Below are 55,555 nucleotides of genomic sequence, written 5' to 3' on the forward strand. Positions count from 1 at the left end.
CTTGATCACCACGCCGTCGATCCCGACGGGCAGCTCCGCACGCATGGCGGCGATCGCATCCACTTGCCCCTGTGCAGCGACGAGATCCGCGACGACATGGAGCCCTGCCGCGGAGTCCGCGGTGGTCTGGATGCCGACGGCGGCCACGGCCGCGAGGGTTTCCGCATGGGTGGCCCCGGCGGGCAGGTACGCGACCGCGTCCAGCTCGACCGCGCCGTAGGCCCAGAACGTCATCCGGAGACGGTACGGCCGGTCCTTCGCCCTGAGCGTGCCGGCTGTGCCGTTGCGGGGGTTGGCGAAGACCTGCGCGTTGTGCGCGGCCCGGACCTCGTTTGCCGTCTCGAACTGGGCCTGCGTGAAGGCGACCTCGCCGCGGACCTCGATGGTGACCGGCTCGGTGAGCTGCTCGGGGAGACCGTCGATCTGGCCGATGACGTGGCTGATGTCCTCGCCGTGGCTGCCGTCCCCGCGCGTGATGATCTGCACCAGACGGCCGCTGCGGTACCGGGCGGCCACGGCAGCGCCGTCGATCTTCGGCTCGACGGTGAACCCGCCCTTCGGCGAGCGTCCCAGCCGACGCTCGACCGACACGCCCCATGCCACCAGGCCCTCGGCGTCAAAAACGTTGTCCAGGCTCAGGAGGCGGGTGGTGTGCGCGACGTCGCCGACGGGCGCGGCCCCGTCGGCGACGAGGCCGGTAGGCGAGTCCGGGGAGACCTCGGCCGGGTGCTCCTGCTCCCAGGCTTGTACGGACCGCCGAAGCTGGTCGTACGAGACGTCGTCCAGGACGCTGTCGCCGTCGCCGTAGTACGTCCGTGAGGCGTCGCGCAGAAGCTGGAGCGCGGCCTCGTACTCGGGGCGGCTGGACGCGGCGGACAGCGCCTGAGCGGCGGGAAGAGTCGTCATGAGGGTGATCCTCTCGTAAGGGTCTGACAGTGGTGGGGACCGAAAGGGGGCGAGGCCCGGACAGGGGGTCGTCCGGGCCTCGCCGGCCCCGGCCGTCGAGGGGAGTGCACGGCCAGGGCGAGCCGCGCAAAGCGGCTCTTCGGAAGTGGCTTTGTGTTGGGGGCGATACCCCGCCCTCACGACAATCAATATACACACAGAAAACAGAAGAAGCAACATGAGGCCCAGGATGGGATCGTCCTAACCCCCGACCGGGCCTTCCTGGTTCGGTCAGATCTGGCCGACTCGTCGGGATGCCCGGTAGCCGGCGGAGCCCCAGGGGCCTGAGACCGCGCGGCATCCCGAGGCCCGGCACCTGCGATTGCCTAGACCGTGTCGCCCTCGGCCCGGGTTTCGACGCGGTGCAGCACGTGGGGGGCGATGAGGTCGGCGCCACCGTCCTCCCAACGCACAGCCTGGAAGGCGTAGGGGGTGCCGTCAGCCATCCCGAAGGCGTGCCCAAGTCGTTCGGTTCCCCTGGCGCGCATGACCAGGTGCGTTCCGTCTGCGTAGTAGGTGAGCGCCGGGTCGAACATGGTGGCCGGGCAGGTCACGTCCGACGCCAGGGGGCGCGCCCGGATGACGATGTCCGCGACCTGGTCGGCGTCGATCCCGGGCATGTTCATGCGCCGGTCAGGCTCGACCTTCCAGGACAGGCCAGGGAACAGGCGGTTGACCTGATCCCGGACCCACTGCCATGCCTCGTTCGAGGCTTCCTCGGTGGCCTCGTTCGCCGAGGAGTGCCAGCCCTCGGCACAGTCGGCGCCCTGTTCACCGAGGAGGGCCATCACCTCGGAGTGAGTGATCTCGTCCGGGAGCGGTGTCCCTGCCTGCAGGCGGTGGACGAATCGGTGGAAGAGCTGCAAGGCCAAGGACTCGCCGTCCAAGTGGTGGGCGTAGACGATCCGCAGCACCTTTCCGTGTCCTTCGGAATCAGGGACCAAGGCGGCGATGGCGGGCGGCGGCGTGGCGTTGATGGCCATGGGGGTGCTCCGTTTCGGGCGGGGGCGGAGGGGCGACGGCAGCAGGGGGCCGGCCGCCGCCCCTGGGATCAGGAGGGGGGAACGGACTGCCACGGCCAGAACGGCGGGCGGGTCCTGGTGGGGTACAGCACGGGCCGGGTTTGCTGCTCGGCGGTCGCCCGCTCGGCGCGTTCCCGTACCGCTTCCTCCAGGAGCCGTGGGTCGTTCAGCGCGTCTCCGCAGGAGACGGTCACGTGCCGACCGAGCCTCCAGAGCTGGGCGCTCACGGCGCAGCATGCGGAGTTGAGGGGGTCGAGGTCGTTCAGCCACCAGCGGTACTTAGCGGGGTCGTTGCCGAAGAACCGCAGCGTGGCGGCGGCGGCCCGGGCCATGGTGCCGGTCCCGGCGGCGGCTTCGAGGAACAGATCGCCGGGCCTGCGGTCGGTTGAGAAGAGGATGTCGCCCATGTGGTCGGCGGCGACGGCCGGGGTGAAGAACTCGCCGGTCGACTGCCGCTCGCTGTAGCTGCGCATCCGAGTGATGAGCAGGCCGAGGACGTCGTCGGACTCGGCGCGGGCGGTGTCGGAGCAGTACTCCAGCAGCCCCGCGCGGACGAGGACCCGGGCGTAGTCGGACAGGCCGCGGATGTCCGTTTCGGTGGGGTGGGAGAGCCAGTCGTGGAGTGGGCGGGCGGCTTCGGTCAGGTCCGGGTCGTACGTCCAGAAGGAGTTCCAGCCGGCCCGAAGTGCGTCGATGAGCTGCTCGTCGTTCAGAGGGAGCAGGAGCGGGCCGTAGTCGGGGCCCTCCGGCCGCGAGGGGGCGGACAGAGCGAGCCCAGCCAGGGTGCCCACCGCGATGGCCCGGTCGCTGGAGCCGCCGCGGTTGGACGTCCACCAGGCATGCGCGGCGTCGGCTATGGCGTGGGCGTGGTCTCGCCCGCTTTCGGGCGCCATGGCGCGGCGCATTCCGGCGGGCGGGATGCCGTACAGCGTCACGTCGCGTCTCCCGGCCCCTGCGCGATGAGTCGGTCGAGTTCGGCGACGAGCGGCGGCAGGAGGGTGCGCTTGCGTCCCAGGCGGCTGGAGCCGAAGGACTGCAACGTTCCAGGGTGGCCGTTGGGCTGGAAGTCGCTGTCGACGATCCAGGTCCGGTCTCCGGGCATGCGGGACAGACGGTAGGCGGCCTTGTTGAGCAGCGTGCTGTGTTCGAAGAGAAGGAGTTCGGCGTACAGGCCGGTGACGTTTCCGGCCTGGCGTTCGCCCAGGACCGGCACGACGCCGGTGTGCGCCACGGTGGTGTCCTCGTCGGTGATGGTGGCGGTGAACGTCCGGGCGGCGCGCAGCGGGGCCAGCACTCGTTCGGCCGCCTGATGGGCTTCGGGGAACCCGATCGGGTCGGCGGCGAGGCACCGTCCGGCGAGGGCGAGCGGGTCGCGGGTAAGGGCCTCGGAGAGCTTGAGGGGAGCGAGTTCGCGCAACAGCGCGTCGCGCCCGAGGGTCACGAGGTACCAGTACTGCTGAGCGCGGGTGGTGGGGGTCATCGTGTCCATGGGGGTCCCTTCCGGGGGCGGGGGGCGCTGGAGGGACAGTCCGCCCAGCGGGTCAGTTCGGGGTGCGGCGTCGGCTCAGGTGCTCGCCGAATCGGCTTCCTCTGCCGTGAGGTCTTCGAAGTAGTCGCGGGCGCTGGCGACCAAGCCGGGGACGTCGCACCCGAAGGACTGGGCCGCGTCCAAGAGCGCCGCGAGCATCCCCGCCTCTCGCTCCGCTCCGGCGGCGACGACGGCGCACACAGCGGTGAGGTGGACGGGGTATGCCTCGCTGCGCAGCTCCTCGGCGGCCTGGTAGAGGTCCCGGGGGCCGACGCGCCCGTCAGTCAGGCAGAAGAGTTGCGCGACCAGATCCCCGATCACGCGGTCGGCGCTCTCTTGGTCATCGACGACTTGGTCACCGGGGTGGTTGAAGGCGACCTGAGCCATGGCTTCGGCCGCAAGGACGCCGAGCCGAACGCGCTCGGTCCGCTCGGGCACGGGCAACAGCGTTGTCGGGGCGTGCTGGTTGTACGCCTCCAGAGCCTCGCTGGCCCACGCCGCGCGGTCCGCGTTGGTGCACTCGCGGACGGGATCCATGTTGATCCCGGCGTTGCGCGCCACGGCGATGCGGGCGGCCTTGCGTGCAGTGATGGAGATGTCCACGGTTGTCCTCAGGGTGAGGTTCGAAGAGTGCGGTCGGTGAGAGCGAGGTCCCGCTCGATCACGGTCATCACGATACACATTGAAATAGCAATACACAACACTCAGGCGGGGCGACGATCATCCGCCCACTTCGGGTACGGAAGCGAGGGCATCCCGAAGACTGTCCTCGACCTCTCGGCCCGGGTCCGCGCAGCGGGCAGCAGGTACCGCAGGTTGCCGGGGTGACGAGCGGCGCGGGCGCCGATCGCCGGCAAGATCTCGGCCAGCCAGCGAGCCGGCTCCTCCTCGGGGCGCAGCGGCCGCGCCCCAAGAAGTTCGAGGCGCCGGACGACCCCGCCGCTGCCAGCCTCCCGACCGGTGACCTTGGCTTTTGACCGTGCGCTGAGTACGGACCCGTCGGGCAGGAAGCACAGGGACCGGGCGGTGCCGCGGCCCGTGAACCGGGCGCCGAGCGCCTGGTAGACGATGCCTAGATGGCCAGGGGAGCCGATCACGACACCCTCGCCGGTGACCCGCCGGCGCGGCATGGGGTCGGCGAAGGAGACGGCTGCGCGCAGCCCGCTCTCCGCCGCGAGCCGCAGGGCTCGGGACACCAGGAACGTCTCCCCGTTGGCCGGGACGGAAGGGCTGACGATCAGTCGAGCCAATTCAGCGCTCTCCACGTACGGAGCAAGTCCGGGGAAGGGCACGGTCAAAACTCGCTCGTTCATCGGGGAGGCGAGCACCACGGCTCCGACCAGGACGTGCCCGTGCACGGTCTGATCGCCTGGGCCGGCCTCGGCCTCGGTGTCCAGCATCCCGAAGCGTTGGATGGCTGCGGGCCTTATCTTCACGATGATCTTTCAAGCAGCCACGTCAGGCACGTACCGGCTGACGTGGCTCAGTCATCGGTATCCATGGGGTGTTCAGGATTACAGGCACATTTGTCACGTCCTTCCGTGCCGAGCGGGCAGAGGTGACTAGGGACCGGGCAGCGTGGGTCGTCGTCGGAGCGTACGACTACGCCCTGCACCGCGAGGGGTCGCTCTTCCTTGTCGGACTGCGCAACGCCGGCCGGGCGTACAACACCGAGCGCACGTACGCGGGCCGTACGGCCTTGTACCTCTCGTACTGCGCTCACCAGCGCCTCGACTGGGCGGCGGTGACGGTCTGGCAGCTGTCGCGGTTCTTGCACTGGCTGGTCGAGGAACCGCTGCCGTCGCGGAGCCGGCGGGGTGGCGGGCCGGAACGGTTTCGCGGGGACAACACCGCGAACGCGATCGTCGGCACGGTCTGCGAGTTCCTGGCCTTCGGCGTCCGGATGGGCTGGGTGGCCAAGGAGTTGCTGGGGCAGCTGACGGAGCCCAAGTACCTGCGCTACCTGCCTCCGGGCTACGACCCGGGCGAAGACGACCAGCACCGGACGGTCCGGTCCCGGCTGATCAAGCTGGCCTCCCTGGACGCGGGGATCGAGTGGCTGACCATCGAGCAGATCGCACGCCTGGTGGACGTCGCCCGGCACGCGCGGGACCGCTTCCTGGTGCTGCTGCTGTGGAGCACGGGGATGCGGATCGGCGAGGCGCTGGGGCTTCGCCGCGAGGACATGCACCTGCTCCCCGACTCCCAGGCGTTCGGCTGCCAGGTGAAGGGCCCGCACGTTCACGTGCGGCGCCGGCTGAACAGCAACGGCGCCTGGGCGAAGTCGCGGCGGCCGCGGGTCATACCGGTGACCACCGAGCTGGTCGCCGGTTACGCCGACTACCTCTACGAGCGGGCCGCGGTGCCGGAGGCCGAGTTCACCGAGCAGGTCTTGGTGAACCTCTTCCGGGCCCCACTGGGCCGGGCGATGACCTACTCCAACGCCAAGGACCTCTTCGATCGCCTCGCCCGCGCGGCCGACCTGATCGCCCGCCCTCACATGGTCCGGCACGGTGCGGCGACGCACTGGATCCGTGGCGGCACCGACCGCTCCGTCGTTTCGGACCTGCTGGGACACCTGTCGGACTCGTCGATGAGCGTGTACGTCCATGCCTCCGACGACGACAAGCGGGCCGCCGTCGAGCGCGCGGACGCCCGGCGTCTGGAGATCGCCCGATGAGCCTGCAGACTGTGGCCGCCCCCGCGGCCGATCCGGCCGTGGTGCCGCTACCCTTCGACCGCCCGCGGTGGCAGGCGTGGCTGGACGAGCACACCGACCCGTTGTGGCGGTCGGACGAATGGGTCGGTGAGCACTGGCTGTTCACCGGTGACCCGGACGAGTCGACGACGGCGATCTGGCGCTGCAACAGCGCCGGCTGCCACGTCGCGGTCCGCGCGAGCCGGCACCTGTGCCGGTCCTGCTACGAGCAGTTCGTGGAGAGCGGGCTCAGCCGGGAGGAGTTCGTGACGGTGGGCCGCCGGGCGACGGTCCGGGCCTTGCCCGGGTCGCGGCCGCCGTGCTCGGCGGAGCGCGAGGGGGTCCGCTGCGCGCTGGAGGCGGCGAGCCGGGGCAGCTGCATGCCGCACTACGTGAAGTGGCGGTACCAGTACAAGAGCGGGCATACACAGCTGGATCTCGCCGACTGGCTCGCGACCGTGGCCCTTCCCCTTCCTCCCGGCCGCCCGTGCCTGGTGGGAGCCTGCGACGGCACGGCGCACGGCCGCCGGACGGAGTTGTGCACCTACCACCGCGAGCGCTGGCGCCAGCACCGCAAGGCGCTCGGCGTGAAGGGCCCGGCCGCCGAGGACCTGGCCGTCTGGGCGGCGGTGCAGAGTCCGCACCTGAACGGCTTCCAGTTCACCCTGCTGCCGCTGAACCCGCTGCTGCGCCGCGAGGTCCTCTATGCCCTGGTCCAGCGCGATACCCAGCGGCCCACGCTGAGCCCGGTCGCGGTGCGGCTCCTGGTCCGCGGCCTGGAGGGCGTCGACAGTATCGCCGCCCTGCCGCCCAAGCAGCTCGCCGACCTCGGGTACATCGACCGCAACTGCGAGGCCCACTGGAACGACGTCCTGCGCCTGGTGCGAGCGGCCTTCGACCGGTTCCGGGGTATCGACCCGCTCGACAAGCCCGTGTGGGAGCTCGCCGACCTAGGCCTGCGCTCGCGTACCCGGTCCGGGGTCCGTACGGTCCCGCGGCAGTTGGACACCTCGGTGATCCGGCAGGACTGGCTGCGCCGGCTGCTGGCGGACTGGGTGAAGGAGACCACCCCCGAGAACACCGACTTCCGGCGGTTCTTCAAGGGCTGCACGGCCGCATCGCGCGCCCTGGAGCTGCGACCGGGCGGCGGCCACGACCCTGCTGCGCTGAAGATCACCGACATGGACGCCGTCGTCGAGGAGATCCGTTCCCGCCAGCGGGAAGACGGCACCGGACCGCTGTCCGCGGGCGCCCGCAACGAACTCCTCACGAGCTTCTGCCAGCTGCTCGACTTCGGCCGCCGCCTGCAGCTCCTCGACGACCTTTCCACCGGTTTCGCCCGCCAGCGCCACCACCAGATCCCCTACGAGGACGCGAGCGAGGACATGGCCGGCAAGGCCATACCCGAGCTCGTCATCGCCCAGCTGGACGCGGCCACCGACCTCATCGGCGTCGACTTCCCGTACGGGGACTTCCCGCCGGAGGTGGTGCAGGCCATGCTGCGCGTCGTCTACGTCCTGCTCCGTGACACCGGTCGGCGCCCCTGGGAAGTGCGCTGGCTGCGCATCGACTGCCTGGATACCGACGGCGGCGAGTACGTCCTGATCTGGGACAACCACAAATCGCGGCGCAACCGGCGCCGTCTGGAGATCAGCCGGGAGACCGCGTTCGCGATCCTGGCGTGGCTGAAGATCCGGGCCACGCTGAAGCTCCCGGCCCGCTCGAGGACCTTCCTGTTCCCCGCCGCCCGGCACGCCTACGACGCCTGCATCGACGCCAACACCGTGGCGAAGATGCTCCGCATGTGGGTCGACGGCCTGCCCGAGCTGGTCACCGACACGGCCGACGAGGACGGCCTGCCGCTGCCCTTCGACCGCAGCCGCATCTTCGCGTACGCCTTCCGGCACACCTACGCCCAGCGGCACGCTGACGCCGGCACCGACCTGCACACCCTGCGCGATCTCATGGACCACCGATCGGCAGACACCACGGTTGGATACTTCACGGTCTCCCTGAAGCGGCGCCGCGAGGCCGTGGAGACGATGCGGCTGCACGTCATGGACCGCTCAGGGCACCCGATGCCGACCTCGTCGGCCACCGTGTACGACGCCCGGTCGGTGGGGACGCCGTTCGGCAACTGCACCGAGCCGTCCAACGTCAAGGCCGGCGGCGGGAAGTGCCCGATCCGCTTCCAGTGCTCGGGGTGCGGCTTCTACCGACCTGACCCCTCGTTCCTCCCAGCTGTCGAGGACCACATCCGCGGCCTGAAGGCCGACCGGGAGAGCGCCGTGGCCATGGACGCCGCCGCGTTCGTCATCCGCAACCTCACCGACCAGATCGACTCCTTCCAGGTCGTGGTCACCGGCATCCGCACCGCGCTCGCCGAGATGCCCGAAGCCGAGCGGCACCACATCGAGGAGGCAGCCGCCCTGCTGCGCAAGGTCCGCGCCGGGGAGCCACCGAACCTCCTGCCAATCGTCGGCCTTCCCACTAGGAGCACGTGCCATGGATGAGCCCCGAACCCCTGCGCAGGTCCTGCGCGAGGCCCGGCAGAAGGACTCCCGCGACAAGCGCGCCCGGGTCCTGACCGTGGTCGACCAGATGCTCGCCGAGAAGGAACCGGTCACCTTCACCACGGTGGCGCGGCGGGCGAAGGTCTCGCACTGGCTGGTCTACGCGGAGGGCGTGCGCGAGGTCATCGAGCAGGCGCGGCGCCGCCAGGCCCGCCAGCCGCGCGAGGACGGCGCCCGCAAGGCCCCGGCGGGCTGGCAGGTGGAAGTACAGATCACCCGGGAGGACAACCGGCGACTGCGGGAGGAAGTAGACCGGCTCAAGGCCGCCGTGCGCCGATCCCTGGGCCAGCAGATCGACCAAGTCGGCGCCGCCGACCTCCGCGCCCGCGTTGACGAGCTCACCGCCGCCAACCAGCGCCTCGAAGGCGAACTCGCACAGGTGAAGGCCCATGCTGAGGAACTGCAGGGCCGGCTCACCGAGACAGAGGACGATCTCGCCGGGGCGCGGACCAGTCTGCGCCGCATGATCCGGAATGGGAACCAGGAGCCCGCCGTGTGATCCAGGCCAGTACGGCACCACCACGACGTTCACTACCAGCGCGGCAGACAGGAACCGCCCATCGCGCAGGTTCGGAGGTCCGCACGATGTCCCGGTGGGTGCCCGGTGGCTTCGCACCCTGTCGGCACAGCGCGTGACCAGGGATGATGCCCACCATGGCCCTCGACCAGAATCTCGTTCCGCTACGTTCTACGCGCTCGCTGCCCCTGGTGTTCGCCATCGGGGCGGCGGTCGGCGTTCTGGGCGGGATGATCGGGCTGGGCGGCGCGGAGTTCCGCTTGCCGCTGCTGATCGGCCTGTTCGGGTTCGCCGCGCTGTCCGCGGTCATCCTGAACAAGGCGATGAGCCTGGTCGTGGTCCTGGTGGCGCTGCCCGCCCGCATGGCGACCGTCCCGGCCTCAGAGGTGGCCGCGCACTGGCCCGTCGCCGCCAACCTGCTGGCCGGGAGCCTGCTAGGCGCGTGGGCCGGAGCGTCGTGGGCGGTACGGATGCGCTCCGCCACCCTCTACAAGGTCCTGGCCGCGCTGATGGTCCTCATGGCCGCCGCCCTGGTGATCACCCACACCACCACCCTGGGCACCCTCGCGCTGCCCTTGGCAGCGCAAGTACCCCTGGGCGTGTTCGCCGGGTTCGGCATCGGGGTGGTCGCGGCGATCATGGGTGTGGCCGGCGGTGAGCTGCTGATCCCGACGATCGTGCTGCTGTTCGGCCTGGACATCAAGACGGCCGGGAGCCTGTCCCTGCTGGTGTCGCTGCCGACGATGCTGGTGGCCTTCGCCCGCTACAGCCGTGACGGCAGCTTCGCCGTGCTCGGCGCCAACCTCCGCTTCACCCTCGTCATGGCCGCGGGCTCGATCGCCGGCGCGGTGCTGGGCGGCCTGCTCCTCGGGGTGTTCCCGGAGGCGGTGCTCATCCCCGTCCTGGCCGTGATCCTGCTCGTCTCCGCGGTCAAGCTCGCCCGCCACGACTGACGTGTGCAAAGCCGCCGCGCGGGACGAAGTTACCGCGCGGACGAACGCCGGGTCGCTGCGCGGCCGCCTCGCCGCGCTGTCCAGCGTCGTCGCAGCCAGTTACCGCATTCGCCGACCGCGACCAGGAAGGCGGCGGAGGCGGCGCATCCGGTGAGCGGTGCAGGGTGTCCGAGAGCGGTGCCTGCCAGCCAGAGGATGCCGGTCAGGGCTGCCCACCAGGCGATGACCGAGAGCGGGGTGCGCAGGAGTGCCGGCTGTGTCATCGGCTGCCGTTCTGGGCCGCTTTGAGGCGGGTCAGGCCGAGCGCCAGGCATCCGGCGACCGCGACGATTCCGGCGGCGGCGGTGAGGGCCAGGCTCACTTCAGGGGCGGCTCCGGCCAGGCGGGGAATCGCGTTGAGGGGTGCCACGGCGTAGAGGCCGAGGAGGGCCCAGCCGTGGACGCGCACGGGCGCGAGCCGGGCGCGCAGCCGGGCAGGTACTCGGCCGGCGGCCATGGCCAGTCCGGCGGGCAGCAGGGTGCAGGAGAAGAGGGCCAGGCCGATCCACTGCCAGATCATCGTCGTGGGTTCCTGTCGGGTGTCGGGTCGGGGCGGAAGGTGAGCGTTACCGGCGGCCAGCGGCGGCCATGACGAGGCCAGTGACGAGCAGGGACAGCCCGAGGATGAGCACAGGGACGCCGGGCCCGGGCAGGAAGTACATCGCCACGCCGGCCAGGGTCAGCGGTGCGCCGACGGCGGCCATCACCTTTCCGATCTGTCGTTCCGACATGGCTGCTCCTCGTCCGGCGAAGGGGGTGGGTCGGCCGAGGCGGCGCTGCCGGTGACGAAGGCGGCGAGTACCCCGGCAAGCAGGGCCCAGGCCACCGCCGCCCAGCCGTAGCGGGCGCCGCCGATCAAGGCCGTGGCTGCGGCGACCGTCACACCGGCTGCCACGGCCCGGGGGCTGGTGGCGAACGCCCACTGCCGCCGGGCGCTGCCCGGATGCCGGAGCTCGGTGACGGCCGTGCGGATGACCAGGGCGGCGATGACGATCACGGGCGCCAGCAGGGAGGCATCGCCGTCGGCCATCAGGTGGGCCGCCCGTCCGTACGAGCGGTGGTGTCTTCGGCGGTGGGGGTGTGCTGGTAGATGTCGGGGATGCCGTCGTGGTCGGCGTCGAGCGTCTCCGCCTCGTAGAGGCGCCGGTAGAGGGTGTTGCGCCGCCGCAGCAGGACGGCCGCGAGGACGGCGGCGGTCAGGGAGGCGACGAGGACGGCGGCCTTGACGTGCTCGCTTGTCTGGCCGCCGGGGAAGGCGAGTTCGCCGATGAGGAGGGCGACGGTGAAGCCGATCCCGGCCAGCACCGACAGGCCCAGGACGTCGGCCCAGGCGAGGTCGGGGTTGAGCTGGGCGCGGGTGAAGCGGGCGGCCAGGTAGGTTCCGGCGAAGATCCCCACCGTTTTGCCGACGACCAGGCCGATCACGACGCCGAGGGGTTCGGGGCTGGTGAACACCGCGCCCAGGGCGGGTCCGGAGATGTTCACCCCGGCGGCGAACAGCGCGAACAGCGGGACCGCGATACCGGCGGAGAGCGGGTGGACCAGGTGTGAGACCCGGGCGGCGGGTGAGACCTCTTCGCCCTTGTCGCGGGTGGTGCGCAGGATGAGGCCCATGGCGACGCCGGCGACGGTGGCGTGGACGCCGCCGTTGTACATCAGCGCCCAGATCGCCAGCCCGAGGGGCACGTACCACCACCAGCCGCGTACTCGCAGCCGCTGCAGCAGGTAGAAGAGGACCAGGCCCGCGATGGCTCCGGCGAGTGCCCACAGGTTGAGGTCGGAGGTGAAGAACACCGCGATGATCAGGATTGCGCCGAGGTCGTCGACGACGGCGAGGGTGAGGAGGAAGGCGCGCAGCGCGGCCGGCAGATGGGTGGAGAGGACCGCGAGGACGGCGAGGGCGAAGGCGATGTCGGTGGCCATGGGGACCGCCCAGCCCGCGCTGCTGCCGCCTCCCGCCGTGGTGGTGGCGAGGTAGAGGGCGGCGGGTACGGCCATCCCGCACAGTGCGGCGATGACGGGCAGCGCGGCGGTGGCCGGGGTGCGCAGTTCGCCGACGACGAGCTCGCGTTTGAGCTCGATGCCGGCGACGAGGAAGAACACGGCCAGCAGCCCGTCGGCCGTCCAGTGCCCCACCGACAGGTCCAGGCCGAGGGCCGGTATCCCGAAGTGGAAGTCGCGCACGGACGCGTACGCGGCGCTCCAGGGGCTGTTGGCCCAGATCAGGGCGAGGACGGCGGCGCCGAGGAGGACCAGGCCGCCGACGGTCTCGGTGCGCAGGGCCCTGGTGATGGCCTGCCGTTCGGGTAGGGGCAGCAGACCGAGGAAGGGGGAGCGGATGTCGGCCATGGCAGTGGGCCTCCGGGTGTCAGCGACGGGAGGGCACACTGCCCCCAGGACGCCGACCAGACTTCCCGGCACACCGCGCGCCTTTTCTTGACGCGTTCTTTACACCGTATCCGCGGCGAGGAAGCCTGTCTGCCCCGCACGGTTCCGCAAGATCACATCGGTGTCAGGTTGTGATCAGCCCTGGCGGGAGGCGCACCGCCAGGCGGCGACGGCGGCGAGCACCAGTGCCGCGGCCGCGTACAGCTCGGGCCGCTCGGAGGGCATCGTGTAGAGGGCGGCGCCCGCGATCGTGAGGATCGCGCCCATCACCAGCAGGGGCGAGGCCGGACATCGAGGCGGGCGGCGGGGCATCGCGGGTCAGGGCCCGGCCGGTGCGGCCTGGTGCAGGCGCGTACGGAGCGTTTCGGCGAACTCTTCGGCGCGGGCCAACTGGACGCGTAGCTTGTCGACCTGCTCGGTGGCGGCCTGCTCGTACTCCCGCATCCGCCCCAGCAGGGCCTCGCGCTCACCGAGATCGAGGCCGGGCTCGTTGTCGAGGCGGTCGGTGGCGTCCAGGAGGTCGCGCATCTGGTCGAGGGTGAAGCCGAGCGGCTTCATCCGGCGGATGACCATGAGGCGGGCGACGTCGGTCTCGGTGTAGAGGCGGAAGCCGCCCTGCGAGCGGGCCGAGGGCACGACCAGACCGGTCTCCTCGTAGTGCCGGATGGTCCGCAGAGACAGCTCCGTCCGCGCGGCGACCTCGCCGATCTGCATGTGCCTGTCGTCCACGCCCGCGGCCTGGCCCTTCTCGTTGTGGCGGGCCGCGTCCCGTGCGGCCCCACCGATCTCTACTCTAACGTTAGGGTAGAGTTGCTGGTGGCGAGGGCGGCCCATGGTGCCCCGCTACTGCCGTGTCGGGGCCGACGGTGCCCCCGGCGAAGATCCGATTCTTGCAGGAGAGAGCGTGCGCGAGCCCATGACGCCGACCGCCGCCGCCTGCCCGCCGTGACGCTTCGCCTCTGGACGTGAGCCGCCCTGCCGCAGCCCGGCTTCGTCCCGTTCTTCGACTTCCGGCCCGCCCCGTTGCGGGCCGTCCGCGGGGCGCCGGCCCGGCCTTCCGCGTTCTCCCGCACGCCCCTGGCCTGCCCTGAGCAGGGTGTGCCCGAGCACGACAGGTACCTGCTTCCTTGTCTTCTTCCGTTGTATCCCCCGCCGCGCGACTGCGCGGCCTGCGCCCCGACTGGCTGAACAACCCGAAGGTCTGGCGCACCGAGGTCCTCGCGGGTCTGGTCGTCGCCCTCGCACTGATCCCGGAGGCGATCTCGTTCTCGATCATCGCCGGTGTCGACCCGGCGGTCGGCCTGTTCGCCTCGTTCACGATGGCCGTGGTCATCTCGATCGTCGGCGGCCGGCGGGCCATGATCTCCGCCGCGACCGGCGCCGTCGCCCTGGTGATCGCCCCCCTGAACCGTGAGCACGGCTTCGGCTACCTGGTGGCCGCGGTCATCCTGGCCGGCGTCATCCAGGTCGCGCTCGGCGCGCTGGGAGTGGCCAAACTGATGCGGTTCGTGCCGCGGTCTGTGATGGTCGGCTTCGTCAACGCCCTCGCCATCCTGATCTTCATGGCCCAGGTCCCCGAGATGACGGATGTTCCCTGGCCGGTGTATCCGCTGATCATCGGCGGGCTGGCGTTGATGGTGTTCTTCCCGAAGATCACCACCGTCATCCCGGCCCCGCTCGTCTCCATCGTCATCCTCACCGTGATCACGGTGGCCGCCGGGATCGCGGTGCCGACGGTCGGCGACAAGGGCGACCTGCCGTCCTCGCTGCCCGTCCCGGGCCTGCCGGACGTGCCGTTCACCCTGGAGACCCTGACCACCGTCGCCCCGTACGCGTTCGCGATGGCGCTGGTAGGCCTGATGGAGTCGCTGATGACCGCGAAGCTGGTCGACGAGATCACCGACACCCACTCATCCAAGACCCGCGAATCGGTCGGCCAGGGCATCGCCAACATCGTCACCGGGTTCTTCGGTGGCATGGGCGGCTGCGCCATGATCGGCCAGACGATGATCAACGTGAAGGTGTCCGGCGCCCGCACCCGCCTGTCCACCTTCCTGGCCGGTGTCTTCCTGATGGTGCTGTGCATCGTCTTCGGCCCGGTCGTCTCCGACATTCCCATGGCTGCCCTCGTCGCCGTCATGGTCATGGTGTCCTTCGCGACCTTCGACTGGCACTCCATCGCCCCCAAGACCCTCAAGCGCATGCCCGCGGGTGAGATCGCCGTCATGGTCATCACCGTGATCTGCGTGGTCGCCACCGACAACCTCGCCATCGGCGTCGTCGTCGGCTCCGTCACCGCGATGGTCATCTTCGCCAAGCGCGTCGCCCACCTCGCAGAAGTCACCGCCGTCACCGACCCCGACGGCAGCACTGTCGTCTACTCCGTGACCGGCGAGCTGTTCTTCGCCTCCTCCAACGACCTCGTCGGCCAGTTCAACTACGCCACCGACCCGAAGAAGGTCGTCATCGACCTCTCCAAGGCGCACATCTGGGACGCCTCCTCCGTCGCCGCCCTGGACGCCATCGAGACCAAGTACACCCAGCGCGGCAAGAGCGTGGAGATCACCGGCCTCAACGACCCCAGCGCCGACCTCCACGGCAAACTCACCGGCGAACTCACCAGCCACTGACCCCCGGCCCCGCGGAACGGAGGACCCCGGCCGACTACTGGGGCCCTCCGTCCAGACGGCACACGCCGACTTCGAGCCCTTCAGATACGAGAACAGGGCACATCTAGAAGCACAACATGGTCGCTGGGATGTGTACAGCAAGCTGCGAAATGCGATAGCTCGGCATGCCCACGAAGGTAAACCTCGACCCGACTGGAAGGCAGGATCTGATGCAGGCTCGCGGCTGGCCATGTGCCTTACATGGCTGAGGCTGTAGTGCTGCTCTGACCTGCAGTGCTACTTGACAGCTGCAGATAACGGGCCATCCGGAGAGATAGTGCTGTGAGGTGACGTAGCGGCGTGCCGTCTGCTCGTCGATCCGGACGACCTCGTATCGAGCCCTGCGGAAGCCTCCTTCGGAGGCGTGCCGCCAGCTGGGTACGCCGAACGACCACCGCTGGGCATAGCCTCGCGGGTCGCCCGCCACCATCGCCCGCAGCTCACCGGCGCTGGGCATGACCGGCATCCCGTTCACGCCGCCTCCCGGACCGCGGCCAGGTGGCCCAGGAGGTCTTCGCGCCAGCGCAACGCGTAGGGAAGGCAGTTGGCCTCGCTCTTGTGCGTGCCGCAGGTCCGCTCGAACCTGCCGCCCTTCGACCACGCCATGCTGTCGGCGGAAGCCACGTGCCGCCACGAGACGTCGAGTCCGGTCTTCTTGTAGCCGAAGGCGTGCAACCTCAAGCCCATGGCGTGCAAGTCCTCCAGGATCCAGCTCGCCGTGAAGGTGCTGGGCCGCCGGCAGATGCTGCCCACGCCGACGAGGGGCTCCTTGGTCAGATCGACGCCGGCCGCCGCGAACTTTTCGACGCACCGCGCGTAGTGGGGACGAAGCCACCCCTGGACGACGGGGATGATCGGGAGCTCGGGGGCGAGCTCGCGCAACGTCAGGAAGTTCGCGACGGTGAGGTCCTGGTGCTGGTCGATCGTCAGGCCGGTCATGCGCAGCGCGTCGTCCTCGCACATGAGGTCTTGCTGACTGGCCCAGGACAGCCGGCCCACCTCATCCCTGTACCTGCGGATCTGCTGCACGTACTGCTGCGGGGTGGTGCGCCATTCGCCGAACTTGGTGATCTCCGTGAAGCCGCCGCTGTCGAGCGCCCACGGGTGGCCGGCGCGGGGAAGGGTTTTGACGCGGGCGAGCTGGCGGTTCGACACGAACATCGGCACGCGGCTCTCCTTGAGCCAGTGCGGGCGGTGGACGCCGAGCCAGAAGGTCGGCAACGGCGGTGCCGCCTGTGCGGGCTGTGCTGGAACGAGAACGGGCATGACCTCTCCGAACGTGAAGGCATCGGGTGGGGCGGTGCCGCCGCGCGGGACCTCCGCGCGGCGCGGCGGGCAGGGCTCACCAGCCGACGAGGCCCTTGTCCTGCGCGGCCGCGAGCTCCCGCAGACGCGCGTGGAGCCGGGTTGCGTCGCCAGGACCGCAGCCGTACCGCTCGAACACGGCCCGGGCCGCGACGGCGCGGGAGCCGGCGAAGGCAAGGTCGCCCTGCGCGACACGGAGCCGGGTCAGGGCCCGCGTGGCTGCGACGAGGCGAGCCGCGTCGATGACCGGTGCGAGGCCCGGGCCGTGGGCGGGGGTGTACATGAGGGCGGTCACCTGCTCGCCGACTTCAGGGCACAGGCTTTTGGCAGACGTCAGCCAAGGGCGCCGGGCGCTGGTGAGGGCCGGCGACCAGCTCTGGCCGCGGTCGGTGCTGACCACGGCGCACTCGAACTGGAGGCTGACCCGGTACGTGAGCGACACGGCGGCCCGGACGTCCATGTGCTCCCCGTGAGCCACACCACTCTGGGCAAGGCCCGGCGTGAAGCGCACCTGCGCGGCCCGGCCGTGGATGGTGGTCTCCAGCTCGTAGTTCGCCTGAACCACGGCTTCGACGTCGAGCTCACCGGGGCCCGAGTATCCCGGGAGGGGGAGGGCTTGGCGGAGCAGGCCGGCGCGGAGCTGCTGGGCGAGAAGTTCCGAGAGGTCCTGGGCTGTACAGGTTCCGGTGGCGTGCGTGATCGAGCGGATCCCAGCGCGTGCCGCAGCGAGTAGCTGCTCCTCGGCGACGAGCGGGTCGAAATCGACTGAGGGCATGACGGAGCGCTCCATGAGACGAGGCGGGGGGAGGCGACGTACGACTGGCGGGTGCGTCGGGTGGCCGACGGTGGGGGAGCGCGGCCGGGGCGCGGAGCTAAGGCGCGAGTGGAGGGCCGGGGCGTGAAGGTGCCGGGCGCGCGGTGGTGGAGCTGCGCCAGGGGCGGGCGGCTGTCTCAGCGCACACCCGCGGGGCAGGGGGCCGCAGCGAAAGCAGTGGGTGCCCGCCCGCCTGCGGCCGGTGACGGCGGAGTCAGGTGGAGTCGCGAGAGCCGGTCAGCGCTCAGCTGCGGGCAGCGGCGCCCGGTCGAGTTTGAAGAAGCACCGGCCGAGCTCCTGCGCGGACCACGTGAACGGGTTCCAGTCCTTCTCTCGGACGGTGACGATGACGCCGGTCGGTGATTCCTCGACCGCTTTGACCCGCACGATCGGGAAGTGGCCGCTGGCGACACCGTCGCGCATGAGGCGGTCCCCAGGCCCGACCGGAGCCTGGACCTCGCCGCCGGTGTACCGCGTGTAGGGCACCAGGACCTGCGGGATCCCTTCCGGCACGGCCAGCGCACGATCGGTCAGCATGTCGGCCAAGTGCTCTCTGATCAGCGCGTAGAGACGCTGGGACGGCGGGTCCTCCACCGTGAGTGCGACGAACGCCAGGCGCAGTGCCTCGTCGTCCAGGCCGGGCGGATATCCGCGGTTGTCGGCGCGGGCGAGGACGTCCTTGGCGTACCGGTGGGCCAGACGACCGCGGTGGAGGGACCCGGCGGCGGGCGGGCTCGCGGCGACGCACGCCGGACAGGAGAGCGGGGCGTCGGTGACGCGCGCCGGGTCCAAGTGCTCGTAGTGGTGGACGACCGAGTACCGGCCCGCGTCGCAGACCACGTCAATCAGAAAGCCGGTGTGGCTGTTGAGCAGACCCTCGTGAACGGCGCCGTCGTGGCCGATGAGGTTCTTGTGGTCCATGTCTTCTCCGCCGCCCCCGGGGGCGGCGTCCTCGCTTTCGGTGCGTCGGGTGGGTGGCTGGCGGCACGGGCGCGGTGCTCGCGGCCCCGCGCCTCACGTGCCGTCCGGCCTACTTGCTGAGGTAGAACTTCACCCCCCGGCACACGACCAGGATCGGCCCGGTCGCGTTGATGATCAGCTGGTACGCCTCCTGCTCGGAGACCGATCCCGCCTCCGTCACGGTCTCGTCGAACCGGGTCTGACCCTGGAGGTAGCGGATCAGCTCATATTTGGCCACCGGCCCGTCGAGCGGAATCGTCGCCCCCATCGGCGAGTGGGAGTCGCTCAGGCCCCGCCCGATCCATCCGGCCGAGAGCTGGAGCGGGGCCGGGAACGGGACGCGGTGCGCAAGGTGCCGGGCGACGGCTTCGTGGGCGCGCTGGTCCCACATTCCGTTCCAGACATCGCTCGCGTTCCTGGCCTCTTCGTCGTACGCCGCCAGGGCCCGGCGCATGTTCAGGTACTCGTTGTCCTCACGGAAGATCCGGGACCTGGACCAGTTGCCGGTCGTGTCGAAGCCGTCATCCATCGACTGCCCGTCGTGCTGGCGGCCGACCATCCAGTGCCCCGTGGACTCGTCTACGCCGAGCCACACACCCTCGAAGGAGCCGCGCCACTCGCGCCGTGCCTGGTCGACCACGGTCCAACCCTGGTGCTGCTCACCGGTCTTGATGCGCATGAGTGTCTCCTGATCTCGTCGGTAGGGAAGGGCTGGGACGCTCAAGCCGAGGGGCGAGCACCACCAACTGAGATCAGAATACACAGTGAAATATGAATAAGCAACATTGAGTCGCGTCGTGTGCCCGCGGGCATCACGGTGCCATCGCGGCGTCGGCTCGGATCCCGGCGGCGAAGGCGGAAGCCGTCAGGACCCGGACCGAGCAGCGAGTTACCCCCACGCGCGGCCGGCATCTGGCTGCAGGGCGGGATAGGCGGTGGCCAGGACCTCCTCGGCGAGGAGAGCGGGCCCGCGCGAGTAGGCGAGGGTCTCCTGCCCGTCGCCGGACTGCACAACGGCCAGATCCGCATGGCGGCCGGCGACCCTGTGCACGGCCCGGCGGAGGTCTTCGTTGCCGGTGAGCAAAAGCCTGCCCGGCCCGAGGGGATCGGAGGCGAGACGGGCGAGGCTGATGGAGCCGGGCGCGGGACCTGCGGTGCGGGCGGCGAAGTCCAGGCTCGCGTACGCCTGGACGACGTCGGGGCAGCGGCGGCCGGCGGTGCGGCGGACGGCCACGCCGTGGCTTCGGCCGGCAGCTCCACCAGCGGGAGGTTCGGGGTCGAGCAGGTGCAGGGTGCGGAAGGGGTTGGCGAGTTCGTCCTCGACACCCGTTGCGTCGCGGTCCCGGAGCGCGTACATGCTGACCAGGCAGGCAATGTCCGCGGCGACTACCGATCGGGCCGGGCTCTTGTGGCCGGCGGCTTCGGCGGCCGCCACAAGGCGTCCCTGCAGTTCTGCGCGGCTGTACCGGCTGATCGGGGAGTACCCGAAGAGGTAGCGCCAGCTGGGCACATGGCACCGTTCGGCGCTCACCAGCCACCAATGAAGCACCCACAGGCTGGTGTCGAGCTCAAGGAAGGGGTCTGCTCCGGCTTCCTCGTCCAAGAGCCAGTGGGCCCGGTCGGTGGGCACCAAGTCCCGGCCGTGCCGGGCGGCCAGTCCGAAGGCCTGGGACCAGAAGGACATGGCCGGGACCATGCTCTTGCCGACTCCGAGCACGACGGTCGCGTCGGGGCGGCGCAGGGCGGCGTGATCCTGGAGCAGGGCGAGGTAGACCTTGCGGAGCCACCCGTCGCGGGGTGGGTAGCCGCGGTGCCGGCCGAAGGCGGGCAGGCAGCCGGTCATGGGGGTGTGGTTCGGCACGGTGATCCCTTGGTGAGGCTCAGTCGAGTGAGAGGGGGCTGCGGTCGGAGAGGGTGAGCCGGGCGACGAGACGCGCGAGGGGCTGCGCCCAGTCGGCCGGTGGGCCGGGGACGAGGAAGTCCTCGCTCCAGGTGGTGCCGTCGCCGACGAGCGGTCGGCTGGTCACCTGGACGTGCCGCAGGCGGGCTTGGGCGGGGGCGAGTTCGAGCTCGTAGGCCCGGGTTTCGGTGTCGATGTACCAGGTCAGACAGCCCTCGGCGTCAGGGCATCCACAGGCCAGCATGTACACGCGGGTCCGGCTGGGGATGGGCAGGACGGCGCGCAGCGCCTGAGTCACGGCCTGGCCCTCCGTGTGGTCGTGAACGTGCGCCACGTTTCCTCCTTTCGGCCCGGCCCACGGAAGTGGGCCGGGCCATGCGGCTACCTGCTGGCCGTGAGGGCGTCCAGCAGCTGCTTGGTGGTGCGGGTGGCGATCGCGAAGCGGACCATCTTCATGACGTCATCGCGGTGGCGGGCCACGTCGCGCGCCTGGGCGAGGGTGTCCTCGGCCAGGTCGGGCTGGGCGAGGACGTCTCCGCAGCCGACGACCGCCCGGGGGCCCAGTTCCCATACGAGGGCATTGACGGCGGCTCCGGCGGCGGCGAGGGGGTCGAGTTCGAGCATGACCCAGCCGCGGTCGGCTGGGTCCTCGCCGTCGCGGCGCAGTTCCTGCGCGGCGGAGCGGAAGAGCCCTCCGGTCCCGGCGGTCGGCTCGAGAGCCCACTCGCCGCGTTGGTGGGGCCGCTTTTCTGAACTGCCGTCGTTGGCCAGCATCGCGGTGATCAGGGCGCTGACATCGGGCGGGGTGTGGTACTCGCCGAGGCTGCGCCGGGAGTGGTGGTGGCGCAGGCTTGTGATGACCCAGGAGAGTAGGTCGATCCGGGACCTTCCGGCGGGGTCGGTGTCTCCGGTGTGCTGGAGGACCCCGTGGCGCAGTGCGGCGCGGGTCACGGCCTGCACGCCCGCGAGGTGCGTGTCGTGGAGGTCCTCTCTTGTCCAGTCGAACAGGGGGCGGGCGGTGGTCCACAGGTCGGGGCGAAGGCGCCAGTAGTAGTTGGCGCTCTCGGCAAGGCCGCGGACCAGGACGCGCGGGGGTTGTGCGGCGATGTACGCGGCGATCGTGTCGGCGGCCTCGGCGCCCGGGGACTTCTGGGGCCACAGTGCGAGGGCGGCGACGACCCCTGCGGGGATGTCCAGCCGGCTGCCGCCGGCGGCGTACCAGGCGTCGGCGACCGCCTCGCCGAGGACGGAACCGGGGCTTCGGCTGACGGTGATCGGGGGGCAGTCGGTCGTGCCGGCATGCCGGGCACAGCTTGGATCGGTGCAGTTCTGGGCCTTGTGGGTGTGTGCCTGGTCAACGGCCTCGATCACGAGGGCGGCGGTGGTGTCAGTGGACATGAGGGTTCCAGGACGTAGGTGGGTCTGCTGGTCGGGAACAGGAGGGCAGGGCCAGGGCCGCGGGCGAGAACGCACCGTCCGCGGCCCCCCGGGCCTGCACGTTGTGGTGACGGGTGGTGCCGTACGAGCGGCCACCCCCGGCACATTCAGAGGACTCCGCGGCGGGACAGGTCCGGCTCGCACAGGGAGCACGTCCCGCACGGCGCGTGGTCGGTGCATCCCGGCTCCGGGAGGGCATGGGCCGCTGCGTCCTCGCGATGGATGAACTTGGGCCACTCGCGTTCGTACAGGAACTCGCCGGCCCACTCTCGGGACTGGAATCCGGGGATGCGCGAGGCGTCGTTGGTCGCATCGGGCTGGGCGACCCACGTGGTCGTGCCGTCCGAGAGGGTGTGTTCCCACACGTACCCGTGCACGGTGGGGCTGGCCTTGTTCACCACGAGGAACCCGCGGGTGTAGTTGTTGTGGGCGGGCTGGAAGTCGATGTGCTGGGCGAGGCCGGGCAGCATGATCACGCCTCCGAAGGGTGAGTGCGGGTGGTGTTGGGGGTGCGGAGTCTGAGGGAGCCCAGCCCTCTCGGTGGCCTGCACGCGCCCCGACTTGGGGCGCGAGGCTCATTCCTGTGGGAACCGAGGGCGGTCCGGTGCTTGCTCGTGTGCCGGGCGGCGTACTGCACGCACGGAGGCGTGGACCTACGCAACTCAGGGGCGAGGCATGCGGCTTGCGCGGGGCCGGATGCCGGACTTAGAGCCTCGCTACCGTCACCGAGTCGCGTCGGCGGAGTTCTTGACCACTCGGCCGCGCGGGGTGAGGGTCCACACCTCGTCGGGTGCTTCGCCCCGTTTCGGTGCGACCTGGGTGGCGGAGCGCCTCCACACGAGCAGATACGCACTGGGGTCTGCGTCGGGGAAGTCTTCGGCCGGACTGTCGGCGAGGGACGTGCCGTATTTGACGCCGTCGTAATAGGTCGGGCCGTGGTGGTGGGCCACGCGGCGCTTAAGTGCCCGCTCGGGAACCTCCTGGTTCGGGGCGAACTCCATCGCGGTCAGATCGGCCGGCTTCTTCCGGCGCGACGGTATGAACGTGAAGTACACAGTCATCGGCGTGAGTTCCCCGGGTCGTTGAGAGCGGGCTGAGGTGATGTTGGGCTGTGCCCCACCGCGCCGCCGTGGGTGGCGGCAACGCGGAGAGGCGTTGCCGGTCGGGTCGGGCTGCTCGGCTTTCAGGCGTTCCGCAGAGCGCTCGGCGCGGCGGCGTACTTCACGCACGCGGGCATGGAGTCCCGCAGATCGGGGCCGCGCAGCCCGCGGCTTCCGCGGGGCAGAAGACCGCACTTGAGGCGCTCCCGGCCGTCGTGGAGCTGCTTGAACACCTTGTTGGCGCACCCTCCGCAGACGGCGGAGGGGTTGTCGAGATCGCTGCCCAGAAGCGGAACCCGGGTCGCGGGGTGCTCGCCGCGGTCGAGGTGCATGCGTATCGAGCCGCGGCCGGACCGAGCCGGGGCGGGGATCAGGGGCGTGGTCATGATGGAGGTCCTTCCGGGCGGGATGTCTGTCGGGGCGGCGGCACCGAGGGCATCGGTGCCGCCGGGGGCTTGTGGTGCTACTTGGCCTTGCGCTGGTCGACTCGGTGGGCCTGTGATGCCGCTCGCATGACCTCGTCGAAGTCGAAGCCGAGGTCATGGGTGTAGGCGCGCAGATCGTTGAGCAGCACGTACAGCGCCTTCGAGAAGGTGGGGTAGGCGTCGTCTGCCATGTGCACGCGGAGGGCAGCAGCGGCGTCGCTCGCGTGCACGTAGTTGTCGAAGAGGTGGTCTTCGGCGGCCGAGTCGTCGGTGTTGGTGATCGGCCCGACGGACGGGGCGAGGTTCGGCATGGCGGCCAGTGGCCGTTCGTCGAGGCGCGCCCTGGCGTCGCCGTCGAGGCAGCGCTCGAAGTCGGCCCGCATGTGGCTGGCCAGGTGCATCAGGTCGGTGGTGACGTCCACAAGGGTCAGCCAGATGTCGTTGCTGCTCTGGCGGTAGGCGAGAAGGGCGGCGGCGACCTCATGGGCGACGGCAACGGGCATGGCAGGGCTCCTGAACGGCAACGGGGTGGACGCGGCGTGGACTTGAGGACCCGCCAGCGATGTGATCAATCTACACAACGAAAAAGGAATAAGCAACGTCAAGAGGTTGATGAAGGCGGGTCCGGTCAGTCAGCCGTCCCCGCCTTCCACCTAGTTCGAGCGCTCAGCGCAACCCGTGGCGGCGCGGAGCTGCTCTACTCGTTCCCGCCGGCATCCCTGCGCGCTCGCAGTTCTCCAGGCGGCTGCCGACGGGGCATCGTGCCGACGAAGACCAACAGCGCCCCCAGCGCCACTCCGGCTGTAATGATCGCGCCCACAACGCTGCCGGGCTCCAGTACCCACACACTGACCAGGGCGACGGCTGCACTCGGCGCGCCCCATCGGAGCGCCCAACGGCGCCATGGGCTCGGGCTCTTCCCGTCGACAACCGGCATCAGTTCCTCCTTCGTTCTGGATGCCGGCCGACACCTGCACCCGTGCGTGAATTGTGCGGCCCGGGAGTGCGGACAGCCCGGGCCGTGATCGGGTCAGGCACAAAACTGCTCCCCGTCGAAGTACGCCCCACGGGCCATGCGGGTGTTGGGAAGGACGCCCGAGACGACCGGGGAGGGAAGGCCCGGGACGTCGACGAAGGTCGTGTATCGGTCCAGGAGCCGGGCGGCCACCCGGGTGTCGCCCCAACGGTGCCCGACCGCGTTCAGGGGGCCGAGGGCCACGTTCAGGTCGTTCATGATCGAGAAGCCGAGACCCTGGTAGTAGCTTTCCAGCTTCGGGAAGCAGTTAAGGGTCAGCAGCCCGTAGCCGGCGCGTGTGAAGCGGCGTACGGAATGCCGGATGAGTTCGGCCCCGATGCCTCGCCCGCGCTGATCGGGGTCCACGGCAACGGCGGTGATGATCGCGATTCGTTCCGCCAGAAGGTGCGCCAGCGGCACGTCGATGCCGGGATGGTCGAAGAGCCACAGCGGAGCGCCTCCCAGGAGGACGCCGAGCGTCTCGCCTTCATCGCTTTCGGCCACGACCATCAGGGCCCGGAAGTGGGAAAGGGGCCCTTCCTGCGGCAGGGACAGGTTCGGCCGGACCTCCTCGAACGCGTTGGGGTCGTCGGGATTCACGTCGGCGAGGAGGCGCATGACGGCGTCGGCGTCGGTGGGCGCCGCGTCCCGGAAGGTGATGCCGGGCAGGCGCGTGCGAGTGGTACCCATGGAGGCTCCTGGCGGTGATGCGAGGCGCAGTACGTCGCCTCTGGTTGTGGGCCGCCGGAGGGGTCCTCAACGGCGGGCTCGGTCACGCTGGACCGGGGCGGGGTTCGGGCCGGGGCCGGGCCGACCGGAGCGGGCGAGCTGCCCGGACGGCCCGGAGTGCTGTGCGGAGGGGCCTCAGTAGATGTGGCGGCCGTCAGGAACGGTCTGTCCGATCAGGCGCCAGGGCGGGCCGTCATTGAGAACGCCCATCGGGCACCGATCCGGCCGATGCGTCGACAGGTCGGCCTCGATGGCCGTGTACCAGTGCTGCGTGAGCGGGCATCGCGTTCCGCGTGCGCATCCCGGCCGCTCCGCGACGAACACGTGGTACACGTCCGGAGAGGTGGGGAGGGACCGACGGAACGATTCGGCGATGCGCTTGCCGTAGGCCGCCTGACTCTCGCCCTGGTAGCGGCGCCAGACCTCCTTGCCATAGACAAACTGGGTCTGGCCGTCGCGGTCGAGCCGCCAGCGCAATGAGGAGCCGTAGCGCGGGCTGTCGGGGGACGACTCGTCTGCGCCCGCGGGCACCGCTCCGGTCATGTCGAGAACGGTCTGGCCGGTCCCGGCGAACGCCTGGGGCACGGCCAGCGCCCAATAGGTGGTGGCGCTCTCCTGCCACTGGTACGGCCTCCGCCGCTCGTGCTGTGTTCCCGCCTTGCGGCGCTTTATGAGCGGCTTGTTCCGCTTCATCTGTATCAGTCCCCGGATGCACTGGGACGGCGCGAAGCCTAGAGCTGCGCTCGTCAAGTGGGTTGGTGTGGTGGGGCGTTGGCCCGATCCGAGAGAAACAATACACATTGAAATGCAAATACACAACGATCTAAGGAGTGTCCCCACCACGCCGTGCGAGCTCCGCCCCCGCTTGGAATCGGTCCCAGGCCAGCCGGCTGTCGACCGCGTCCTCGATCGCGCTCCAGACCAACCCCCGTGCGGGGTCCTCCGGAACGTGGGGCTCTCCACGGTTGCCCCGGATCACCGTGACCGTGTCGCCGACCGGCGGCCGGGCCCGGTGGACGAGGATGCAGGTGGGGGTTCCGTGGCCCGGGATGTAGGCCCCGGATGTGTCGATGATCCAGCGCGCGTCGAAGCGGGGCAGGAACTCGGTGACGTACCGCCTGCCGAACTCTCGCTTCATGAATGAGTTCGCGGTGAGCTGCGCCACGAAGCCGCCCGGGACGGCCAGGTGCTCGAGCATCAGCGCGGTGAAGGGCAGGGCCAGTGAGTATTTGCCGACTGCCACCTGCGGGTACGCGGCGCGGACCTGGTCGCGGACGGTGGGGTCCTTCGGGGTGATGTACGGCGGGTTGGCCACGCATGCGTGGTAGGCGCCGGCGGCCAGCAGGGGCTCGGTGCGGTCCAGCAGGGAGTCGGCGGCGGCCACGTTGACGGGCCACGACGCCGGGACGCGGTCCAGGCTCACGCCGAGGACGTGCGCCGAGCTCGCCAGGAGCCGGTAGGCGGTCAGCACGGCGGCGTACGCGTCGAGGTCCACACCCGACACCGCGGCGAGCGCCCGCTCGACGGTTTGCGGCCCGTGCCCGACCGGAGCGGGCCGGCGTCCGCGGACCGGCGGGACGCGGACCATGTGGAACGCGGCGACGGCGATGTGCCCGGTCCCGCAGGCAGGGTCGATCATCCGGACATCCGCTGGCTCCCACTCCTCCATCGCCGGCTCCAGTGACAGCCGCAGCAGGAGACGGGCGACCCAGGGCGGCGTCTGGCACAGGGCGCGCCCCTTGCGGGCCTCCTCGGACAGCAGCTGGTAGGTGTCGCCGAGCGCGTAGCCGTCCACGCGGTGCTCACCTTCCAGAGCGGGGTGCCGGTCCCAGAACTCCTCGATGGCAGCCCAGGCGGCCGCGCCGAGCGGCTGCTCCCACAGCGGCAGTACGGCCGGATCGAAGAGCGGGACGAGCGCGGGGTGGCAGTTGGCGAGGCTCTCCAGGGACTTCAGCAGGCCGCCCGGGCCCGGAGGGCGGTCGTCGGCCGGGGCCAGGACGTGGTCGTGGGCGTGCCGGGCGAGGGCCGCGGCGTGGATCCACAGGGCGGCCGTGCGCCGGTCACCGGTGTCGCGCGTGACCGTGGCGGTGAGCTTGTCGTAGGCGCCCGGTGGCAGGGTGCGGGTGGTCATCTTTCCTCGCAGGGGTCGGGTGCTACTGGCTGTCGGTCATCGCGGCCCAGACCTCGGCGAAGGCAGGGCGGGCCTTGTCCTGCACGCCGGCGGGGGCGGTCACGTAGAAGTCCTCGGCCGTCCCGTACGTCTTGGAGTCCGGGCGGACGCGGGTGCGCACGCGGGCGATGCCGGCGCCGTGGGCGTCCGTGGAGTGCTCGACCGGGCGGTTCAGCGCCGTGGCCGCGGTGGTCAGGAAGGTGCCGGCTTCGGTGCGGCTGCCGGTGCGGACGGTTTTCACCGACCGGTAGACGGTGCCCTTGATGCCGTTGTCGCGGCATTCGGGCTTGGCGCATCGGTCGCCGTGATCGGTCTTGCACTCGGGCCGTCGGCCGGCGGTGTAGACGCGCTGCACCCGGTAGACCGCCCAGGGCTCCTCGTCGAGCCGGGCGTTGAACTGGCCGAGCGCCTCGGTGTTCTGGTCGTGAGTGACCCGCCGGAACAGGGTGTCGTCCTTGTAGAGGGAGCTGTTGTCGTTCAGGGCCATCGACAGGTACTCCAGGCGCAGCACGCGCGCCGCGAGGTCGGGGTACTTCCGCAGCCGCTTCAGGTGGTCCGGCTGCGGCGAGCACACCCCAGAGAACGGGCAAACAGGACAATATGACTTAGACATGTCGATCCCGAGGCGGTCCTTGACGTAGCCCTGCACGTCCTTGCGGCCCCAACCGAGCCGGAGCAGCGGGTAGTCCAGAGCGAAGGTCTGGCGGCCGGCCCTTTCGTTGCGCTCGGCCTGGGCTTTGTTGGCCTTGACCGCGCGCTTGCGCTCGTCGGCGTTGTAGCCGAACAGCTTGCCGACCGTCTGGCCGCCGGCCTCCCGCAGTTGAAGATCATCAATGGCGAAGGCCTTGAACTTCTGCGCGCACTTGTGCCCGCCCGCGTACTGCGGAACGGTGCCGTTGGCCTCCAGCTCGTCCATGAGGGTCCACTGGCCGTGGTCGAAGACCTTGCCGGGATTCGTGGTGTCGGAGAGGACCTGGACGCCGGCGGACTCCAGGTGGCCGGCGCGCGCGACCTGCGTGTACCGGATGCCCTTCTCCCGCAGCAGCGGCAGGACGTGGTTCTCGACGTCGGAGATCGTGTCGGGAAACTCGAAGCCGGTCATCGCCGTCACGATCGAGAAGTCGGAGAAGTCCGTGGCGACCCCGAAGGCGGCCGGTTCGTTGATGATCGCCAGGGCCAGCGCCGTCGAGTCGACGCCGAGACCTCTGTCACCTATTCGGCAGTGTTGCATCGGCCGTCGAGACCGTCCGGCGCGGAGCGCCGGAGTGTCACTGGCGGGGTGTTGCGTCGGCTTGCGGGAGGCGACGGACGTTCGGGGGCAGGCTCTGGGATCTGCGGAGCTCGTCCAGTTCGGTCGTGAGCGCGTGGATGACTTGTGCATAGGTCTCGTTTCGTTCGGTGAGTTCGTTGTTCTGCTGGCGTAGGCGCTGGTTGGCGGTTTCGAGGTCGTGGGATTTCGCCTGGAGGGCTTGGAAAGCAGCCGGAATTCCGTTCGCGGATTCCCGGGCTGTTTCGAATTCGTGCCGGAGGTCGGGGTGCTTGTGGGTGAGGACCCATCGTTTGACCCCGGCTTCTGCTGCGAGCTGGACGACGGTGAGGGCTCCGGTGGAGCGGGTCGGAGTTCCTGCGAGGAGGCGCTTCATCGCGGCTTGGATGGCGTCGCGTTCGGCTTGCCGGTGGGTGCTCACGATCGGGTCGCCTGGTGGGTGGTGATGATCTGTCGGAGGCGGGTGAGTTCGTGCTGTTCGCGTGCGTGGCGGATGGGAGGGGCCAGCGGGTCGTCGACTTGGGCCTGCAGGGCGTCTGCCTGTTCGCGGACGACGTCGATGTCGCGGTCGGTGCGGGCGATGTTCACGCAGGAGGGTTTGCAGTCGTCGAGGTCGGGGGTTCGGCGGTTGCCGCGTTCGTGTGTGCTCAGGCGGCAGGCGGCGCGGGCTGGGTCGAGGACGCAGGTCATGCCTTTGCCGGGGAAGATCTGCAGGTCGGGATTGGTGAGGAGGGTGCTGGCCTCGCGTCCGGTGCGCAGGACGCGGCCGGCGAATCGTGTGGAGGCGCTGACGCGGTGGCGGTAGGTGTCGGCGGCGGGGCCGCTCACGTGTTCGCCGGTCTGGAGGCGGTCGTGGGCGTCGGTGAGGTCGTCGAGGCGTGCGAGCCATTCCTCGAAGGCGAGGTCGTCGGGGAAGCCGGAGGTGTAGTTCCCGGAATAGCCGAGGGTCATCTGGACGCGGACGTGGCCGTACTGGATCGCGGCGGCGATCAGGCCGCGGGGGCGGCGGACGATGAACCAGGCGAGTGTGCGGCGCAGGCGGCTGAGGGAGATCTTGGGATGGGCGGGGTCAGGGGGAATCGTGTCCTGTCGGCCCTGCGTGGTGCAGTACTGGTTGACCCAGTCGATGAGGCGGTGGATGTCCTTGTTGCTGATGGAGTCGCCGCGGGCTCGTCCGACGCGTTCTCGCAGGGAGGCCGTCCGGGATCGGCCGTTGACGAGGATGGTGTTGGGGAACAGCAGTCGCGCGTCGTGGAGGCGTGTGAGCACGGTGACGGCGTGGGCGACGGGGGCGGGGACGACCCAGGGGTCGGCTCGTTGTTCGCCTTCGGGTTTGGTGCTGCCGTCGGCCTGGCGGACGCCTTTGAAGTGCTTTCCGCGGAGCAGGATGAGGCCGGTGGCCGGATCGTGCTGGATGCAGTCGCGTTCGAGGTTGAGGGTCTCGCCCGGCCGTTGTCCGGACAGATATCCGATGATCAGTAGGCATGCTGTGCTCAGGTGCCTGGCCAGTACGGGGGCCTGTTCGTAGGTGATGCGGGTGGGCAGCCAGCAACGCTCGTCGAGGAGCGCCTGGACGGGGGTGGCCAGGTAGGTGTCGTCGGCGACGGGCAGGCCCGAGGCGGCGATGAGCTTGGCGAGCCTGGGACTGATCTGGACGCCGCCCAGTTGGAGGCGGAGGAAGTGGGTGTTGAGCGTCACCTCCCCGGTGGCGCCACGAATGCCCGGCAGGGACATGCCGCGGTCCCGGTAGTCGTCCAGAAGGTTGATGACGAGGCGCCCGACCTCTGTCCTTGGGCGCCGCTTGGTGGGGCCGTCGGCGGGAGCGGGGGCCGTGGTGCGGCGACGGGCCGGGGTGCGGGCCGAAAGGGTCTTGTACTCGTCGAAGGCCGCGATGATGTCGTCGGCGAAGTCCTCGGTGAAACGCAGGGACCACTTCAGCAGGGCGGTCATCGTCGCCGGGTGGATGCGCGGGGTGCGGTTCTCGTCGGTGGTGCGGCGCTGGCCGAGGATGTCCTGGATGCGTTCGCCGCGCCAGGGCGGGGTCTGGGGCAGCCGGTCGTCCTCGTCGGGCAGGAGTTCGCGCAGGGTCCAGGTGCGTACGACTACTGCGAGGAGGTCCTCGCGCAGTTCGTGCGAAGACGGGCCGGCCTTGATGTCGATGGCGTAGTCGTCCAGGTCCGCTTCGGTGACCTGGCCGAATCGGGTGATTCCCCTGCCGGTGAGCCAGTGCGTGAAGGTCTTGGTCATCCGGCAGTAGGTCACCACGGTCCGGGCCGCCGGGCGGGTCAGGCCCGGAAGCAGATTGCCGTCGTCGTCGCGGTGGTTGAGCATCAACCAGGTCAGGAGCTTGATCACGGGCCGGAACTCGGCCGGGGCGTCGTTGAAGTCGACGACGAGGCGGCTTGAGTGCTCCTGGAACAGGGCCGGGGTGAGATTCCAGCGGTCCTGCCTGAAGCGGGAGAGGTCCGCCATCGTGGTGCCGGGCCGCAGTTCGCGGGTGGCCAGGACCGGGCTGTCGGGGCCGGGTAGCAGTCGGCGTACTGCCGGACGGGCCGTGGTGATGGTCATGTCAGGTCGAGTCCTCGGGTCAGGAAGCGGTCGACGAGTGCGTGGTCGGCGCTGGTGGCCGCGGCGCGGGCGTCGGTGAGGGCGGCGGGTGAGTGGTGGTCGAGCAGGTCGGCCAGCCGGGCGGCCGGTTCGGCAAGGCGTTCGGCCCACCGCAGCGGTGTCATCTCCTGCCGGCGGCCCTTCAGCGCGTCCAGCGTGAGGACCTGAACGGGCAGGTGGGCGGGGGTCGCGCGGGCGCAGGGGCAGGAAAGGCAGAGCAGGAAGGAGGCGTCGCAGGGCTTGTCGTCCGGGGTGAAGGGGCTGCCTTGGGGGTTGGTGCATCCGGCCAGCACGGTGTCCAGCCGGCCAGCGATCAGCTGCTGGAGGGTGTCCACCTCCAGGCCGTGCCGGGCGGCCACCGTGTCCGGATCGGTGCGGGCCTGTTCGATGTCCTGAGCGGACAGCGCGGGGATCGGCGGTGCACTGCGGGCGCGTTGGACCTGCTGGTCGAGAACGCCGGCGACGACCTTCTGGTACTCGGCCAGGTTGCCGCGGTTGCGGGCCAGGTACTCGTTGGCGAGCGTGGCCTGCGTGTGGGCGACGGGCCGCTGGTTGATCTCCAGCCAGGTCATCCGCAGCCGACGGCTGTCGATGTGCAGTGGCACCGGCCGGCCGTCGGCGTCGGGGGCGTCGCAGACCAGATCGGTGCCCCATCCCCACTGCTGGAGGATCTGCTTGGGCAGTCCGTGGCGGTAGCCCCGTCCGTGCGGACCGTTCTTGACGTTGTAGAAGGCGAACAGCGAGTCGGTCTGCATCACCTTCCGGGAACCGGAGCCCAGCTCCAGCAGCAGAGCGAAGACCCCGAAAGGAGTGTTGAGATCGTCCCGGGCCTCGCGCGGGTCGGCGGGGACGTCCCGCAGCGACACGGTCATGGCTGCCTTGCGGGAGCCGCGGCGGGGCTTGTCCAGATCGAGCTGGGCCGTCGCGGTGCCTCCGGCGTGAGCATCGGGCCGGTGGTGCGTGGTCGTCGCCGCTGCCAGCGTCGAGTAGTTCTGCCCGGTCAGACACAGCAGCAGGACCGCGAACGCCCCGATCTCGTGATGGGTCAGGTGCAGGCGAGTGATCACCCCGCCGATCCCGCCCGCCGCGCGGACCGCTGGCCAGTCCCGCGGGGTGCCGGAGGCATACCGCGGGATGTCGGCGTGCCGGTCGACGTGATCCAGCATCGCGCCGAGCTTCCACTGCCCGCTCGGATCGCCGGCCTCGACGCCACCGGCCCGCCAATCGGCCAGCAGCCGGCGGCCTGCCCGGATCCGGGTAGCGGCCGCTCGCACCTCGCTCCGGGCCAGTGCCGTGATCCGGCGGAACTCCGCCTCGCTGTAGCTGTGGGTCGCCGAATCCGCCTTCGCCACTCGGGCCATCGCCAGACGGGCCGCGAACTCCGCCGGGGCGTCCGGCGCGAACCGGAGGATGGTCCGCAGCGCCGACAGGTCCCGGTGCAAGGTCTTGCCCCCGGCCAGCACGAACCCGTCCAGATGGACCGCCCGCAGCTGATCCGGCGTGGTCGGCGGATTCGACAGGGATACCAGGTAGCGGCAGAACCGCTTGAGGATGCTCACCGTGTCCAGTGCGGAGGTCGTGGTGCGGCGGGTCCCGGCAGGGCCCGTCACCCCCAAGACCCCGAGCGCCATCCAGTCGCGCAACTCCCGCGACACCGGCAGCACGGACAGATCGATGTCGACGGCCTCACCGCCGCGTTCGGGAAAGAACCGCACCCGGCACCCGTCTTCGTCGGTGAACAGCCGCTGCGGCATCCGGTAGCCCTGAGCGGGCAGCACCGCGCGTCGTCCCGTCTCGTTCACCGGCCCGCCCCCACCGGCGCGGTGATGACCTGCCGGTGCCCGGCGAACATCTCCGCCATCAGCTCCGCCAGGACCGCTCCGTGCGCGTGCTCGATCAGCAGCGACACGTCCAGATCACGGAACGGCTCCAGGTAGACGTCCATCGTGGTGGACACGTCCGCGTGCCCGAGTAGGGTCTGCACCAGCTGCCAGGTGTCACCGAACTGAGCCCGAAAGTCCAGCAGTTCATCGGCGTCCAGATGCGCGAAGCGCCGCTCGTAGAGGAGCCTGCCGACCGAGAACCAGCGCAGGGCCATCGAGTGCCGCAGCATGTGCGCGGTCGCCGCGACCCCTTCCAGTCCGGCGCGGGCCACCCGCTCGTTGGCGGTGTCGAAGGTGTGCTGCCAGCCACGTGCGGCCCGCGGCAGCCCGTCCTCATTCAGCCACAGTGCTGCCGGGGCCGGCCCGGACGGGGTATCCAGGAAGATCCGGCGCCTGACCTGCGGTGTCAGCGCATCCAACGACACCCGCACCGGCACTCCCGCGGCATCGACGAGCTCCAGCCGACGGCTGCCAAGCACCCGGCGCAGCACCATCACCCCGCCGAGCCGTTCGTAGCGGCCCTCGCGCCGGGCCCGGCGTACCGCCGCAGCCCGCTCGCCCTCGCAGTAGGCCAGCGCGTCCGCCAGCACCGTGCGAGGCATCCAGTACCGACGGCCCCGCCCGCCCTTGGCGCAGGCCGCGGCCAGCCGGGACGTGGCATACGCCCGCCCGCCGCTCTCGGCCGGCAACTCCAACATCAGCACGCTGGCCCACTCCGACAGCCGCAGCCCCGTCCCGTACAAGCCGTCCGCGAAAGCGCAATCCCGCTGGCTGTTGCGTCCCCGCCATCGGGCGACCTCACGACCATCTCGGTCCAGCCCCCGCAGCCCCACATCCCGCCAGAGCGCGTAGCCACCCGGGTCCAGCCACTTCACATCCCGCTCGCGGACCACGTGCGGTGCCACCGCGAACGACCCGCCCACCGGCGACGAACCCCGCTGCCGCGCGATCCGCGCCACCGGATTGCGCACCCCGTAGCGGGCGCCGGCCCAGTCGTAGAACGCATTGACCGCGTCCAGGTTGTCCGACACGGTGCCGCCGGCCACCCGCTGCGGGTTCGCCTCGTCCGTCATCCGCCAGAACTTGAAGCCTTCCACGTCCTCCGCGTCGGCTTCGTCCCACCGGCGGCCCACCGCGTCGAGGAAGCCCAGCCACGTGCACAGCGCGTACCCGTACTTCTCCCGCGTCCCCGCCGACCGATTCCGCATCCGCAGCGAGCCGAAGAATGCATTCACCTCGGAAAACACCCGACCGTCGGAATTGATCAGGAATTCCTGACCTTCACGAATTCCAAGTCGAGACGCCCAATCACCCAGACACGGCAGACCGGCCAGCACCGGGTCGCTGCTGTACCACCGTGCCTCCGGCGTCGGCTTCCACCGCCTCAGGCTCCACACCCCAGGGCAGGACCCGACGTCTTGCAGTTGATCGCTCATGGCCCGGAACCAACCACGGCGGACCGTCACGTACTGCATGCAACACGCGGAACTCGGTACAGACCGAGGCCGAAGTTGAGCGACTTGTGCTTCGTCGCGCGGAAGGATTCCAGAGCGTCGGCGGAGGCGACCTCGGCCGGGGCCGGCACGCCGGAGGACGACGCTGCGGGGCCGGCCTTGTCGAGGTCGGGTGCGAACAGGGCGAGGGAAGTCATGGGTGTACCTGTGGGGGAGGGGCGGGTGTGGCCTGGGAGGGCCGCACCCGCCGAAGGAGAGGGGGATCAGGGCTGGGACTTCGCGGCGCGTGCAGCGTCGACGCCCGCGGGGGTGAGGAAGGGCCGGTGCTTCGGGCCGGTACGGCCGTCGTCGCCGTCGGTGGGCTGCGGGGTGCCGTCGGCGTCCCGGTACTCGACGAGCGCGAGACGGGTGAGGGCGGCGGCGGTTGGCCAGCTGACGTCCCGCAGCGCGCCGTCCTCGTCCGCGGAGTCGATGGCCGCCAGCTGGGAGTCGTTCAGGATCGCCCGCCGCCCGGCGCCGGTGATGAAGTACGGTCCGACGCCCTGCGCCTGCGCCAACTCCGCCGGCAGCCGGAAATCATCGCCGTCGTTGCGGTAGACCAGGCCGTCGTCCAGGTAGACCTGGAGCGTGGTACGGCTGCCGTGTGACGTGAGGTGCCCCGATGGATGGGCACATGCGGCACGGAGGTGCTGGGGCGCTGGCGGGTAGGACTTGGCTTTGACGCTCATCGCGGGCCCTCCAGCGCGAGAGTCGGCACCGCGGAGAGCGCTGCCGCCTGCGCACCGATCGCCGCCGCCTTGACCTTGAGTCCGCAGCCGGAGCGCTCGCACTCCTCCGTCGCCCGCGGGTTGGGCCACCGGCAGTCCGGACAGCTCCACATCAGCCCCGCCGAGACCGCCACCGAGGAGATCACGGCCCTCTGCTCCAGGTCGGCAGCGTCCAGGAGCTGCTCCAACACGGTGGGGTGCGGGGCGTGGTGGTGACTGTGGTCGTCGAGGACGACGGTGTCCTCGACGACGACGCGCAGCGGTACGGTCCCGTCCGGCCGAACGACGTGCTCGGGGTCGGCGCTGTCGAGGTGGACCGAGACCCGCACGACACCGTCCTCGGCGTCCACGTAGCCGAAGACGAGCACACCGGCCACCTCGATGCACGACGGTCCGTCGTCATCGGCGGCGTAGAAGACCGCGCCGCGATTGAGGCCATCGGCCGTCACGGCGTCGGGGAAGGCGAAGTTCAGGGGAACAATCCGAGAGCGGTGCGGCCGTCCGATCTCCTCCGAGTACAGCTCGAAGCCCTGATCCGGCACCGCGTCGCCGTCGGCACCGTAGTAGAGGTCGATCGCCTCCACGTCGTTGGCCGGAGGCTCATCGGGCACGTCGCCCTGGCCGCCCACGTTGGCCCAGTTGCTGCGCACGTGCGTGGCGAGCTCATCGAGGGCAGCGCCCCTCGTGGCGTACGGCGCCGTGGAGTCCTCGTGTCGCGTCCAGATGCGCAGCATCCACACCTGCTCGCCCGGGCGAGGCGCCAGGAAGGCGGAGACGGCCGGGGACCGACGGCCGCCGGCCTCGGCGACGATCTCAGCGTGAACGCGCCGGGCAAGTTCACGGTACGGCGACGGCAGTTCGGCGACGGCCGGTGAGTGGGCCAGGGCGCCGGCGATGCGCACCAGTTTCTCAATGTCAGAGGGGCGGAAGCGTTCAGCGAGCATGGTCATCCTCGTAGGTGGCAGAGCCCGGCGGCCACGGGCGGGCCCGCCGGGCGTAGAAGTGGGAGTGCTAGATGCCGAGCGCCTGAAGCGCCGCCACCAGGGCGAGGGCGCGCTTTCGCTCGGGGGACACCCGAACGCGGCGGATGCGCTTCGGATCGGAAGGAAGCTGAATGCCCACGGCACCGCCGCGGTCATCCCGGCGCAGCGCGTACTGGTCCGCCGAGAGCATCCACGCGTCCCAGTCGTCGGCCTTGCGCCCGGCACGCACCTGGGATTCCGCGGTGGGGGCCGTGACGGGGCAGGAACACGCCGGGTCGTCGCACGGACGGCCCGCCGGATGCCGGGCGATGACGCCGCCCGGACGGTAGGTGGCGCTGGTGCCGTTGAGCATGGGGCACGCCTTCTCCGCATACATCAGGCACGGCGGGTGGAGCGCCGGTTCTGGCGCGTACCCGACGCTCACGTCCTGCGGGCGGAGCAGCACGTAGAACCACCGCTCCAGCGGCCGTTCGCAGATCTGACACAGGCTGTTCTCGAAGGCCCGGGCGCGCCTACCCGGGTGAAGCCCGCCGAAGACCGGCAGGCCGTTGTGCTCGAACGAGACGTACGGGACGACCAGGCCGCCACGGGTGGGACGGTGCGCGCACGCCGCGGGAATCGCCGGGACGCTCACTGCGGACCACCACCGGCGAGCTCCCAGGAGGGGCGGGTGAGCTCGACCAGGAAGGTGTAGGCGGAGTCGCTGGCCTGGAGCAATCGGACGACCGGGAGCTGCCGGTACTGGTCGAGGAACTCTCCGATCGTCAGCGCGGTGTGGTGCGCGTCGTCCGAGTAGTTGCCGTTGCCGAAGGAGACCAAGCGCTCGCCCTGGTGCTGCGGCCACGTGTAGGCGGCGAGAAGCTCGGCCTGGCTCCAGTTGTTCGGGTTGGCGCGGACCTTGACGAGCTCGGCGCCCGGCACCAGCTCCCTGAGCGAGTCGAGGGGCGGCGTCCGGCGCGGTTGGGGGCTGCTCAGGACCATGGCGGTCTCCCAGTTCGAGGCGGGCGCTCGTGGCCCGGGCGGTGAGTTGAAGGGCTGCGGGATTCGCCGCGCAGCGGTGCAGCGGCCTGACAGCCGCCCTCACAAGGCCGGCGCAAGCCGACGTACGGGTTGTGAAGGAGAGGGCGGTCGATCGACCAGACACTCACACGCTACACATTGAAACCTAAATACACAACACGATGGGGTGGGGTGTTCCCTCATCGCCGCATGACACGGCGAACCGGTCCGTCAGCAGCGCCACGCACAGCGCGCGGATTCCTCCCTGCTCCCACAGCGCCTGGGACTCCGGCACCGCAGCCGGCCACCACTGCACCGATACGCCGTGGCGCACCACGTCGACGGCGACTCCATACCCGTCGTCCTTGCTCCAGTCAGCCATGCGCACATGCGGGCGCAGCACCTCAACAGCACCCTCGTGGAGGCGGATCGCCTCCTCCTTCGCGCTGCGCGCGGCCCTTCGCAGGGCATGGGCCTGGGCGGCGGACACCGGTCGGTAGACGGTGCTGGCCTCCTCGTTCTCCGCGATGACGACCAGGGCTCCCCCCTGCGCCGCGAGCACTCGGTCCCGGCCGACTTCGGTGACCAGTTCGAGCAGCTGTTCCGCGGAGACGGTCGTGTCGGGTCCGCTCTCGGGAACGGCGGAGGCCCGGTAGTGCCCGTGCCGCACGAGGTCCAGGGCGTGCCTGACGGCCAGCATGGCGCGGGCCAGCTCGGTGGAGCCGGGCTGCCCGTTCGCGGCGTAGCGGGTCAGCCGCTGGTGGACCAGGGCCGCTTCCCGCTCGTCGGGTTCGTCGAACTGGCTGGGGATCACCTCCCGAATGGCGAGGTCGATCACCTGCGTCAGGTAGCCGGCGCCGAAGGGCCTGCGGCGGAGCAGGCGAAGCGCCAGCTGTTTGGACGAGCTGGCAAGGACGGTGGCTGGAGCCTCGGACACGAGGTGACTCCTCCCTGATTCGCCGGTCACGAGCCGGGCTGGTGGATGTACGCGATCCACGCCTCGTACTCGGCGGCGCCGAGCACGGGGGACGGGACGATGGGGGCGCGCCCGAAGCACCGGTCACAGGGATGTGCGCCCAGTTCGGCGCCGGTGGCATCCCCTCGGCGGCCTGGCAACGCTGTGCCGCAGACGGCCAGGTCCGCCGGAGTTGACGGGTCCAGCCTCAGATGCAGGTCCTGGCCGTGAAGGACCGGGCGGACCACGACGCCCCCGGCTTCGGAGTCGGGGCCGAAGTGCCGCGCCAGAAACGTGACGGCACGGGCGTGGGCGGACTGGGCTCGCTCCGCCAGAGTCCGGGTGTCATCCGGCAGTTGTTCGACGGCGCGCAGAGGCTGCCGCATGTCTGCCGCCAGACGGTCGACGAGGGCCCGGCCCTCGGTGAGGAACTGCGGCGCGTCACCGCGGGGGTCGTCGCTACGCTGGCCGACCCAGATCCAGGACAGGGGCACGAACGCGGCCAGCTCGCTCAGGAGTCCGTACCGGCGGCTGACAGCCCAGGTGGCGTATGTGGCGCACGGCCGCTGGGTGCAGGAACCGGCCGGCGCCTGGCAGGCGCGCAGCTCGAAGCGGAAACCGAGCTCGGTCGCGGCAGTGCGAAGGATGCCGAGCTCCGCCAGCGCGCCGCTCTGTTGCGGCCTTGCCCACCAGGCCGGTACGCCGCCGACCGATGGGCCGGGTTCGGTGCTGTGCCCGAGCCCCTGCGCCTCCCCTGAGCGGGCGGAGGCCAGAGTTCGGTGAGCAGAGATGACGCGGGCGCCGTCAATCACGAGGTAGGTCATCAGGGGGTCTCTCCGATTCGGCCGGGCGCAGCAGCGCCCGGCCGTCGAGATGGAAACGCCAGAGGGACGGGGGTCCGGCGATGGGGATCAGGCGAGCGACTTCATGGCCTTGGCGGGCTTCTTCGGCGCGGCCTTCTTGGCAGCCGCCTTCTTCGCCGTGGCGGCGGAGGCGGCGCCGCCGGTGAGGCTGCCCTTCGGGGCCTTCTTCACGGCCACCTCGCTGCCCTTGGGCAGCTTCTTCGCGCCGCTGACGAGGTCCTTGAAGCCCTGCCCCGGGCGGAATCGGGGAACGGAGGTCTTCTTGACCCGCACCCGCTCACCCGTCTGCGGGTTGCGGGCGTACCGGGCCGGGCGGTCGACCTTCTCGAATGCCCCGAATCCGGTGACGGAGACGCGCTCTCCGGCGACAACGGCGCGGAGGATGGCGTCGAGCACGTGGTCGACGGCGTCGGCGGCCTGCTGGCGGCTGCCCATCTTCTCTGCGACCGCTTCGACGAGCTGGGCCTTATTCATAGCTGAACTCCTGTGCATGTAAAGGGATTTGGGCGCCAGGCGGGGGCGCTGGCATGGGGCCCGCGAAGGGAGACGGGGCGCGTCGTACGGAGTGGTGTGAGCGCCTCCGACAACCACCACAGTACACACGAAAAAAAGAACACGCAACGCTAATCGTCATGTTGACGAGAGAGGTGGGGCCGTGTCACTCTGACGTAGCGACAGCGGGTTGGAGCGCCAGGCGAGTTGATGCCGCGCTCCCCGCCACCGCCTTCCTCAGACCATCCACGCGGTACATGACCTCGGGAGAACACCCGTGAACACGAAGCTCGTTGATTCCACCGCCGCCACCCCGATCCCGGCGTCCCACCCGCTCAGCATTCACGCCACCGACCGCGCAGCCGGCGTTCTCCTCGGAGCCGCGTGCGGAGACGCGTTGGGCGTGCCCTACGAGTTCGGCCGCCGACTGACCGCCGACGAGCAGCCCGCCATGATCGGCGGCGGCCTGGGCCCGTACAAGCCGGGCGAGTACTCCGACGACACGCAGATGCACGTGTGCATCGCCGCAGTCGCCGCCACCGGCGCCGACCTGACCAGCGACGGGGCGCTCGACCAGATCGCCCGCAACTTCCACCGGTGGCGTGACGGCGGCGCGAGCGACATCGGGAACCAGACCCGCAGCGTGCTCGGCGCCGCGAAGGCCCACAAGACGGGGACACCCGCACAGGCCATGCTGGCGGCAGCCGACGCCTACACCGCGCGCACCCGGTTCAGCGCGGGTAACGGCTCCCTCATGCGGACCGGCATCGTTGCCCTCGCCTACCTGGACGACGTCGAGGGAATGGTCAGGGCAGCCACCATGATCAGCTCCCTCACGCACTCCGACCCCGAGTGTGCCGAGGCGTGCATTCTGTGGTGCTCCGGCGTCCGCATCGCCGTACTCGAAGGCACCTTCGACGGCGTCCGCCAGGGTGTAGCGCTCCTTCCCGCAGACCGGCAGGAGATCTGGCACGCGAGGCTGGACGAGGCCGAGGCGAACCCGCCGCACCACTGGGAGCGGAACGGGTACGTGGTCACCGCTCTCCAGGCCGCGTGGTCCGCCATCACCCGCACGCCCGTCCCCGACCTGGCGCCGGAGCGCGACTCGTTCCCCGCCCAGCACTTCCAGCTCGCCACCGAGGCGGCTGTCCGCGCGGGCAACGACACCGACACCGTGGCCGCGATCGCAGGCACCCTTCTCGGGGCGCGCTGGGGCGTTTCTGCCATCCCGCTCGACTGGCAGCGGGCGGTGAACGGCTGGCCGATGATGTCCGGCCCCGACCTCGTCCGTCTGGCCGTCCTGACCGCCCGCAAGGGTGACGACGACAGCGACGGCTGGCCTTCGGCCCCGCGCGTCAAGATTCCCGGCTATGCGGGTGCGGCCTTCACGGTGGCTCACCCGGAGGACCCCGGGGTCATCCTCGGCAACCTCCCGATGACCGAGTTCAACGGCACCCCGCCGGTCGACGCCGTCGTCTCCCTGTGCCGCATCGGGCAGGACCCGGTCTTCTCCCGGATCGACGCTGAGCATGTCCGCGTCTGGCTTGTCGACAAGGAGGGCGCGAACCCCAACCTCCACTACGCCCTTGACCAGGCGGCCCGCCAGGTCCTTCGGCTCCGGAAGGAAGGGAAGCGCGTCTTCCTCCACTGTGTCGCGGGCCGCTCGCGCACCCCGGCCGTGGCGGCGGCCTACAGCACGCTCTTGGGAACGGACCCGCACACCGCCCTGACGGAAGTCTGGACGGTCCTGGGCAAGCACTGGACCCTCTTGGCGCACCCGCAGCTCCACGACGCCGTCTACGAACTGGCAGGGCAGCCGCCGTACCAGCCGCAGCCCCGCACCCGCCGTAGCCTCTTCTTCCGCAAGCGCGGTTGATTCCGGCACGGTGCGTGGCACCGCTGAAACCAGGGGCGCGGTCTCCGGCGGAGACCGCGCCCCTCTCGGTGCGCCGTCAGCTCGTCAGCGCCCCGCTAGGACAGACACAGCGACCAGATGTAGATGCACCCGGAGCCCGTCGGCCACATGGCCGACGGGCTCCGCGTTTCCGGGCCATCTGCGCAGCCCGTGGCCCCCGCCGGGACCGGACTTGTGACAGGCCGATCGCCTGGCAGGGCGACGCGCTTGCGGCGCGGCGCGGCCCGGAGCCCGGTCGAGCGCGCGCCATGGGGGCCGGCGGGCTTCCCGCCGGCCCCCGACCGTGCCTCGCGCCGTCCCTCTATGCCCTGGCGTCGAAGTTGCCGGACCCCCTGCGGCTGAGGACGAAGTCGTAGACAGTCCGGCGGTACCAGTGGTCTTGAAGGACCCGGGGCTTTCCGCCGTCCCCGGCCGTCCGGTCGGCGAACGGGACCTGCCCGCGGGCGTGGTAGGCGTGGATGGTCTCGCGCGCGAGGGGTTCGCCGCGGGTGGCCATGCCCAGCACCTCGGCGAAGTCGTAGATGTCCAGCAGGTCCAGGGGGTCGCCCTCAGGCAGCGGGTTGACCAATGCCGGCCCGGTGCCCTTGGCGGCCGCCCATACGTGTGGGCGGTGCTCCTTCACCCACGCGTCGACCGCGTGCGCGGCATACGTGCGCGGACGGGTGCGCAGGGGCGTCGGGAAGGCCCGGCGGATGACCTTCTTGCCGTCTCCCTTCTCCTTGACGCTGATCCACTGCAGCCCGGTGCGCTCGGAGACGCCATACCGCGGGCCGATCATCTCCGCGGTCAATTCCGTCTGCTCACCGCGGGCTTCGGACACCGACTCATCCGCCGGCGCCGGCTCGACCTGGACGTCGGCAGAGGAGTCGGCTGCCGACGTCTCGGGCCACGCCTGACCCGTCAGTTCCGTACGACGCTGGGCCGCGGTCCAGGACCGCCGGCGGTTGTGCCGGACCCACTCGTCCACCTCGGCCGCGCTGTAGCCGTTCTCGCCGGCCTCGGGGAACCCCTCAACGCGGGTCCACCCCCTGGCCGTCTGACCGCTCACGCTGTACGTGCTCGCGATGGCTTGGGCATCGACGTACCCCGTCCGCGCGGTGGAAGCACGTTCCGAGCTCTCGCCGGCGGCTGCAGGGGCCTGTTCAGCGACCGCCGGCTCCTCCGACGTCTTCTGGCGGCGCATGCGACGAGGCCGGTTCACGAACTCGTATGCCGTCTCGCGGAACCACATGCGTTCCGTCACCTCCGGCCGCTCCCCGTCCCCCGGCTTGCGGTCGGGCCCCGGCATCTTCTTCCGGGAGATGTACGTCCGCAGGGTGACCTCGGGCACCGGTTCCTTCCGCCCGAGGGCCTTGCCCTCCCAGGCGGCGATGTCCGACAGCTTCACCAGGTCCTTCGGACCGCCCTCAGGCAGGCCGTACGGGTTGTCCGAGTCCTGCCCCTGCGCCCAGTAGACCGGGAGGTTCTCGCGCAGCCAGTCGTCCACCAGCGCAGCGTCGCGGACCAGGGTTCGCCCAGGACCGGACGGCCATCCCTCCGGAAAGCCCTCGAGCGTGACCCAGTAGGCCACGTTGGCTTCGTTGACCTTGTACTTGGTCGCGATGTCCTGCGAGGTCACAAGTTCATCGGCGTCGGCGGGAATCACTGATACTCCTTGTCGGACCGGCAGTGAACCCGCAGGCCGTAGTCGTGGCCCCGAGGGTGGGGGCCTGGATGGAACGAGCTCGAGCTGTGACCGGCATCGCCGGCTCCTCTCCGTGCCGGCGCCCTCGATCGTGCAGGGGCAGGCGCTAAAGTACATCACGTTTGGCTAATAGGCAACGTCAGTGCCCGTGGGGGCGCCTTCGGGGAGGGGCGGATCACCGCCCCTCCCCGAAGGCACCCCCACGTGAGCGGTCAGTGCGCGAGGGCAAAGTCCTGGTCCGTGCCCGAGTTCTTCGCGCGGAGCTTCTTGTCGCGCGCCCGCTGAAGGCTGCCGAATGTCTCCTGCCCTTGCTTCTTGAGAAGGTGAGGGATCCGATTGGCCGGGATTCCCACAAGAGGGGACTCGCTGAGAACAGAAAGGAGGTCGGATTCGGTCTGGTCGGTGTAGTCGGCGGCGATCAGCGCCTCCACGGTTGGGAAAACGTCCGCGTGCCGCTCGGTCTTCAAGTCGATGAGGTGATCCTCCTTCCCGCCCAGGCTCCAGCACCAGAGGAAATTTTCGGGTGCATCGTCCACAACCAGCCGACGAAAGCGGCTGATTTCCTTGGTGTAGCAGTAAAAACGGACTCCCGGCGAATTCCTCATGATGCGCGTCCAAGTGAGGAGGTATTCATCGGAAAAGAACTCGCCTGAATCATGCAAGCGAATCCACTTTCCGGCGTATCGCTTATGGCTGAGTTCTTCCGTCATTCGCCTCTCGAACTCTTCGGGGGCGTCCCGGCAGAGGAGAAGATTTCGAATGTGAGCTGCGCGGACATTCTTGAACCGGTACGTGCCGACCCGGGCATAGCACAACTGGGCGCACACGCCCGCCTGGGGGCAGACGTTGAAATGACTGCCGTCAGGCATTTCGATCACAAAAGCCGGAAGCGTCCAGTTGAATACGCCGATCCTCCTCAGGTCCGAGTTCTGGGTGAGGAGCCGCTTGGGCTTGGTGCTGCCGGTCGTGTTGTTCTCAGACATCTCGTTCCTCGTGCTTCGAAGGGGAGGAGTGGGTGGGTGAAATGCCGGGGCAGCCGACATGGGGGCGGACGCACGCGTGGATTCCCAGCGCGGTCACGCCGCCGTCGGCTCTCGCGAGCACGGCGAGTCCTTTGGCGATGGCGGTGCGCGCACTGCGCTGGTGGTGGCCGCCGTACTGCGCGTCGTCGCCGTGGCTGGCGATCAGGTCGGCGGCTCGCGCCGAGACGCGCGCAATCTCGAACTCCGGGAGGTCCCGGAACTCGGCGATGCACAGCGGAACCATGAACAGCAGCCACGTCACCCACGCCGGTGACGCCGAAGTCGGGGCGTCTTTGCGGACGTCGACGACCCGGCCGAAGGGGCCGTGTGCGTCAGGGGTGGGCTGGGGGGCCGGCTCGTGCTGCACAGGTTCTTTGCCGGCGGAGGGGCCGGGTATTGCTGTCGTCATGGTGAGGTGTCGCTTCATGCAGGGCGCCCCCGGCTGCATCAGCCGGGGGCGCCAGTGGGCAAGGGGGGAGCGCGATCAGTCGCCGCGTGCGAGGCAGCCCGCGGCGTGCGCGGGGGAGGTACGGAGGCGGGGGGATCCCCCGAGCGTGTCGCGGGCCTGGAGGAGGTAGTCGCCCAGGTCCTCAAGGGAGTTGATTTCCTCGGCGGGAACCGGCGCGCCGCACCGCTCGCACGGGGCGAGGAGGTCGAAGACGAGGCGGCGGCGGTCGTCGTAGCTCGCGAGGAAGGTCAGCGTCCTGTCCGCGAAGGGGATGGACAGCGCCACCGCGGGGAAGTGCTGGCCGTCCGCGACGAGCGGATGGATGTCGTCGTCCTTGGCACGGATGCTGACCGGGCGGTTGAGGGAGCGCAGCGAGAGGCGGTGGCGCAGCACCGCCTCCACCCAGTGCAGTTCGGCGTCCTGACTGTGGAGGGCCGGGTCCGGGCCGATCTGAGCGGGCTGACCGGTCCGGGCGCGCTTCACCGCGGCCGTAACGGCTGCGTTCTCGACGTAGTTGAAGGGCTTCTTCATGGTGCTCGGCATGGGGTCTCCGAGAAGGGTCAGGCCCGTGATCGGCACGCTGGCGCGTGTCAGGGTCACCAGGGCTGGAGTCGATGGCCGCGAACTGCGGCTCCGGCCGGCGGGGTCTTCCCCGTCCGACACGCACCACAATACATATTGAAAGACGAATACGCAACGCATCGCTTGAAGTGACGGCCGCCCAGCTGCTGCTCCTGGGAGAGCAGCAGCGCGGCCGGCCGGTGGACGCCGGACTACGCCGGCGAGGCGGTGAGCTGTCCGACCTGGTCGAGCAGGAGCTGGGCCCGGGCGAACGCGGCTGCCTTGTGACCGTACGACGGAACGACCAGGTGCATGGTCTCGTGAGCCAACGCGCGGTCCGCTTCCTCGCGCGTCGTCACCAGCTGGAGGTTGACGGCCATCAACGGCACCTTCAGCCGCGCGCTCTTCGGGCCCAGATACACCTGGGCTGCGTAGTGCGAGAGGAACGGCATGCCGCTGATCGACGCGTACGCCGCGAGGTCCAAGACGAGGTGGAAGTCTCGCTGCGAGACGGAGGCGAACTGCTTCGCTCGCCGGCGCAGCCAATGCACGTCGACAGGCAGGTTCCGCTCGTCCTCCGGCAGCGGGCTCCGCAGTTCGGCGTGCCGCTGCTCCGTTACCGGGTGGGCTCGATCTGCCATGTGCTTCCTCCTCTCGGGCGCAGTCTGGACCTTGCGTCGATGCCGGTCGGCATGCGGCCGGCGCAGCGAGACCTCCCGGTTCCTCTGCGCGGCCGCCGGGGCCTCGAGGCCATCATGCCAACACGCCCCTTGCTCGCCTCTTCGGTGCCGGCGCCGGGACCCTCATGCGTACCGTCCATGCCATGAGTCGGCGTCCAGGCGCTTGAGCGCGGCGTCCTCGTCGGGGGCGAGCCGGTTGGTGAAGTCGTCCCAGTGGATCAGCTGCTCCAGCTCAGGGCCGTCGGCCGGCTCGATGCGTGCTCGCTGCCCACTGGTCAGGTCTATCTCCACCCCGTCGTCGACAAGGGTGCCGCGAGCGCAGGTCAGGGAGCGCCGGCGGGTGGCGTTGAGATTGAACAGGTAGCCGCCGCCGTTGTCCTCGCCGCCAACCAGCGGCCGGATCCACAGAACCTGCTCTGGCTCATCCTCGTCCTCGACCCGGTGGTGCCGGGCGAGGGCGGCGCGGAAGACCTCCGTCCCGTCCGGGTCCCACACGATCAGGCGCGCGCCGGCGTCCACCGGGTCGCCCGTGGGGCTGTGGTTGCCCGCGACCAGGTCCGAGAATCGCTGTCGCCACTGCTGTGTCATTCGATCGCTCCTTGTCAGCTGTAGTCGTCGGTCGTGCACAGGACATCCTCAACGGCCTTCCCGCCCATGTGGGTGATGCCACGTGAGGCGAGGGAAGCGAGGATGGTGGTGCGCTCCGCGGCGGTGTGGCACACGATCCGGCTGGGCGCCTCCGCTCCGAACAGGTCGAGCCCGTTCCTGAACATGACCTCGTTGCCGGCGGCGGAGAATTTCGCGATCTTCATCGGGTCGCGGGTGATCGCGCTCTCGTTGTAGTTGTGGTGCGCGGGGTTGATGGCGCCGAAGTGGTCGCCGTTGTAGGCGTAGTAGTCACTGCGTCGCATCAGCACGCTCGGGTCGTCCCAGATCAGCATGCCGCCGCTCGGCTGACTGGGAGTCTTCTTGACCCGCAGGAACACGCTGTTGGCGCCGCCAGTCATCTTGTCGGCCTGCTCGCTCATGCCGAGTCCGCCGCCGATGCCCATGACGGCCCGCTTCTCCGTGGAGGCCAGTACGCCGGTTCCCAGGAGACTGGCGAGCGCACCGCCGTGGAGACCATGGGTCAGGGACCTCCCCTTGAACGCCCCCTGAATCTCGGCCTGCTTCCCCGTCACGTCGAAGCGAGACCACGTCAGCCACTTGCCGGACGTCGACGGTGTCGGCTCGTAGCCCGGGCTGGCCGCCAGTGCGGCCCCGTCCGAGAATCCGGAGGCCTTGGCCACGGCGTCCCGGACGACCTCAACCTTCATCGGCAGCACCTTGTGGGCGGCCTCCAACTGGATCCGCTTCATCGCCGTCTGCAGGGCCCCGCTGTCGAGGCCCATGAGGGTCTCCATCCGCTGGTGCACGATCTCCTGGACCTGAAGGTCCTGAAGTCCCTGAGCCGTGTCCATGGCCGCCTGCATGCCGGCGGCCCCACCGAGCCCCTGCGCCTGGATGTTGTTCGACAGGTACGTCCACTCACCCTCGGCCGCGGTCATCGGCTTGTTCATCAGGTGCAGTTGCTCCAGGCGCTCCACGAGGTCCTTGCCGTGGCCGGCGCCGGCCGGGGCGTGGACTTCGAGCTGCCCGCGAAGCGAGAACTCCGTGTGCTTCGGGTCGTTGTCCTTGTACGGGCGGTAGACGGCGGTCCAGCCGTCCCCCATGTCGATCTCGTACTCGGTGCCGTTGGCGGAGCTGCGGGTGACGCCGTCCCAGGACGACTGGCCCGTCTCCGGGTCGAGGGACGCCTTGATCCGGCTGGCCTTGCGGACCGTCGCGGCGAGCGTGCCGGGCTCCGGCTCCCCGTTGGGCACCGGTATCTGCTTGGTGACCATCTTGGTCTCGGTCACCTCGTAGGCGTCCATCCACGGCATGACCGACCCGCCGTTGTCGATCTTGTCCTTCACGACGTTCAGCTGGTCCATGTAGTGCTGGGCCATGGCCTTCTCGTCGTCGCTGATCGACGGGTCGCTCAGGACGGCGGACACCGCGTCGACGGCCGCCTGGTGCTTGGCGATCGACGCATCCGACATCTCGGAGCCGGTCTTCAGCTTGTGCTGCACCGAGCTGACCGCGGTCTTGGTCAGCTCGGCCAGCTTCTTCTCCTTGTCGAGGTCGAGGCGCTCCTTGACCTCCTCCTCCACCTGGATCTCCTCCATGTGGGTGCCGGGGATGCTCAGCGCGTCGAGGAGCTTCTCCTCGGCCTCCTCGGATATGTGCGTGAGCAGCACCTCCCGCGGGCCGTCCGGCGAGTCATAGGCGACCAGGGTGGCTTCGGAGTTGATGAAGTCGTCCCCGCCCACGAGGAGCGGCGTGCCGGTCGGCTCGCCGACGGGGGGCGCGGCCGGCACCGGCGTCAGCGGCGGGTCCGTCTCCTCCTCTTCCTCCTGGACCTCCTCGATGTCGTCGGCGTGGAGCAGTCCAGCCTCCTCCGCCGGCGCCTCCTCAGCGCTGCCCTGCAGCTCCCCCTCGGCCGCGAGGCCCTCGGGCTCGGCCGAAGCCTCCTGGAGTTCCTCCTCGGGTCCGGTAGCGGACACGTCAGGCTCAGGTGCGGGTTCGGCGCCCGGAAGCGCGTCGAGCTCCGCCGGAGCGTCCTCGGCAGCGGGAGCTTCCGCAGGGAGAGCAGGTTCGGCAAGCAGCTGAGAGAGATCCAGCTCCTCGGGCTCGGGGATGCCCGTGCCTCCCGCGGCCGCGCCCGTGAGGTCGGTCCCCTCGGCCGCATCCGGCGCTCCGGTGATGTCCGGCGGCGCGGTGGGTGCCTCGGCGAGCGCGGTGGGGCTGACCGCGTAGCTCTGGTGGCTCGACTTGGATCCGGTTCCCATCAGCTACCACCGCCGTGCTTGAGGGAGGCGCCGGAGGGCAGACCCATCTGCTTGACGAAGAAGTCGGCGAAGTTCTGACGCAAGTTGTTCTTCCTCTCGACTGCGTGGTCCAGGAACGCCGTGGCGATCTGGGCGTGCGTGACCTGGGACTGCGGGACTTTCAGCGCCTTGGCCGCCTTGCTGCGCATCTGCGGCACCCACGCCACGCCGGCCTTGACGCCCTCGTGCGCGGTGGAGTGCAGGATCGAGCGCAGCTGTGCATCCGGCATGGACTCGAACTTCTTGATCACCGGGTGCGCGGCGGCAGGACTGATCTTGACGCCCTTGGCCAAGCCGCCTCCCAGGGCTGCTTGGTAGAGCTTCTGGTGGATCGGGGTGAAGCCGCCTCCGCCGCTGGGGGCGTAGTCGACCGATAGCTTGTCCAGGCCGTAGTGCTTGAAGGCCTGCCCGCGATCAATCTGCACGAGGCCGCCCGAGGGCGTGGCCAGCCAGTTGTCCTGGTGACCGTCGTGCTCGCCGACGAACCAGGAGCCCACGTGCGACCGGACGATCGCGTCGACCTGGGACTGCGTCCACTGGCTCGGGCTGGAAGTGAACGGCTTGGCGTCCTTGAGCAGCGGCTGGATGGAACCGGCCGTGCCGTCGGCCTTCTTGTGGTGGTACACCGGCACTGCCGGCACGCCGCCCAGCGACAGGACTTGGGACGCGGCGGCCTCGGTGTGGCCCAGGGCACCGCCGTGGTTGTGGTCGGCCTTGAACATCCACTGCGAGCCGTCCGGGCCGGCATGGACGGTCTTGGCGTACGTCCCGCCGAGATTCGACACCTTGGTACCCGCGCCGAAGGACCAGCTAGCGACCTCCTTGGGATCGATGTAGGCCGGGACGTCCTGGCTGGTCGCCTTCGCTTGCTGGACCTCGGCCATCAGCGCCTGGATGTTCGCGTTGAACGACCCCGGCTTCGGCGCCTTCGCCGGCTTCGCTGCGGTTGCGGCCGGCTTGGGCGTGGCGGTCGCGCCGTTCTTCGGCAGCTTGCTCGCCAGGGCCTGGACCGCCTCGTCGGAGGCCAGACCCCCATCGGGCTTCGCCGAAGGTGCCACGGCGGCTGCCGACTTGGCGGCCTTGGCCGCTTCCTTCTTCGCGACGTCCGCGTTGACCTTGTCCTTGATGGCCTGCTGGTCGTACTTCTTGTTGAAGCTCGCGGCGATGTAGTTCTGGACCTGGGCCCGCGTGGCCTTGCCGTTGTTGTCCATCCCCAGCTCGGCCGCGACGGTGCGCAGGTCGGCGAGCTTCTGCTTCCCGGCCCACGTCTTGAAGTCGCTGGTGATCTCGTTGGGCTGGAGGTACTTCCCCGGTCCGAGGGCCGGGTGCTCGGCGTACGGGGTGTCGCTGGCACCGCCTTGCTGGGTGTAGGCGTACCAGCCGTTCACGCCCGTCTGCATGTCCCGGACGTCACCGGCGTTCTTCGCCCACGCGGCGATCGCCTGCGGCGCGCCCGGATCGCCCGCAGGCGGCAGGTTGAGCGGCTGGTCCCCACCGGGAGCCATCGCAACGTGGGCGGCATAGCCGGCGTCGAGGTTCGCCAGCTGCTCCTGCCTCTTGGCCGCCAGGGCCTTCAGCGACTCCACTTCGCTTTCCGGCGTGGAGGGCCGCATAAGTGCCACGAGCTGGTGACCACCGAGGTGCTGCGCCTCGGTCTCGCTCAGCTTCCCCGAGGCGAGAGCCTCCTGCACCAGCGGCTGGACGTCCTTCGGCGCCACGTACGTGTGATGGAGAGCTTCGTCGACCACCGCCTTGGCCTCGGCCTTGGCCTTGGCCAGGTCCTCGCCGAGCTCAGGACAGTCGGCCGACGCCAACTTCTGCTCGGCGGCCAGCATGGCCTGCAGGGCCTCGGCCCTCTGCTCCTGAGACTGTGGCCCGTAGGTCTTCTTCACCTCGTTCCAGGCTTCGATCGACGCGGTCACCGCCTGGGCGGAGGCCGCGACCTCGTCCGGCGTGGCCTTCCAGGCGCCGCCGCTGAGGGGCGGCTCGGTTCCCTCGAGCTCGTGCAGGTCAGCCAGCGTCATTCCGCCGACCGTCTTGCCGGCGAGCAGCTCGTTGTACCGGTTGAGAGCGGCGGCCTGGATCTTCGCCTTGGACGGGATGTCGCCCGGGTACGCGGGGTCGAGCCAGTGAACCAACGGGTGCTGGCCCTTGCCGGACAGGCCCACCAGCGCCGGGTGTTCGAAGCCTTTGGCCTCGGCGATCTCGCGCAGGTCGTCCTCGTCGAGCGAGTTCAGGTAGGCGAGGGTCTGCGCCTTCAGCGCCTTGGTATGGGCCTCAATCTCCTCGTCGGAAGCGCCCGCCTCCTTCAGCTTCTCGATGGCCTCCTGAGCCTGCTCGACCTGGCCGACGAAGGCGTCGTACCGCTCGACGGGGTCCGTCGGGACTTCGTCCTCGGGGTCGAGGGCGAACGGCGGGTCGGTGATCTCCTCCATGAGGTTCATCGCCATCAGGAGGTCGGCCTTGGCCTGGACTTCCTCGTCGGACATGGGCTGCGCCGGCGCTTCGGCCACCACGTCGTCCGCCTCGGACGCGGTGGTGGGCCCTACGGCGTAGGAGGCGTGCGAGGACTTGCTGCCCGTGCCCATCAGCTGTCACCCCGCAGCGGGAGCGCAAGGATGACCTCGGCGAGCAGTGCATCCAGGACGAGGTCGGCGGCGTGGGTGAGGTCGAGCGCGCCATCGGGAACGTCGACGGGCTCAATCGCGCACACGCCGCCGGACTGCGCGATCCAACGTTCGATGTCCAGGCTGGTCGTAGGCGCGCTCAGGCGCTCTCGCCAGGGGTCGGCAGCCTCGTAGACAAGTGGGACCCAGCGCACGACCGGTGCGGACTGCTGCTGGCCCTCGTCGAGGCCGAGAACGGCGACGGGGTCGACCGGGAGGCCGAGCGCGGGGTGCCAGACGAGCAGGATCCACAGGCGCCAGGCGGGAGCGGCCGTCGGCGTCTGCGTCGTCTCGGCATCAGGGTGGTTGGTGTCGGTCGTCATGGAGGCTCCTCCCGTAGGTGCTTTCACCTGCTACAGGTGTGGGAGGAGCCGCCGGTGTGACAGTGCGGGCGAAGAAGTTTCAGCGGTTCGGCAGGAGCGAGGCCATGTACTGGACCGTGGCTGCGAAGGCGTCCTCGCTTCGGGCGTGGACATCCTCGCGGCCGTTGGGGGTCATGATCGCGCCGTGCAGGGCGTACTGATGGGGGTTCTGGGAGATCAGGGTCAACCGGGGACCGAAGATCTCGGCCATCTCGGCGATGCGGTTGGCTCGGGACAGGCCAGTGAGGAAGACCGGCATGTCCTCGGGCAGATGCTCGGCAAGCCAGTGCAGGCCGGGCCGCTCCCAGCTGTCCCAGTCGGCGTTGTCGCGGACGGTCTGCACGTTGATGGCGATGCCCGCCGGCTGGGTGTCCTCGATCCAGGCGAGATAGCGCTGGAGATCTTCCAGCCGGAACCAGTACACGTTCGGTACGACGTTCACGCCGGCCTCGGCGAACTCCTGGGCGAGCATCAGGCTGCGGCGCATGTTCAGCAGGTGCTCGGTGCGGGGCCAGTCGCCGTAGATGCTGTAGTTGCACGAGAGCACCAGGTCCCACTCCTGCTCAGCTATTCGCTCGACGAGCCTGTCGCGTTCGCGGCGGGTCCAGAAGGCCTCGACGAGGGGGTCCTCGCCGTAGCCGACAAGGACGGCCTTTTGGTGTTCCCCGAGGGCGAGGGCCTGGCGTGCGGTCTGCTCGGTGAAGCGCTTGTAGAGCGTGTGGGTGTCCGGGGAGAAGACGCGCCGCAGTCCGACCCCGTAGGCCGGCCAGTTCAGGCTGGTGTCGAGCTTGGTGATGGCGCTGCCGTCAGTCATGGGAATGAAGGACGGCAAGCCGGTGGGCAGGGTGCTTTCGACGGTGATGTCGTCAAAGGTCAGGGTGCCGCCGACGTCGGCCATCCACCCGGCTATGTCGGTCCGGCTCCCGCACCGGATCGGGCACTTCCGGGTCACGCACGCGTTCGCCGGAGCGTCAGCTTCGGCCGCCGCGCACCCGCAGAACCGGCAGTCGGAGTTCTGGCCGGTGCACAGCGGCTCGACAGTGGCCGGGCCTCCCCGACCGTCAGGGCCGGCGTAGAAGGCGCAGCTGTTGCAGTCGCAGCCCCGGCCGGGCAGGGGCACGCCGACGGTCGGGATGGGCAGGGAAACACTGGTCATGCGGCTTCGCTTCCTTCGTTCATCGCGTCGTGGTCTGTCTGGTCGCCGGCGGGGACGTCGTCAAGGTGGGTACTGAGCTCGCGCAGGGCGAGACGCAGGGAGCCGCGGTCGTATCGCGCGATCTCCTTGCCGGCTCGGACCTCGACCAGCAGGCTGCGGATTCCGTCCAGGGCGGTGCGGATCGTGTCGGTTTCCACGGCCGGGCGACTGGGGGCGGCGTCGGCCGACAGCTCCGCCGTGCCGGCCTCGGCCGCCGGCGCCGGTGCCGGCTGCGACGCACCGACCGCCACCGAGACCTCGGCCGGTCCTTCCTGGCCGAATGCCGACGGGGCGGCGTCGTCATCGCCGTCCTCGGATTCCTCCTGAGCTTCTGAGCTGCTCAGGACCCGGGTGAGCTTCGCCCGGCGGCCGGCGTTCGCCGCGTCCTGACGCTCCTCGGCTTCGGTGATGATCTCTTCTGGGTCAAGCTCGGGCTCCTCCAAGCCGACGTTCACGGCGGTCGGCAGCAGGTGGAGCCGCTTGGAGGACTTCAACGCGGCCCAAATGCCCTCAGCAGCCTGCGCCCGGCCATTGCGGAGCTCGGCGAACTTGATCCGCGTGTTCAAGCGGACCGCCGCCTCGTCCATCTCCTCGGTGAGGTCACGCGGCAGCGCGCGGAACGCACGCACGAGCTCGCCGGCCTTGCGCTCGTTGAGCTGCAGCCCGAGCCGGTCCAGCACCTCGCTCCAGGGAGCGGCACATGCGCTGTCGGTGCCGCGGATCTTCTCCAGGGCGTAGAACCGCTCTGCCGGGTCAGGAATCGCGTAGACCTCCTGGGGCACGGGCTTGCCGGCCTTGAGGAGCTTGCCGACCAGGATGGCGCACCGCTGGTACAGCAGGGCGGCGGCCTGCTCGCCGGGCCGGAGAGGCTCGCGCGCGAAATTTTCGACGAAGCGCCACATGTGACGCTCCTCTTCGGACAGGGGACCTGGGCAGACCACGGCGGGCAGGGCCGCGAAGTGCGGGTTGTCCGGCCGGTTGACGGCGCCCCAGCGCATCGCACGCAGTCGGCGCTCCCCCGTGACCAGACGGATCGTCGGCGCCTTCCCGTCGACGACGATCTCCTCGGCCAGGACCGGCTCCAGGAGGCCGATGACGGACATGGAGGAGATGAGGTCGGCGAGCTCGGACGGAGGCAGGGAGTCGGAGGGGTTGCGGGCGTGGGGCTCGGTGAAGGGTGCGCCCTGGCCGCGCAGCGGCAGCATCTCGAACCGCCGCTGCCGCAGCTTGACGCTGCGGTGCAGGATCTCGGTGAGCCGGATCATGCTCCCGCCGTCGGGCGGAGCCTCGAGCGAGGTACTGGTCATGGTGCTGCTTCCTTCGGGGCCGGGGCGCGGCCGGTCACTTCGTGGCGAGGTAGAGGTCGGTAGGGGCGGGGCGGGCGGACTGCGTGCCGCTCAGCAGCGGGGTGAAGATCGGGGCGAACGGCCCGTGCTCCTGGAGCTGCTGCAGGGTGGTGACGCCGATGTGGATGTCGCCCTTGAGCCGGCTGAGACGGACGTCCGCCGCGGCGCGGGTGTAGAGGTCCTCGGTACGCGCGGCCAGCCGCTGCGGGCGCCGGTCCGGCTCCCCGGCCTTCGGCGGCGCCGCGTCGAGAATCACCAGGACCCGGGGGAAGACCGGGTAGTTGTACATCCACGCCGGCCGCGTCGCGTTCGGGGTCCGTCGCGTGCGGTCCACACTTTGCGGGACGTACTCGTACAGCCGGCCGTAGGCCTGGAGCTTCGCGGCGAGCCGCGCGGAGGTCATCGTGGCGCGGTCGAACTCCACGAAGAAGCTGAGCATCGTGCGCCGGCCACCGCGCTCCATGTGCACGTAGTTGAGGATGGCGTCGCTGATGACGTGGTCGTCCTCGAAGCGGCGCTGCCCGTCACGGATCCGGTTGGCGACCTCCGGGGTCCAGTCCAGCGGACCGCACTCGTGGCCGAGGCGGCGCGCCCACTCGACGAAGGCAACACCGACCTCGTTCACGCCGAGCGTGTGCGCCTGCCGGGCCCCGGCGACCGACTCGGGCGACACCCGGTAGGGCCGGGAGGGCAGCTCTCCGGCCTCCTCCACCGACGCGGCGCCGGCTTCGGTGAGGAACCACAGGAACGGCAGGCTCTGGACGCGCCCGCGGCCGCCGGGTCCCTGTGCCCGGATCCGGTCGACCAGCCCGGCCTGGTGCAGCTCGCCGAGCTGCCAGCGCAGGTACACGGGACGGCCCGGCCGCTTCTCGGGCAGGGTCAGCAGCACATGCAGCTGGGGGGTGGACAGCACCCGGTGCTGGTACAGCAGTTCCAGGATTTCGCGGCCGATCGTGTGAAAGCTGCGCGTCGGCGCCGACGTCGCCGGCGACTCGGCAAGGGGCATGTTCATCCGAGCCTCGACTGGTTCTGGTGGGGATTGATCGGGTGCACGTTGTTCGGGGTCTCGTCAGCCGGATCCGGCTGCGCGCCGCTGATGAGGGTGCCTTCGCTGTCGTGAACCCGCGGCTTGGCGGGCCCACCGGCGGACACCGTGCCATGTGTCGGTCCACCGGGGCCTTCGTCGTCCGCAGGTGCGGCTTCATCGAAGTCGGGCTCGTCGGGCGGCACATCGGCGCCGGTGGGATCGTCGTCGTCCGGCGGGACATCGAGGGTGACGATGAACCGGCGCAGCCTCAGGTCCAGCCGGC

The 55,555-nt window shown here is 70.1% G+C and carries 59 protein-coding genes and 1 pseudogene (2 of these 60 cut by a window edge); 6 read left to right on the forward strand and 54 right to left on the reverse strand.

Annotation, left to right across the window (positions count from 1 at the left end; translation table 11 throughout):
- From ligA to IE239_RS10455, 6 genes are all read right to left on the reverse strand, one after another.
- On the reverse strand, positions 1–906 hold the 5' portion of the coding sequence (gene ligA / locus IE239_RS10430; RefSeq protein WP_190149052.1) for an NAD-dependent DNA ligase LigA. It extends 1,158 nt beyond the left edge of the window; 906 of the gene's 2,064 nt are visible here — the first part of the coding sequence; its start codon is at positions 904–906; its stop codon lies beyond the left edge, outside the window.
- 365 nt (positions 907–1,271) lie between these two features.
- Complete coding sequence (locus tag IE239_RS10435; RefSeq protein WP_190148994.1) at positions 1,272–1,928, reverse strand: hypothetical protein; 657 nt, start codon at positions 1,926–1,928, stop codon at positions 1,272–1,274.
- A 68-nt stretch (positions 1,929–1,996) separates the two neighbouring features.
- Positions 1,997–2,902 (reverse strand): hypothetical protein, encoded by a 906-nt coding sequence (locus IE239_RS10440; protein WP_190148995.1) that lies wholly within the window; start codon positions 2,900–2,902, stop codon positions 1,997–1,999.
- Positions 2,899–3,456 carry a hypothetical protein gene (locus IE239_RS10445; protein WP_229878005.1) on the reverse strand — a complete coding sequence of 186 codons (558 nt, stop codon included), beginning with the start codon at positions 3,454–3,456 and terminating at the stop codon, positions 2,899–2,901. Before IE239_RS10445 ends, IE239_RS10440 begins: the two co-directional genes overlap by 4 nt.
- Positions 3,457–3,531: 75 nt before the next feature.
- Positions 3,532–4,098, reverse strand: coding sequence for a hypothetical protein (locus IE239_RS10450; protein ID WP_190148996.1), 567 nt, complete (start codon positions 4,096–4,098; stop codon positions 3,532–3,534).
- A gap of 101 nt (positions 4,099–4,199) precedes the next feature.
- On the reverse strand, positions 4,200–4,895 hold the full coding sequence (locus IE239_RS10455; RefSeq protein WP_190148997.1) for a Mom family adenine methylcarbamoylation protein: 696 nt from the start codon (positions 4,893–4,895) through the stop codon (positions 4,200–4,202).
- A 158-nt stretch (positions 4,896–5,053) separates the two neighbouring features.
- Between IE239_RS10455 and IE239_RS10460 the strand changes: the two genes are divergently transcribed.
- The 4 genes from IE239_RS10460 to IE239_RS10475 all read left to right on the forward strand — a co-directional run bounded on the left by IE239_RS10460 (position 5,054) and on the right by IE239_RS10475 (position 10,236).
- Positions 5,054–6,175, forward strand: a complete 1,122-nt coding sequence (locus IE239_RS10460) for a tyrosine-type recombinase/integrase (protein WP_229878006.1) — start codon at positions 5,054–5,056, stop codon at positions 6,173–6,175.
- Complete coding sequence (locus IE239_RS10465) at positions 6,172–8,706, forward strand: tyrosine-type recombinase/integrase (protein WP_190148998.1); 2,535 nt, start codon at positions 6,172–6,174, stop codon at positions 8,704–8,706. The genes IE239_RS10460 and IE239_RS10465 overlap by 4 nt, the downstream gene beginning before the upstream one ends.
- Positions 8,699–9,265, forward strand: a complete 567-nt coding sequence (locus tag IE239_RS10470; protein WP_190148999.1) for a DUF6262 family protein — start codon at positions 8,699–8,701, stop codon at positions 9,263–9,265. Before IE239_RS10465 ends, IE239_RS10470 begins: the two co-directional genes overlap by 8 nt.
- Before the next feature lie 155 nt (positions 9,266–9,420).
- Positions 9,421–10,236 carry a sulfite exporter TauE/SafE family protein gene (locus IE239_RS10475; protein ID WP_190149000.1) on the forward strand — a complete coding sequence of 272 codons (816 nt, stop codon included), beginning with the start codon at positions 9,421–9,423 and terminating at the stop codon, positions 10,234–10,236.
- 29 nt (positions 10,237–10,265) lie between these two features.
- Here the strand turns inward: IE239_RS10475 and IE239_RS10480 are convergent, their stop codons facing one another.
- From IE239_RS10480 to IE239_RS10505, 7 genes are all read right to left on the reverse strand, one after another.
- Positions 10,266–10,499: a hypothetical protein gene (locus IE239_RS10480; RefSeq protein ID WP_190149001.1), complete on the reverse strand. Its 234-nt coding sequence runs from the start codon at positions 10,497–10,499 to the stop codon at positions 10,266–10,268.
- Complete coding sequence (locus tag IE239_RS10485) at positions 10,496–10,795, reverse strand: hypothetical protein (RefSeq protein WP_190149002.1); 300 nt, start codon at positions 10,793–10,795, stop codon at positions 10,496–10,498. Before IE239_RS10485 ends, IE239_RS10480 begins: the two co-directional genes overlap by 4 nt.
- Positions 10,796–10,841: 46 nt before the next feature.
- Positions 10,842–11,006: a PGPGW domain-containing protein gene (locus IE239_RS10490; RefSeq protein WP_190149003.1), complete on the reverse strand. Its 165-nt coding sequence runs from the start codon at positions 11,004–11,006 to the stop codon at positions 10,842–10,844.
- Positions 10,979–11,305, reverse strand: coding sequence for a hypothetical protein (locus tag IE239_RS10495; protein WP_190149004.1), 327 nt, complete (start codon positions 11,303–11,305; stop codon positions 10,979–10,981). Before IE239_RS10495 ends, IE239_RS10490 begins: the two co-directional genes overlap by 28 nt.
- Positions 11,305–12,624 carry a Na+/H+ antiporter NhaA gene (nhaA, locus tag IE239_RS10500; RefSeq protein WP_190149005.1) on the reverse strand — a complete coding sequence of 440 codons (1,320 nt, stop codon included), beginning with the start codon at positions 12,622–12,624 and terminating at the stop codon, positions 11,305–11,307. Before nhaA ends, IE239_RS10495 begins: the two co-directional genes overlap by 1 nt.
- Before the next feature lie 174 nt (positions 12,625–12,798).
- Positions 12,799–12,930 (reverse strand): hypothetical protein, encoded by a 132-nt coding sequence (locus IE239_RS42950; protein ID WP_268254505.1) that lies wholly within the window; start codon positions 12,928–12,930, stop codon positions 12,799–12,801.
- 51 nt (positions 12,931–12,981) lie between these two features.
- Positions 12,982–13,392 carry a MerR family transcriptional regulator gene (locus IE239_RS10505; RefSeq protein ID WP_190149006.1) on the reverse strand — a complete coding sequence of 137 codons (411 nt, stop codon included), beginning with the start codon at positions 13,390–13,392 and terminating at the stop codon, positions 12,982–12,984.
- Positions 13,393–13,790: 398 nt separating this feature from the next.
- Here IE239_RS10505 and IE239_RS10510 point away from each other — a divergent pair, with 398 nt between their 5' ends.
- Positions 13,791–15,293, forward strand: a complete 1,503-nt coding sequence (locus IE239_RS10510) for a SulP family inorganic anion transporter (protein WP_190149007.1) — start codon at positions 13,791–13,793, stop codon at positions 15,291–15,293.
- 510 nt (positions 15,294–15,803) lie between these two features.
- Here IE239_RS10510 and IE239_RS10515 read toward each other — a convergent pair.
- From IE239_RS10515 to IE239_RS10645, 28 genes and pseudogenes are all read right to left on the reverse strand, one after another.
- Positions 15,804–16,598, reverse strand: coding sequence for a deazapurine DNA modification protein DpdA family protein (locus tag IE239_RS10515; RefSeq protein WP_024127026.1), 795 nt, complete (start codon positions 16,596–16,598; stop codon positions 15,804–15,806).
- 76 nt (positions 16,599–16,674) lie between these two features.
- Positions 16,675–17,412 (reverse strand): hypothetical protein, encoded by a 738-nt coding sequence (locus tag IE239_RS10520; protein ID WP_181411818.1) that lies wholly within the window; start codon positions 17,410–17,412, stop codon positions 16,675–16,677.
- 276 nt (positions 17,413–17,688) lie between these two features.
- Positions 17,689–18,372, reverse strand: a complete 684-nt coding sequence (locus IE239_RS10525; RefSeq protein WP_190149008.1) for a hypothetical protein — start codon at positions 18,370–18,372, stop codon at positions 17,689–17,691.
- A gap of 109 nt (positions 18,373–18,481) precedes the next feature.
- Positions 18,482–19,090 (reverse strand): hypothetical protein, encoded by a 609-nt coding sequence (locus IE239_RS10530; protein WP_024127023.1) that lies wholly within the window; start codon positions 19,088–19,090, stop codon positions 18,482–18,484.
- Between the two features lie 210 nt (positions 19,091–19,300).
- Entirely contained in the window at positions 19,301–20,272 is a 972-nt protein-coding gene (locus IE239_RS10535; RefSeq protein ID WP_024127022.1) for a DUF4007 family protein, read from the reverse strand.
- Positions 20,273–20,291: 19 nt separating this feature from the next.
- A complete protein-coding gene (locus IE239_RS10540; protein WP_024127021.1) occupies positions 20,292–20,645 on the reverse strand; it encodes a hypothetical protein in 354 nt (117 codons plus the stop codon).
- A gap of 47 nt (positions 20,646–20,692) precedes the next feature.
- The gene (locus tag IE239_RS41960) at positions 20,693–21,709 is read right to left on the reverse strand and encodes an N-6 DNA methylase (RefSeq protein ID WP_229878007.1); all 1,017 of its coding nucleotides are present in this window, start codon (positions 21,707–21,709) and stop codon (positions 20,693–20,695) included.
- Positions 21,710–21,855: 146 nt separating this feature from the next.
- Positions 21,856–22,218, reverse strand: coding sequence for a hypothetical protein (locus IE239_RS10550; protein ID WP_024127019.1), 363 nt, complete (start codon positions 22,216–22,218; stop codon positions 21,856–21,858).
- A 252-nt stretch (positions 22,219–22,470) separates the two neighbouring features.
- A complete protein-coding gene (locus IE239_RS10555; protein ID WP_181411817.1) occupies positions 22,471–22,809 on the reverse strand; it encodes a hypothetical protein in 339 nt (112 codons plus the stop codon).
- A 122-nt stretch (positions 22,810–22,931) separates the two neighbouring features.
- Positions 22,932–23,234 carry a hypothetical protein gene (locus IE239_RS10560; protein ID WP_024127017.1) on the reverse strand — a complete coding sequence of 101 codons (303 nt, stop codon included), beginning with the start codon at positions 23,232–23,234 and terminating at the stop codon, positions 22,932–22,934.
- Positions 23,235–23,311: 77 nt separating this feature from the next.
- A complete protein-coding gene (locus IE239_RS10565) occupies positions 23,312–23,776 on the reverse strand; it encodes a hypothetical protein (RefSeq protein ID WP_024127016.1) in 465 nt (154 codons plus the stop codon).
- A 194-nt stretch (positions 23,777–23,970) separates the two neighbouring features.
- On the reverse strand, positions 23,971–24,210 hold the full coding sequence (locus IE239_RS10570) for a hypothetical protein (protein WP_024127015.1): 240 nt from the start codon (positions 24,208–24,210) through the stop codon (positions 23,971–23,973).
- 93 nt (positions 24,211–24,303) lie between these two features.
- A complete protein-coding gene (locus tag IE239_RS10575; protein ID WP_190149009.1) occupies positions 24,304–24,978 on the reverse strand; it encodes a GNAT family N-acetyltransferase in 675 nt (224 codons plus the stop codon).
- 174 nt (positions 24,979–25,152) lie between these two features.
- Complete coding sequence (locus tag IE239_RS10580; RefSeq protein WP_024127013.1) at positions 25,153–25,710, reverse strand: hypothetical protein; 558 nt, start codon at positions 25,708–25,710, stop codon at positions 25,153–25,155.
- 130 nt (positions 25,711–25,840) lie between these two features.
- The gene (locus IE239_RS10585) at positions 25,841–27,148 is read right to left on the reverse strand and encodes an Eco57I restriction-modification methylase domain-containing protein (protein ID WP_024127012.1); all 1,308 of its coding nucleotides are present in this window, start codon (positions 27,146–27,148) and stop codon (positions 25,841–25,843) included.
- Between the two features lie 22 nt (positions 27,149–27,170).
- Positions 27,171–28,418, reverse strand: a complete 1,248-nt coding sequence (locus tag IE239_RS10590) for a hypothetical protein (RefSeq protein ID WP_190149010.1) — start codon at positions 28,416–28,418, stop codon at positions 27,171–27,173.
- A 37-nt stretch (positions 28,419–28,455) separates the two neighbouring features.
- Entirely contained in the window at positions 28,456–28,875 is a 420-nt protein-coding gene (locus IE239_RS10595; protein WP_190149011.1) for a hypothetical protein, read from the reverse strand.
- Entirely contained in the window at positions 28,872–31,022 is a 2,151-nt protein-coding gene (locus tag IE239_RS41965; protein WP_229878008.1) for a hypothetical protein, read from the reverse strand. The genes IE239_RS10595 and IE239_RS41965 overlap by 4 nt, the downstream gene beginning before the upstream one ends.
- Positions 31,019–32,863 carry a hypothetical protein gene (locus IE239_RS10605; RefSeq protein ID WP_229878009.1) on the reverse strand — a complete coding sequence of 615 codons (1,845 nt, stop codon included), beginning with the start codon at positions 32,861–32,863 and terminating at the stop codon, positions 31,019–31,021. The genes IE239_RS41965 and IE239_RS10605 overlap by 4 nt, the downstream gene beginning before the upstream one ends.
- Complete coding sequence (locus IE239_RS41970) at positions 32,860–34,410, reverse strand: site-specific integrase (RefSeq protein WP_229878010.1); 1,551 nt, start codon at positions 34,408–34,410, stop codon at positions 32,860–32,862. The genes IE239_RS10605 and IE239_RS41970 overlap by 4 nt, the downstream gene beginning before the upstream one ends.
- Positions 34,407–34,595 (reverse strand): hypothetical protein, encoded by a 189-nt coding sequence (locus IE239_RS10615; RefSeq protein WP_190149012.1) that lies wholly within the window; start codon positions 34,593–34,595, stop codon positions 34,407–34,409. Before IE239_RS10615 ends, IE239_RS41970 begins: the two co-directional genes overlap by 4 nt.
- Positions 34,596–34,661: 66 nt before the next feature.
- The gene (locus IE239_RS10620) at positions 34,662–35,126 is read right to left on the reverse strand and encodes a hypothetical protein (RefSeq protein WP_229878011.1); all 465 of its coding nucleotides are present in this window, start codon (positions 35,124–35,126) and stop codon (positions 34,662–34,664) included.
- Positions 35,123–36,109: a hypothetical protein gene (locus IE239_RS41975; RefSeq protein ID WP_024127009.1), complete on the reverse strand. Its 987-nt coding sequence runs from the start codon at positions 36,107–36,109 to the stop codon at positions 35,123–35,125. The genes IE239_RS10620 and IE239_RS41975 overlap by 4 nt, the downstream gene beginning before the upstream one ends.
- Before the next feature lie 67 nt (positions 36,110–36,176).
- Entirely contained in the window at positions 36,177–36,782 is a 606-nt protein-coding gene (locus IE239_RS10625) for a hypothetical protein (RefSeq protein ID WP_024127008.1), read from the reverse strand.
- Positions 36,779–37,129 carry a hypothetical protein gene (locus IE239_RS10630; protein ID WP_024127007.1) on the reverse strand — a complete coding sequence of 117 codons (351 nt, stop codon included), beginning with the start codon at positions 37,127–37,129 and terminating at the stop codon, positions 36,779–36,781. The genes IE239_RS10625 and IE239_RS10630 overlap by 4 nt, the downstream gene beginning before the upstream one ends.
- Positions 37,130–37,313: 184 nt before the next feature.
- On the reverse strand, positions 37,314–38,084 hold the full coding sequence (locus IE239_RS10635) for a hypothetical protein (RefSeq protein WP_024127006.1): 771 nt from the start codon (positions 38,082–38,084) through the stop codon (positions 37,314–37,316).
- A gap of 26 nt (positions 38,085–38,110) precedes the next feature.
- Positions 38,111–38,926 (reverse strand): hypothetical protein, encoded by an 816-nt coding sequence (locus tag IE239_RS10640; RefSeq protein WP_024127005.1) that lies wholly within the window; start codon positions 38,924–38,926, stop codon positions 38,111–38,113.
- Between the two features lie 90 nt (positions 38,927–39,016).
- Positions 39,017–39,439, reverse strand: a pseudogene (locus tag IE239_RS10645) (HU family DNA-binding protein); the annotation flags it as partial.
- A 295-nt stretch (positions 39,440–39,734) separates the two neighbouring features.
- On the opposite strand from IE239_RS10645, the gene IE239_RS10650 reads away from it, so the two are divergent.
- A complete protein-coding gene (locus IE239_RS10650) occupies positions 39,735–41,333 on the forward strand; it encodes an ADP-ribosylglycohydrolase family protein (protein ID WP_229878012.1) in 1,599 nt (532 codons plus the stop codon).
- A 340-nt stretch (positions 41,334–41,673) separates the two neighbouring features.
- Here IE239_RS10650 and IE239_RS10655 read toward each other — a convergent pair whose 3' ends face one another.
- The 13 genes from IE239_RS10655 to IE239_RS10715 form a co-directional block, all read right to left on the reverse strand.
- Entirely contained in the window at positions 41,674–43,017 is a 1,344-nt protein-coding gene (locus IE239_RS10655; protein ID WP_190149014.1) for a hypothetical protein, read from the reverse strand.
- A gap of 251 nt (positions 43,018–43,268) precedes the next feature.
- Complete coding sequence (locus IE239_RS10660) at positions 43,269–44,039, reverse strand: GP88 family protein (RefSeq protein WP_024127001.1); 771 nt, start codon at positions 44,037–44,039, stop codon at positions 43,269–43,271.
- Positions 44,032–44,487: a hypothetical protein gene (locus tag IE239_RS10665; protein WP_229878013.1), complete on the reverse strand. Its 456-nt coding sequence runs from the start codon at positions 44,485–44,487 to the stop codon at positions 44,032–44,034. The genes IE239_RS10660 and IE239_RS10665 overlap by 8 nt, the downstream gene beginning before the upstream one ends.
- Before the next feature lie 75 nt (positions 44,488–44,562).
- Positions 44,563–45,069, reverse strand: a complete 507-nt coding sequence (locus tag IE239_RS10670) for a hypothetical protein (RefSeq protein ID WP_190149015.1) — start codon at positions 45,067–45,069, stop codon at positions 44,563–44,565.
- 230 nt (positions 45,070–45,299) lie between these two features.
- Positions 45,300–45,728: a hypothetical protein gene (locus tag IE239_RS10675; RefSeq protein ID WP_024126979.1), complete on the reverse strand. Its 429-nt coding sequence runs from the start codon at positions 45,726–45,728 to the stop codon at positions 45,300–45,302.
- A gap of 162 nt (positions 45,729–45,890) precedes the next feature.
- Entirely contained in the window at positions 45,891–46,355 is a 465-nt protein-coding gene (locus IE239_RS10680) for a hypothetical protein (RefSeq protein ID WP_024126978.1), read from the reverse strand.
- A gap of 14 nt (positions 46,356–46,369) precedes the next feature.
- On the reverse strand, positions 46,370–48,637 hold the full coding sequence (locus tag IE239_RS10685; protein WP_190149016.1) for a hypothetical protein: 2,268 nt from the start codon (positions 48,635–48,637) through the stop codon (positions 46,370–46,372).
- Entirely contained in the window at positions 48,637–51,264 is a 2,628-nt protein-coding gene (locus tag IE239_RS10690; RefSeq protein ID WP_024126976.1) for a hypothetical protein, read from the reverse strand. Before IE239_RS10690 ends, IE239_RS10685 begins: the two co-directional genes overlap by 1 nt.
- A complete protein-coding gene (locus IE239_RS10695) occupies positions 51,264–51,665 on the reverse strand; it encodes a hypothetical protein (RefSeq protein ID WP_190149017.1) in 402 nt (133 codons plus the stop codon). The genes IE239_RS10690 and IE239_RS10695 overlap by 1 nt, the downstream gene beginning before the upstream one ends.
- A gap of 79 nt (positions 51,666–51,744) precedes the next feature.
- A complete protein-coding gene (locus IE239_RS10700; RefSeq protein WP_024126974.1) occupies positions 51,745–52,860 on the reverse strand; it encodes a DUF4417 domain-containing protein in 1,116 nt (371 codons plus the stop codon).
- A complete protein-coding gene (locus IE239_RS10705) occupies positions 52,857–54,206 on the reverse strand; it encodes a ParB/RepB/Spo0J family partition protein (protein ID WP_024126973.1) in 1,350 nt (449 codons plus the stop codon). The genes IE239_RS10700 and IE239_RS10705 overlap by 4 nt, the downstream gene beginning before the upstream one ends.
- Positions 54,207–54,240: 34 nt before the next feature.
- On the reverse strand, positions 54,241–55,257 hold the full coding sequence (locus IE239_RS10710) for a replication-relaxation family protein (RefSeq protein ID WP_190149018.1): 1,017 nt from the start codon (positions 55,255–55,257) through the stop codon (positions 54,241–54,243).
- Positions 55,254–55,555, reverse strand: partial view of a type IV secretory system conjugative DNA transfer family protein gene (locus tag IE239_RS10715; protein ID WP_190149019.1) — the final stretch only. 2,191 nt of this gene lie beyond the right edge of the window; only the last 302 of its 2,493 coding nucleotides appear in the window; the start codon falls outside the window, past its right edge; its stop codon occupies positions 55,254–55,256. Before IE239_RS10715 ends, IE239_RS10710 begins: the two co-directional genes overlap by 4 nt.

The sequence above is a fragment of the Streptomyces humidus genome (assembly GCF_014649655.1).
Classification (GTDB): Bacteria; Actinomycetota; Actinomycetes; order Streptomycetales; family Streptomycetaceae; genus Streptomyces; species Streptomyces humidus.

Excerpts from the sequence above, each read along its gene's own strand:
- IE239_RS10590 (WP_190149010.1), bottom strand. The coding sequence starts at position 28,418 with ATGCAACACTGCCGAATAGGTGACAGAGGTCTCGGCGTCGACTCGACG.
- IE239_RS10495 (WP_190149004.1), bottom strand. The coding sequence starts at position 11,305 with ATGGCCGACGGCGATGCCTCCCTGCTGGCGCCCGTGATCGTCATCGCC.
- IE239_RS10445 (WP_229878005.1), bottom strand. The coding sequence starts at position 3,456 with ATGGACACGATGACCCCCACCACCCGCGCTCAGCAGTACTGGTACCTC.
- IE239_RS10560 (WP_024127017.1), bottom strand. The coding sequence starts at position 23,234 with ATGACCACGCCCCTGATCCCCGCCCCGGCTCGGTCCGGCCGCGGCTCG.
- IE239_RS10515 (WP_024127026.1), bottom strand. The coding sequence starts at position 16,598 with ATGCCCGTTCTCGTTCCAGCACAGCCCGCACAGGCGGCACCGCCGTTG.
- IE239_RS10435 (WP_190148994.1), bottom strand. The coding sequence starts at position 1,928 with ATGGCCATCAACGCCACGCCGCCGCCCGCCATCGCCGCCTTGGTCCCT.
- IE239_RS10680 (WP_024126978.1), bottom strand. The coding sequence starts at position 46,355 with ATGACACAGCAGTGGCGACAGCGATTCTCGGACCTGGTCGCGGGCAAC.
- IE239_RS10555 (WP_181411817.1), bottom strand. The coding sequence starts at position 22,809 with ATGACTGTGTACTTCACGTTCATACCGTCGCGCCGGAAGAAGCCGGCC.
- IE239_RS10475 (WP_190149000.1), top strand. The coding sequence starts at position 9,421 with ATGGCCCTCGACCAGAATCTCGTTCCGCTACGTTCTACGCGCTCGCTG.
- IE239_RS10705 (WP_024126973.1), bottom strand. The coding sequence starts at position 54,206 with ATGACCAGTACCTCGCTCGAGGCTCCGCCCGACGGCGGGAGCATGATC.
- IE239_RS10660 (WP_024127001.1), bottom strand. The coding sequence starts at position 44,039 with ATGTCTGAGAACAACACGACCGGCAGCACCAAGCCCAAGCGGCTCCTC.
- IE239_RS41965 (WP_229878008.1), bottom strand. The coding sequence starts at position 31,022 with ATGACCATCACCACGGCCCGTCCGGCAGTACGCCGACTGCTACCCGGC.
- IE239_RS10615 (WP_190149012.1), bottom strand. The coding sequence starts at position 34,595 with ATGACTTCCCTCGCCCTGTTCGCACCCGACCTCGACAAGGCCGGCCCC.
- IE239_RS10480 (WP_190149001.1), bottom strand. The coding sequence starts at position 10,499 with ATGACACAGCCGGCACTCCTGCGCACCCCGCTCTCGGTCATCGCCTGG.
- IE239_RS41960 (WP_229878007.1), bottom strand. The coding sequence starts at position 21,709 with ATGTCCACTGACACCACCGCCGCCCTCGTGATCGAGGCCGTTGACCAG.
- IE239_RS10665 (WP_229878013.1), bottom strand. The coding sequence starts at position 44,487 with ATGACGACAGCAATACCCGGCCCCTCCGCCGGCAAAGAACCTGTGCAG.
- IE239_RS10465 (WP_190148998.1), top strand. The coding sequence starts at position 6,172 with ATGAGCCTGCAGACTGTGGCCGCCCCCGCGGCCGATCCGGCCGTGGTG.
- IE239_RS10585 (WP_024127012.1), bottom strand. The coding sequence starts at position 27,148 with ATGACCACCCGCACCCTGCCACCGGGCGCCTACGACAAGCTCACCGCC.
- IE239_RS10565 (WP_024127016.1), bottom strand. The coding sequence starts at position 23,776 with ATGCCCGTTGCCGTCGCCCATGAGGTCGCCGCCGCCCTTCTCGCCTAC.
- IE239_RS10710 (WP_190149018.1), bottom strand. The coding sequence starts at position 55,257 with ATGAACATGCCCCTTGCCGAGTCGCCGGCGACGTCGGCGCCGACGCGC.
- IE239_RS10485 (WP_190149002.1), bottom strand. The coding sequence starts at position 10,795 with ATGATCTGGCAGTGGATCGGCCTGGCCCTCTTCTCCTGCACCCTGCTG.
- IE239_RS10675 (WP_024126979.1), bottom strand. The coding sequence starts at position 45,728 with ATGGCAGATCGAGCCCACCCGGTAACGGAGCAGCGGCACGCCGAACTG.
- IE239_RS10525 (WP_190149008.1), bottom strand. The coding sequence starts at position 18,372 with ATGGACCACAAGAACCTCATCGGCCACGACGGCGCCGTTCACGAGGGT.
- IE239_RS10620 (WP_229878011.1), bottom strand. The coding sequence starts at position 35,126 with ATGAGCGTCAAAGCCAAGTCCTACCCGCCAGCGCCCCAGCACCTCCGT.
- IE239_RS10685 (WP_190149016.1), bottom strand. The coding sequence starts at position 48,637 with ATGGGAACCGGATCCAAGTCGAGCCACCAGAGCTACGCGGTCAGCCCC.
- IE239_RS10690 (WP_024126976.1), bottom strand. The coding sequence starts at position 51,264 with ATGGGCACGGGCAGCAAGTCCTCGCACGCCTCCTACGCCGTAGGGCCC.
- IE239_RS10640 (WP_024127005.1), bottom strand. The coding sequence starts at position 38,926 with ATGACCTACCTCGTGATTGACGGCGCCCGCGTCATCTCTGCTCACCGA.
- IE239_RS10530 (WP_024127023.1), bottom strand. The coding sequence starts at position 19,090 with ATGCGCATCAAGACCGGTGAGCAGCACCAGGGTTGGACCGTGGTCGAC.
- IE239_RS41975 (WP_024127009.1), bottom strand. The coding sequence starts at position 36,109 with ATGCTCGCTGAACGCTTCCGCCCCTCTGACATTGAGAAACTGGTGCGC.
- IE239_RS10520 (WP_181411818.1), bottom strand. The coding sequence starts at position 17,412 with ATGCCCTCAGTCGATTTCGACCCGCTCGTCGCCGAGGAGCAGCTACTC.
- IE239_RS10700 (WP_024126974.1), bottom strand. The coding sequence starts at position 52,860 with ATGACCAGTGTTTCCCTGCCCATCCCGACCGTCGGCGTGCCCCTGCCC.
- IE239_RS10550 (WP_024127019.1), bottom strand. The coding sequence starts at position 22,218 with ATGCTGCCCGGCCTCGCCCAGCACATCGACTTCCAGCCCGCCCACAAC.
- IE239_RS10695 (WP_190149017.1), bottom strand. The coding sequence starts at position 51,665 with ATGACGACCGACACCAACCACCCTGATGCCGAGACGACGCAGACGCCG.
- IE239_RS10470 (WP_190148999.1), top strand. The coding sequence starts at position 8,699 with ATGGATGAGCCCCGAACCCCTGCGCAGGTCCTGCGCGAGGCCCGGCAG.
- IE239_RS10455 (WP_190148997.1), bottom strand. The coding sequence starts at position 4,895 with ATGCTGGACACCGAGGCCGAGGCCGGCCCAGGCGATCAGACCGTGCAC.
- IE239_RS10670 (WP_190149015.1), bottom strand. The coding sequence starts at position 45,069 with ATGCCGAGCACCATGAAGAAGCCCTTCAACTACGTCGAGAACGCAGCC.
- IE239_RS10630 (WP_024127007.1), bottom strand. The coding sequence starts at position 37,129 with ATGGTCCTGAGCAGCCCCCAACCGCGCCGGACGCCGCCCCTCGACTCG.
- IE239_RS10580 (WP_024127013.1), bottom strand. The coding sequence starts at position 25,710 with ATGAAGCGGAACAAGCCGCTCATAAAGCGCCGCAAGGCGGGAACACAG.
- IE239_RS10570 (WP_024127015.1), bottom strand. The coding sequence starts at position 24,210 with ATGCCGGTTGTCGACGGGAAGAGCCCGAGCCCATGGCGCCGTTGGGCG.
- nhaA (WP_190149005.1), bottom strand. The coding sequence starts at position 12,624 with ATGGCCGACATCCGCTCCCCCTTCCTCGGTCTGCTGCCCCTACCCGAA.
- IE239_RS42950 (WP_268254505.1), bottom strand. The coding sequence starts at position 12,930 with ATGGGCGCGATCCTCACGATCGCGGGCGCCGCCCTCTACACGATGCCC.
- IE239_RS10575 (WP_190149009.1), bottom strand. The coding sequence starts at position 24,978 with ATGGGTACCACTCGCACGCGCCTGCCCGGCATCACCTTCCGGGACGCG.
- IE239_RS10490 (WP_190149003.1), bottom strand. The coding sequence starts at position 11,006 with ATGTCGGAACGACAGATCGGAAAGGTGATGGCCGCCGTCGGCGCACCG.